The sequence below is a fragment of the Limnohabitans sp. 2KL-3 genome, from assembly GCF_001269405.1.
Classification (GTDB): Bacteria; Pseudomonadota; Gammaproteobacteria; order Burkholderiales; family Burkholderiaceae_C; genus Limnohabitans_A.
Genome location: NZ_CXON01000020.1, coordinates 1 through 57671 on the forward strand (window position 1 = coordinate 1; position 57671 = coordinate 57671).

52 protein-coding genes, 2 tRNA genes and 1 pseudogene (1 of these 55 running past the window's edge) are annotated in these 57671 nt (G+C 57.3%); 19 read left to right on the forward strand and 36 right to left on the reverse strand.

The window, feature by feature from the left end:
- Together AMM41_RS22000 and AMM41_RS18030 are read right to left on the reverse strand one after the other, a co-directional pair.
- A pseudogene (locus AMM41_RS22000) lies at positions 1-171 on the reverse strand (microcin ABC transporter permease); the annotation flags it as partial.
- Positions 172-174: 3 nt separating this feature from the next.
- Complete coding sequence (locus AMM41_RS18030) at positions 175-2034, reverse strand: extracellular solute-binding protein (RefSeq protein ID WP_228769346.1); 1860 nt, start codon at positions 2032-2034, stop codon at positions 175-177.
- A 76-nt stretch (positions 2035-2110) separates the two neighbouring features.
- Here AMM41_RS18030 and fabI point away from each other — a divergent pair, with 76 nt between their 5' ends.
- The gene (fabI, locus tag AMM41_RS18035; RefSeq protein ID WP_089962648.1) at positions 2111-2926 is read left to right on the forward strand and encodes an enoyl-ACP reductase FabI; all 816 of its coding nucleotides are present in this window, start codon (positions 2111-2113) and stop codon (positions 2924-2926) included.
- Between the two features lie 423 nt (positions 2927-3349).
- Here the strand turns inward: fabI and AMM41_RS18040 are convergent, their stop codons facing one another.
- On the reverse strand, positions 3350-5623 hold the full coding sequence (locus AMM41_RS18040; protein ID WP_089962651.1) for an arginine/lysine/ornithine decarboxylase: 2274 nt from the start codon (positions 5621-5623) through the stop codon (positions 3350-3352).
- A gap of 198 nt (positions 5624-5821) precedes the next feature.
- Between AMM41_RS18040 and AMM41_RS18045 the strand changes: the two genes are divergently transcribed.
- A tRNA-Ser gene (locus tag AMM41_RS18045) sits at positions 5822-5912 on the forward strand.
- Positions 5913-6021: 109 nt separating this feature from the next.
- Here the strand turns inward: AMM41_RS18045 and AMM41_RS18050 are convergent.
- From AMM41_RS18050 to AMM41_RS18065, 4 genes are all read right to left on the reverse strand, one after another.
- Complete coding sequence (locus tag AMM41_RS18050) at positions 6022-7191, reverse strand: branched-chain amino acid ABC transporter substrate-binding protein (RefSeq protein ID WP_089962654.1); 1170 nt, start codon at positions 7189-7191, stop codon at positions 6022-6024.
- 105 nt (positions 7192-7296) lie between these two features.
- On the reverse strand, positions 7297-7572 hold the full coding sequence (locus AMM41_RS18055) for a hypothetical protein (RefSeq protein WP_089962657.1): 276 nt from the start codon (positions 7570-7572) through the stop codon (positions 7297-7299).
- Complete coding sequence (locus AMM41_RS18060) at positions 7569-8003, reverse strand: DNA polymerase III subunit chi (RefSeq protein ID WP_089962660.1); 435 nt, start codon at positions 8001-8003, stop codon at positions 7569-7571. Before AMM41_RS18060 ends, AMM41_RS18055 begins: the two co-directional genes overlap by 4 nt.
- A gap of 32 nt (positions 8004-8035) precedes the next feature.
- The gene (locus AMM41_RS18065) at positions 8036-9541 is read right to left on the reverse strand and encodes a leucyl aminopeptidase (protein ID WP_089962662.1); all 1506 of its coding nucleotides are present in this window, start codon (positions 9539-9541) and stop codon (positions 8036-8038) included.
- A 23-nt stretch (positions 9542-9564) separates the two neighbouring features.
- Here AMM41_RS18065 and lptF point away from each other — a divergent pair, with 23 nt between their 5' ends.
- Genes lptF through AMM41_RS18095 form a run of 6 tightly spaced genes read left to right on the forward strand, consistent with a single transcriptional unit; the run spans position 9565 to position 15456 of the window.
- Complete coding sequence (gene lptF, locus AMM41_RS18070) at positions 9565-10671, forward strand: LPS export ABC transporter permease LptF (RefSeq protein ID WP_089962762.1); 1107 nt, start codon at positions 9565-9567, stop codon at positions 10669-10671.
- Positions 10668-11774: an LPS export ABC transporter permease LptG gene (gene lptG / locus AMM41_RS18075; protein WP_089962664.1), complete on the forward strand. Its 1107-nt coding sequence runs from the start codon at positions 10668-10670 to the stop codon at positions 11772-11774. The genes lptF and lptG overlap by 4 nt, the downstream gene beginning before the upstream one ends.
- Positions 11771-12163 (forward strand): sirohydrochlorin chelatase, encoded by a 393-nt coding sequence (locus AMM41_RS18080; RefSeq protein ID WP_089962666.1) that lies wholly within the window; start codon positions 11771-11773, stop codon positions 12161-12163. The genes lptG and AMM41_RS18080 overlap by 4 nt, the downstream gene beginning before the upstream one ends.
- 44 nt (positions 12164-12207) lie before the next feature.
- Positions 12208-13149, forward strand: a complete 942-nt coding sequence (locus tag AMM41_RS18085) for a CysB family HTH-type transcriptional regulator (RefSeq protein ID WP_089962668.1) — start codon at positions 12208-12210, stop codon at positions 13147-13149.
- 22 nt (positions 13150-13171) lie between these two features.
- The gene (locus AMM41_RS18090) at positions 13172-14341 is read left to right on the forward strand and encodes a pyridoxal phosphate-dependent aminotransferase (RefSeq protein WP_089962670.1); all 1170 of its coding nucleotides are present in this window, start codon (positions 13172-13174) and stop codon (positions 14339-14341) included.
- Positions 14342-14400: 59 nt separating this feature from the next.
- On the forward strand, positions 14401-15456 hold the full coding sequence (locus tag AMM41_RS18095; RefSeq protein WP_194944861.1) for an alpha/beta fold hydrolase: 1056 nt from the start codon (positions 14401-14403) through the stop codon (positions 15454-15456).
- 303 nt (positions 15457-15759) lie between these two features.
- On the opposite strand, the gene AMM41_RS18100 is transcribed toward AMM41_RS18095, so the two are convergent.
- On the reverse strand, positions 15760-17610 hold the full coding sequence (locus AMM41_RS18100) for a hypothetical protein (RefSeq protein ID WP_089962676.1): 1851 nt from the start codon (positions 17608-17610) through the stop codon (positions 15760-15762).
- Positions 17611-17904: 294 nt separating this feature from the next.
- Between AMM41_RS18100 and AMM41_RS18105 the strand changes: the two genes are divergently transcribed.
- Positions 17905-18300 carry a 5-fold beta-flower protein gene (locus AMM41_RS18105; protein WP_089962678.1) on the forward strand — a complete coding sequence of 132 codons (396 nt, stop codon included), beginning with the start codon at positions 17905-17907 and terminating at the stop codon, positions 18298-18300.
- Positions 18301-18310: 10 nt separating this feature from the next.
- On the forward strand, positions 18311-18850 hold the full coding sequence (gene def / locus AMM41_RS18110; protein ID WP_089962680.1) for a peptide deformylase: 540 nt from the start codon (positions 18311-18313) through the stop codon (positions 18848-18850).
- A 3-nt stretch (positions 18851-18853) separates the two neighbouring features.
- Here the strand turns inward: def and ligA are convergent, their stop codons facing one another.
- Genes ligA through smc form a run of 3 tightly spaced genes read right to left on the reverse strand, consistent with a single transcriptional unit; the run spans position 18854 to position 25574 of the window.
- Complete coding sequence (gene ligA, locus AMM41_RS18115; protein WP_089962682.1) at positions 18854-20980, reverse strand: NAD-dependent DNA ligase LigA; 2127 nt, start codon at positions 20978-20980, stop codon at positions 18854-18856.
- A gap of 12 nt (positions 20981-20992) precedes the next feature.
- Complete coding sequence (locus tag AMM41_RS18120; protein WP_228769347.1) at positions 20993-22039, reverse strand: cell division protein ZipA C-terminal FtsZ-binding domain-containing protein; 1047 nt, start codon at positions 22037-22039, stop codon at positions 20993-20995.
- A 7-nt stretch (positions 22040-22046) separates the two neighbouring features.
- Positions 22047-25574, reverse strand: coding sequence for a chromosome segregation protein SMC (gene smc, locus AMM41_RS18125; RefSeq protein WP_089962767.1), 3528 nt, complete (start codon positions 25572-25574; stop codon positions 22047-22049).
- A 321-nt stretch (positions 25575-25895) separates the two neighbouring features.
- Between smc and dapC the strand changes: the two genes are divergently transcribed.
- From dapC to AMM41_RS18150, 5 genes are read left to right on the forward strand one after another with little or no spacing between them, the layout of a single operon-like run.
- A complete protein-coding gene (gene dapC / locus AMM41_RS18130) occupies positions 25896-27110 on the forward strand; it encodes a succinyldiaminopimelate transaminase (RefSeq protein WP_089962684.1) in 1215 nt (404 codons plus the stop codon).
- Positions 27111-27112: 2 nt separating this feature from the next.
- Positions 27113-28276, forward strand: a complete 1164-nt coding sequence (gene dapE, locus AMM41_RS18135) for a succinyl-diaminopimelate desuccinylase (protein ID WP_089962686.1) — start codon at positions 27113-27115, stop codon at positions 28274-28276.
- Positions 28273-29160 (forward strand): 50S ribosomal protein L3 N(5)-glutamine methyltransferase, encoded by an 888-nt coding sequence (gene prmB / locus AMM41_RS18140; protein ID WP_089962689.1) that lies wholly within the window; start codon positions 28273-28275, stop codon positions 29158-29160. Before dapE ends, prmB begins: the two co-directional genes overlap by 4 nt.
- Positions 29157-29672, forward strand: coding sequence for a GNAT family N-acetyltransferase (locus AMM41_RS18145; RefSeq protein WP_089962691.1), 516 nt, complete (start codon positions 29157-29159; stop codon positions 29670-29672). Before prmB ends, AMM41_RS18145 begins: the two co-directional genes overlap by 4 nt.
- Complete coding sequence (locus AMM41_RS18150; protein ID WP_089962693.1) at positions 29669-31669, forward strand: ABC-F family ATP-binding cassette domain-containing protein; 2001 nt, start codon at positions 29669-29671, stop codon at positions 31667-31669. The genes AMM41_RS18145 and AMM41_RS18150 overlap by 4 nt, the downstream gene beginning before the upstream one ends.
- A gap of 38 nt (positions 31670-31707) precedes the next feature.
- On the opposite strand, the gene AMM41_RS18155 is transcribed toward AMM41_RS18150, so the two are convergent.
- The 7 genes from AMM41_RS18155 to tolB all read right to left on the reverse strand — a co-directional run bounded on the left by AMM41_RS18155 (position 31708) and on the right by tolB (position 36735).
- On the reverse strand, positions 31708-31959 hold the full coding sequence (locus AMM41_RS18155) for a hypothetical protein (RefSeq protein WP_089962696.1): 252 nt from the start codon (positions 31957-31959) through the stop codon (positions 31708-31710).
- A 98-nt stretch (positions 31960-32057) separates the two neighbouring features.
- Positions 32058-32133: transfer RNA gene (locus AMM41_RS18160), tRNA-Lys, on the reverse strand.
- Between the two features lie 50 nt (positions 32134-32183).
- Positions 32184-32951, reverse strand: a complete 768-nt coding sequence (locus AMM41_RS18165; protein WP_089962700.1) for a tRNA threonylcarbamoyladenosine dehydratase — start codon at positions 32949-32951, stop codon at positions 32184-32186.
- A complete protein-coding gene (locus tag AMM41_RS18170; protein WP_228769348.1) occupies positions 32948-34066 on the reverse strand; it encodes a YeeE/YedE thiosulfate transporter family protein in 1119 nt (372 codons plus the stop codon). Before AMM41_RS18170 ends, AMM41_RS18165 begins: the two co-directional genes overlap by 4 nt.
- 12 nt (positions 34067-34078) lie before the next feature.
- Positions 34079-34753 (reverse strand): tol-pal system protein YbgF, encoded by a 675-nt coding sequence (gene ybgF, locus AMM41_RS18175; RefSeq protein ID WP_368664976.1) that lies wholly within the window; start codon positions 34751-34753, stop codon positions 34079-34081.
- A 128-nt stretch (positions 34754-34881) separates the two neighbouring features.
- The gene (gene pal / locus AMM41_RS18180) at positions 34882-35415 is read right to left on the reverse strand and encodes a peptidoglycan-associated lipoprotein Pal (RefSeq protein WP_089962704.1); all 534 of its coding nucleotides are present in this window, start codon (positions 35413-35415) and stop codon (positions 34882-34884) included.
- 30 nt (positions 35416-35445) lie between these two features.
- Positions 35446-36735, reverse strand: coding sequence for a Tol-Pal system beta propeller repeat protein TolB (gene tolB, locus AMM41_RS18185; protein ID WP_089962707.1), 1290 nt, complete (start codon positions 36733-36735; stop codon positions 35446-35448).
- Between the two features lie 141 nt (positions 36736-36876).
- Between tolB and msbA the strand changes: the two genes are divergently transcribed.
- Positions 36877-38664: a lipid A export permease/ATP-binding protein MsbA gene (msbA, locus tag AMM41_RS18190; RefSeq protein WP_089962772.1), complete on the forward strand. Its 1788-nt coding sequence runs from the start codon at positions 36877-36879 to the stop codon at positions 38662-38664.
- A 117-nt stretch (positions 38665-38781) separates the two neighbouring features.
- On the opposite strand, the gene rng is transcribed toward msbA, so the two are convergent.
- The 9 genes from rng to AMM41_RS18235 form a co-directional block, all read right to left on the reverse strand.
- Complete coding sequence (gene rng / locus AMM41_RS18195) at positions 38782-40254, reverse strand: ribonuclease G (RefSeq protein ID WP_089962710.1); 1473 nt, start codon at positions 40252-40254, stop codon at positions 38782-38784.
- A 118-nt stretch (positions 40255-40372) separates the two neighbouring features.
- Positions 40373-40975, reverse strand: coding sequence for a Maf family protein (locus AMM41_RS18200; RefSeq protein ID WP_089962712.1), 603 nt, complete (start codon positions 40973-40975; stop codon positions 40373-40375).
- On the reverse strand, positions 40972-41439 hold the full coding sequence (gene rlmH / locus AMM41_RS18205; RefSeq protein WP_089962714.1) for a 23S rRNA (pseudouridine(1915)-N(3))-methyltransferase RlmH: 468 nt from the start codon (positions 41437-41439) through the stop codon (positions 40972-40974). The genes AMM41_RS18200 and rlmH overlap by 4 nt, the downstream gene beginning before the upstream one ends.
- A gap of 6 nt (positions 41440-41445) precedes the next feature.
- The gene (gene rsfS / locus AMM41_RS18210) at positions 41446-42258 is read right to left on the reverse strand and encodes a ribosome silencing factor (protein ID WP_089962717.1); all 813 of its coding nucleotides are present in this window, start codon (positions 42256-42258) and stop codon (positions 41446-41448) included.
- Positions 42258-42959 (reverse strand): nicotinate (nicotinamide) nucleotide adenylyltransferase, encoded by a 702-nt coding sequence (nadD, locus tag AMM41_RS18215; protein ID WP_228769349.1) that lies wholly within the window; start codon positions 42957-42959, stop codon positions 42258-42260. Before nadD ends, rsfS begins: the two co-directional genes overlap by 1 nt.
- Positions 42956-43876, reverse strand: coding sequence for an oxygen-dependent coproporphyrinogen oxidase (gene hemF, locus AMM41_RS18220; protein WP_089962719.1), 921 nt, complete (start codon positions 43874-43876; stop codon positions 42956-42958). Before hemF ends, nadD begins: the two co-directional genes overlap by 4 nt.
- 24 nt (positions 43877-43900) lie before the next feature.
- On the reverse strand, positions 43901-44554 hold the full coding sequence (locus AMM41_RS18225; protein ID WP_089962721.1) for a 1-acyl-sn-glycerol-3-phosphate acyltransferase: 654 nt from the start codon (positions 44552-44554) through the stop codon (positions 43901-43903).
- A gap of 6 nt (positions 44555-44560) precedes the next feature.
- On the reverse strand, positions 44561-45850 hold the full coding sequence (gene purD, locus AMM41_RS18230) for a phosphoribosylamine--glycine ligase (protein ID WP_089962723.1): 1290 nt from the start codon (positions 45848-45850) through the stop codon (positions 44561-44563).
- A gap of 9 nt (positions 45851-45859) precedes the next feature.
- Positions 45860-46585, reverse strand: a complete 726-nt coding sequence (locus tag AMM41_RS18235; protein ID WP_089962724.1) for a YebC/PmpR family DNA-binding transcriptional regulator — start codon at positions 46583-46585, stop codon at positions 45860-45862.
- Positions 46586-46656: 71 nt separating this feature from the next.
- Here AMM41_RS18235 and AMM41_RS18240 point away from each other — a divergent pair, with 71 nt between their 5' ends.
- The gene (locus tag AMM41_RS18240) at positions 46657-48168 is read left to right on the forward strand and encodes a helicase HerA-like C-terminal domain-containing protein (RefSeq protein WP_089962726.1); all 1512 of its coding nucleotides are present in this window, start codon (positions 46657-46659) and stop codon (positions 48166-48168) included.
- Between the two features lie 103 nt (positions 48169-48271).
- Here the strand turns inward: AMM41_RS18240 and clpA are convergent, their stop codons facing one another.
- A complete protein-coding gene (gene clpA / locus AMM41_RS18245; RefSeq protein ID WP_089962728.1) occupies positions 48272-50605 on the reverse strand; it encodes an ATP-dependent Clp protease ATP-binding subunit ClpA in 2334 nt (777 codons plus the stop codon).
- A gap of 71 nt (positions 50606-50676) precedes the next feature.
- Positions 50677-51036: an ATP-dependent Clp protease adapter ClpS gene (clpS, locus tag AMM41_RS18250; RefSeq protein WP_089962731.1), complete on the reverse strand. Its 360-nt coding sequence runs from the start codon at positions 51034-51036 to the stop codon at positions 50677-50679.
- Between the two features lie 156 nt (positions 51037-51192).
- On the opposite strand from clpS, the gene AMM41_RS18255 reads away from it, so the two are divergent.
- On the forward strand, positions 51193-51453 hold the full coding sequence (locus AMM41_RS18255; protein WP_089962734.1) for a cold-shock protein: 261 nt from the start codon (positions 51193-51195) through the stop codon (positions 51451-51453).
- Between the two features lie 51 nt (positions 51454-51504).
- Positions 51505-52029: a DUF192 domain-containing protein gene (locus tag AMM41_RS18260; protein WP_089962737.1), complete on the forward strand. Its 525-nt coding sequence runs from the start codon at positions 51505-51507 to the stop codon at positions 52027-52029.
- An 18-nt stretch (positions 52030-52047) separates the two neighbouring features.
- On the opposite strand, the gene AMM41_RS18265 is transcribed toward AMM41_RS18260, so the two are convergent.
- The 7 genes from AMM41_RS18265 to infC form a co-directional block, all read right to left on the reverse strand.
- Positions 52048-52389 (reverse strand): DUF1840 domain-containing protein, encoded by a 342-nt coding sequence (locus AMM41_RS18265; protein ID WP_089962739.1) that lies wholly within the window; start codon positions 52387-52389, stop codon positions 52048-52050.
- A gap of 23 nt (positions 52390-52412) precedes the next feature.
- Entirely contained in the window at positions 52413-52763 is a 351-nt protein-coding gene (locus AMM41_RS18270; protein WP_089962742.1) for an integration host factor subunit alpha, read from the reverse strand.
- Between the two features lie 30 nt (positions 52764-52793).
- On the reverse strand, positions 52794-55223 hold the full coding sequence (gene pheT / locus AMM41_RS18275) for a phenylalanine--tRNA ligase subunit beta (RefSeq protein ID WP_089962744.1): 2430 nt from the start codon (positions 55221-55223) through the stop codon (positions 52794-52796).
- Positions 55224-55294: 71 nt separating this feature from the next.
- On the reverse strand, positions 55295-56332 hold the full coding sequence (gene pheS, locus AMM41_RS18280) for a phenylalanine--tRNA ligase subunit alpha (protein ID WP_089962747.1): 1038 nt from the start codon (positions 56330-56332) through the stop codon (positions 55295-55297).
- A gap of 120 nt (positions 56333-56452) precedes the next feature.
- Positions 56453-56815: a 50S ribosomal protein L20 gene (gene rplT, locus AMM41_RS18285; protein WP_026036460.1), complete on the reverse strand. Its 363-nt coding sequence runs from the start codon at positions 56813-56815 to the stop codon at positions 56453-56455.
- 25 nt (positions 56816-56840) lie between these two features.
- On the reverse strand, positions 56841-57044 hold the full coding sequence (gene rpmI / locus AMM41_RS18290; RefSeq protein WP_019428895.1) for a 50S ribosomal protein L35: 204 nt from the start codon (positions 57042-57044) through the stop codon (positions 56841-56843).
- Positions 57045-57181: 137 nt separating this feature from the next.
- Positions 57182-57671, reverse strand: partial view of a translation initiation factor IF-3 gene (gene infC, locus AMM41_RS18295; protein ID WP_089962749.1) — the 3' portion only. 107 nt of this gene lie beyond the right edge of the window; the window shows 490 of its 597 coding nt (coding positions 108-597); its start codon lies beyond the right edge, outside the window — the gene reads right to left on this strand; it ends in the stop codon at positions 57182-57184.

The window sequence follows — 57671 nt, forward strand, 5'->3', positions numbered from 1 at the left end:
GCTGCCCGCTGCGGCTGCGCCCTCCCCGCCTGTGTCACGGCCTTGCAGCTGAGACACCATTTGCTCGACTGGGCCGCCGGGCACAAACTGGATCACCACAAAGGTCATCAACAACACCCCGAACAAGGTCGGGATCATCAGCAGCAAGCGTTTGAAAATGTAGGCCAGCATGGTTCAAGGGGCCTTTTTGGCTGGTTGAGCCGCTGTGGAGGGCGATGGGCCAGGCGCGCTTGTGGCGGTGGGTGACCACCACACAGTGGTGACCAGTTTTTCAGGTTGATAAAACCGAGGCAAATCGGCCGGACGCGCAAACGCCTTGGCCCGCCAGGACACCCGGTGCACCGCGCCATACCAATGAGGCACCACGTAATGGCCGTGGCGCAGCACCCGGTCAAGCGCTCGCAGGCTGGTCACCAGCTCTGGCCTTGACGTGGCGCTGACCACCTTGTCCAACAGCGCGTCCACGGCTGGGTCTTTGAGGCCGATCACATTGCCTGAGCCCTCCACGTCGGCCGATCGGCTGCCATAGCGCTCGAGCAACTCGGTGCCGGGCGCTTCGCTGCCCACGGTGCGGTTGCTGATGATGTCGAAGTCAAACACGTCCATGCGTTTTTGCAGCAGCGCAAAGTCGATCACCTTGTACTGAACTTGGATGCCCAGTTTTTCGAGGTTCTTGGCAAAGGGCGTGACGACCCGCCCCATGGAACCCGAACTGTCCAGAAACTCGATGCTGAGAGCTTGTCCCTTGGCGTTGCGCAAAGCGCCATCGCGGTAGGTCCATCCGGCGGCCTGGAGCAAATCACGCGCTTGGCGCAAGTGGTCGCGCAGGGTGTGACCCGAAGCAGGGTCGAGCGCGGTTTGGGGCGGCTGCGGCACCTCTTGATCAAACACGGCAGCGGGCAGCTTGCCCCGCAGGGGCGTGAGCAAGGCCAGCTCGTCGGGTCCAGGTCGGCCCTTGGCCTCAAAGTCGCTGGCCACAAAATAGCCACGCACCCGGCTGTAGGCGTTGTAAAAAAGTTGGCGGTTCAGCCACTCGAAATCCATGGCCAGGGCGATGGCTTGGCGCACGCGCACGTCCTGGAATTTGTCACGGCGCGTGTTGAACAAAAAGCCCTGAAAGTCCCCCGCATTGCCGTGCTGCAGCTCGGCCTTGATCAAATCACCGCGTTCAAAGGCGCGTCCGGTGAAGGCCCGAGCCCACTCCCGCGCAATAAAAGACTGCATGTAATCGAACTCACCTGCCTTGAAGGCCTCGAGCTGAGCGGTGCTGTCTTTGTAGATCTTGTAGGTGATGCGGTCGAAATTGAATTGGCCTTTGCGCACGTTCAAGTCGCGCGCCCAATAAGCCGGATCACGCTCGTAGGTGATGTCTTTGCCAAACTGCACACGGCCGATGCGGTAAGGGCCGGACGCAATCGGGATGTCCATCACCATTTGGTCCAAGGGTTTGTGGGTGTTGCCTTCCAGCCCCCACTTTTGGCTGAACACCGGCAAACTGCCCACGATCAAAGGCAGCTCGCTGTTGGGGCGCACAAAATCAAAGCGGATGCTGCGCTCGGCCAAGACCGTGGCGCCTTTGACCTCGCCAAAGTAGGTGCGGTACTGGGGCGCGGCCTGTTTGCTGGTCAGGCGCTCAAAAGAATGGCGAACATCGGCCGCCAGCACTGGGTCACCATTGTGAAAGCGGGCCAGTGGGTTAATCTGAAAGGTGACCGACATGCGATCGCTGGCCACCGCCACATCCGAAGCCAGCAAGCCGTAAGCCGTGGTCGGCTCGTCCATGTTGCCCACCAGCAAGGTGTCAAACATCATGCCCAGCATGGAGGGCGGGGCGCTGCCCTTCAAGGTGAATGGGTTGTATTTGTCAAAGTTGGACTGCCGGGTCGGCGGCACCAGCATGATCTCGCCGCCTTTGGGCGCAGCAGGGTTCACATACGCAAAGTGCGTAAACCCGGCCGGGTAGCGAATGTCCCCAAATTGCGCGTAAGCGTGAGCAGCCCAAGCGTTGCCCGCCACACCGAGCCCGAGGGCCAAGCAGCAGAGTGTCCAGAAATGGGCCAAGGGTCTTCGCATGCGACAATTCTGCACACATTTTTCAGGAGTTGAGTGCATGACCACAAAAACAGGATTTCTTTCGGGTAAAAAGTTGTTGATCACGGGCGTGTTGTCCAACCGCTCCATTGCTTATGGCATCGCCAAGGCCTGCCACGCACAAGGCGCTGAGCTCGCTTTCAGCTACGTGGGCGACCGTTTCAAGGACCGTATCACCGAATTTGCGGCCGATTTTGACTCCAAGCTGATTTTTGATTGTGATGTGGGCAGCGACGAGCAGATTGAAAAGCTGTTCACCGACCTGTCGGCCACTTGGCCCAAGTTCGACGGTTTTGTGCATGCGATTGGCTACGCGCCTCGTGAAGCGATTGCCGGTGACTTTTTGGACGGTTTGTCGCGCGAAGGCTTCAAGATCGCGCACGACATCAGCGCCTACAGCTTCCCCGCCATGGCCAAGGCTGCCCTGCCCTACCTGAACGACAAGTCGGCTGTGTTGACGCTGACGTACCTCGGTGCGATCCGCACGGTGCCCAACTACAACACCATGGGATTGGCCAAAGCCAGCCTGGAAGCATCGGTGCGTTATTTGGCAGAGTCGCTGGGCAGCCAGAACCGGGGGTTGCGGGCCAACGGCATTTCGGCCGGTCCTATCAAGACGCTGGCGGCCAGTGGCATCAAGGGTTTTGGCAAAATTTTGTCGGTGGTGGCAGAAGCCTCACCGATTCGCCGCAATGTGACCATTGAGGACGTGGGCAATGTGGCGGCGTTCATGTTGAGCGACTTGGCAGCGGGTGTGACGGCCGAGATCACCTATGTCGACGGCGGCTTCAGCCAGGTGGTCGGTGGAATTGCGGAGCCAGCGGCTGCGGCTTGATTGGGTTGTTCGCTCCTTAGGGTACGTGCCCTCTTCAAGACCGCCTGAGGCGAGCCGGACGCTGCCCGGGCTCATAACTCGCTTCGCTCGCCAAATCGCCCGGTTCAGCGCCCACCTCACCTCAGGCTCAGTGAATGTTCTTGTGGCCATGGGCCAGATGAAGTTTGCAGGACTGCTCTGGCGCTCGGGCTTGATCATCCAAAAGTGCTTGGCCACTGGCCATGAAGAGTGGGATCGAACGAACATCTTTTTGAATTGAAAAAAGCGGCTTTCGCCGCTTTTTTCAATTCTCCCCCGCAGGTGAGTTGGGGTCCTTTGCGGGGGCGATGTGGCAAAGCGAAGCGCCTCTTAGCCCCCGCAGAGGGCCCCAACTCACCTGCCCTCTTATGACCCAAAGACCCTCAAGTCACCCCCCGAAAAACTTCAAACCTTCACGCAATCCGCAAAGTACCGCTTCTTGCCATCATCGTCTTTGATCTCGACCAGACCATGGATGTCGGTTTCGAAGCCCGGGCACTTCTCGTTGAACTCGCGGGCGAACTTGAGGTAATCGACGATCTTTTTGTTGAAGACCTCGCCAGGGATCAAGAGCGGAATGCCGGGTGGGTATGGCGTGACCAAACCCACCGTGATGCGGCCTTCCAGGTGGTCAATTTCCACCCGCTCGGTCTTGCGCTGGGCAATGTGGGCGTAAGCGTCTGATGGGCGCATGGCTGGGGCCAAGTCAGACAAATACATGTCTGTGGTCAAGATGGCGATGTCGTATTTGGCGTACATCTCGTGCACATGCTGGCACAGATCGCGCAGGCCCATGCGCTCGTAGCGCGGGTGCTTCTGGCAGAACTCCGGCATGATTTTCCACATCGGCTGGTTCTTGGCGTATTCGTCCTTGAACTGCTGCAAAGCGGTGAGCAGCGTGTTCCAACGGCCCTTGGTAATGCCGATGGTGAACATGATGAAGAAGCTGTAGAGGCCCGTCTTCTCCACCACCACGCCGTGCTCGGTCAGGAACTTGCTGACGATGGATGCGGGAATGCCGGTCTTGTCGAACTTGCCGTCGAGATCCAAGCCCGGCGTCACGATGGTCGACTTGATCGGGTCGAGCATGTTGAAGCCGTCGGCCAGCTGCTGGCCAAAACCATGCCACTTGCTGGCTTTTTTGCGCGGGTCGTTACGCAAAATCCAGTCATCCGCGCGGCCGATGCCTTCTTCGGCAAACTTCTCGGGGCCCCAAACCTTGAACCACCAATCTTTGCCGTACTCGGCATCGATCTTGCGCATGGCGCGGCGAAAATCCAGTGCTTCGGCAATACTTTCTTCCACCAGCGCGGTGCCACCGGGTGGCTCCATCATGGCGGCGGCCACGTCGCAGCTGGCAATGATGCTGTACTGCGGCGAGGTCGAGGTGTGCATCAAATAGGCTTCGTTGAACAGGGGCCTGTCGAGTTTGACGCTTTGCGCGTCTTGCACCAGCACATGGCTGGCCTGGCTGATACCGGCCAACAGCTTGTGGATGGACTGGGTGGCGTACACCATGGACTCTTTGGGGCGTGCGCGCTTTTTGCCCATGGCGTGGTACGGGCCATAAAACGGGTGAAAGGCGGCGTGCGGCAGCCAAGCTTCGTCAAAGTGCAGGTTTTCCACGTAACCATCGAGCATGCTCTTGATGGTTTCGGTGTTGTAGAGCACGCCGTCGTAGGTGGACTGCGTGAGCGTCATCACACGCGGCTTGACCTTCTTGGGGTCCACGCCCTTGAGCAAGGGGTTGGCCTTGATCTTGGCCATGATGGCCGCAGGCTCGAACTCGCTTTTAGGGATGGGTCCGATGATGCCGAAATGGTTGCGCGTGGGCTTCATGAACACGGGCACAGCGCCGGTCATGATGATCGCATGCAAGATGGACTTGTGGCAGTTGCGGTCCACCACCACCACATCGCCTGGCGCGACCGTGTGGTGCCACACGATCTTGTTGGAGGTGCTGGTGCCGTTGGTCACAAAGAAGCAGTGGTCGGCGTTAAAAATGCGGGCAGCGTTGCGCTCGCTCTCGCCAATGGCGCCGTTGTGGTCGAGCAATTGGCCCAACTCTTCCACCGCATTGCACACGTCGGCCCGCAACATGTTCTCACCATAAAACTGGTGGTACATCTGACCCACGGGGCTTTTCAGGAAAGCCACGCCACCGGAGTGCCCCGGGCAGTGCCACGAATAGGAACCGTCTTCGGCGTAATCGAGCAAGGCCTTGAAGAACGGCGGCTGCACGCCTTCCAGATAGCTTTTGGCCTCGCGGATGATGTGACGCGCCACAAACTCAGGCGTGTCTTCAAACATGTGGATGAAGCCGTGCAACTCACGCAGGATGTCGTTGGGCAAATGGCGCGAGGTTTTGGTCTCGCCATAGATGTAAATCGGTACATCCGCATTTTTGCGACGCACTTCATCAATGAAGGCGCGCAAGTTGATCACGGCCGGGTCCAGGTCTGGTCCGGGTGAAAACTCTTCGTCGTCAATCGACAAGATGAATGCGCTGGCGCGGCTTTGCTGCTGTGCAAACTGAGACAGATCGCCGTAGCTGGTCACACCCAAGACCTCCAGTCCTTCGCTGACGATGGCATCTGCCAATGCGCGAATGCCCAAACCCGATGTGTTTTCGGAGCGGTAATCTTCGTCAATGATGACGATGGGGAAACGGAATTTCATGGGCTGATCGGGCTGTTCGCCAAAGAAAAGACAAAGGGATTGAAACAGTCGCAAAGTTTAAGGATAAAAAGACCCGCTGGAGGCACCGAGATCAGAATTCATCGAAAAACCTGCAAAGGGAGCTTACTCGGTGCTTGTGACAACAATTGCATGAGTTGCCCACAATGGGCGGTTTCAGCTGCTATAATTTAAGGCTTCGGAGCGGTGGATGAGTGGTTTAAGTCGCACGCCTGGAAAGCGTGTGTGGGTTAATAGCCCACCGCGGGTTCGAATCCCGCCTGCTCCGCCAGAAAATAAAAAAGCCTGCACATGTGCAGGCTTTTTTTCGTCTTGACGTTTCATGTCTTGGTGACCAAGACATGAACAAAATCCCCGATTGACTCGGGGATCGTGGTCAATTAACGAACCACAGCGATCTGTGAACGCTCGCCACCTTTGTAGGTGTACATGGTCAAAGCACCATTCTTGACGTCGCCTTTTTCATCAAAGGAGATGTCGCCGGTCACGCCTTTGTAAGTGATGCTCTTGAGTGCGGGCAGGTACTTGGCTGGATCAGCAGAGCCTGCGTTGACCATGGCAGTGGCCATGATCTTGACGGCGTCATAGACGTAAGGAGCGTACACCTGCACGTCAGCGTTGTACTTGGCCTTGAAGTCAGCGCGGAACTTGTCCATGCCAACTTTCTGCTCGCCTTCGACACCACCGGCTTCAGCGCAAACCACCGCTTCGTCTTTCATGGCGTCGCCGGCCAATTTGGCCAATTCAGCTGTACAGATGCCATCACCGCCCATGAATTTGGCTTGAATGCCCAAGGACTTCATCTGACGCAGCATCGGGCCAGCAACGGCATCCATACCGCCAAAGAACACGACATCAGGCTTCTTGGCTTTGAGCGTGGTCAGGATGGAGTTGAAGTCAGAAGCTTTGTCGGTGGTGAATTCGTGGCCCACGATGGTGCCGCCAGCAGCAGTAGCACCTTTTTTGAACTCTTCAGCCACACCTTGGCCATACGCGGTACGGTCGTCAATGACGGCAATGTTTTTACCTTTGAGGGTTTCCACAGCGTATTTGCCCAAGGTACCACCCAAGTGCACGTCGTCGGCCACCACACGGAAAGCACCTGCGTAACCTTGACGGGTGTACTTGGGGTTGGTGGCCGATGGGGAAATCTGAGGAATGCCAGCGGTGTTGTAGATTTGCGAAGCGGGAATGGTGGTGCCTGAGTTCAGGTGACCAATCACGCCGTTGACTTTGGCGTCAACCAGCTTCTGTGCAGCAGCGGTGCCTTGTTTGGGGTCGGCGGCATCGTCTTCAGCCAACAATTCGAATTTGACAGCCTTGTCGCCAATCTTCAGGCCTGCAGCATTGAGCTCTTCGATGGCCATGCGAGCGCCATTTTCGTTGTCTTTGCCCAAGTGGGCGATCGCACCACTGACGGGGCCGACGTGACCAATTTTGATCACTTGAACGTCAGCCACAGGGGCTTCTTTTTTGCCGCAAGCAGCCAAAACAACAGCAGCTACAGCGACAGCCACAACGGTCAATGCACGATTACCAGAAAATGTCATAGAAACTCCGAAGAATAAATTGCTTCAATCAAGCAACTTCCAAAGATACTTCAAAAACGACACCTTGTGGCTCAGGGAAAACCAAAATTCACACGAAGAAAACGGTTATAGGTGTCTATTTTGGTAACTTTCACTGCGCTTGCGCCAAAGTTCTTGGAGGGTTTGTTCCACCAATTGCGCCGTCAAGCGGTCCAACTCGGGCCGCAAGTTCTGAAGCAAGGTTCCTGACAAATCGAACAGCGCTTGTTTTTCCGCCATCCGGGCATCCAGTGCCAGCCCTAATGCCACTGGGAAAGTACCCACTTGCAGGCGGTCCGTCAGCAAAGGAATCGGCTCAGATGGCTGATGGGCGGCATTTTTTTCGATGCTGGTGGCGCTCATGTTTCAGACTTTTTTGAAAGATCGTGCTGTACCAGATCAAATCCCTGGGTTTTGTAATATTTCCACCGATTTCTCGCCTCTGAGCGGCCATGCTCGTCGTTGGCAACGACTTCGATCAAGCGTTCAAACCGTTCATAGGCCGCAGGCACTTGGTCGCCCAAATTGACCAAAACGGTCAAATCAGGCCTGTGCATGGCTTGTTCGCCCAAAAACAATGCGCTGGCTTCTTGCACCAAAGGCGGATCTTCAGCCGTGCAGTGCGCTAAAAACTCCGTCTCAGAAAAGGACCACAGCGCTTGATTCAAGCGTTGCAATGTGCTGGGTTCACCAACAACACCAACTCTAAAGCCTTGCGACCGGGCCTTGCGCAACAAACGACAGGTGTGCACCAGACGTTCCTGGGTATTGAAATGAAATTCAATGCGCGTCATTCGGGGTATGCACTCAGACAGCTTGACTCTGTTCAAGCGGATTTGGGCTTGACCTTGGCTTTGGCTTTGGCTGACTTTTGAGGGGTCGTTTTGGCAGCGGACACCAAATACTGCAAGAGCAGACCCACAGGGCGACCCGTTGCGCCTTTTGCGGCCCCACTGCGCCAAGCTGTCCCAGCGATGTCCAGGTGCGCCCAAGCAAACGACTTGGCAAAGCGTTGCAAAAATTTGGCCGCCGTGACCGACCCCGCAGCACGACCCGCCACGTTGGCAACGTCCGCAAATTTGGATTTCAAACCTTCGGCGTAGTCGTCGTCCAAGGGCATGCGCCAGCAAGCATCGCCAGACGTTTCGCCGGCTTGGAAAATCTCTTGAGCAAGTGGGTCGTTGCTGGAGAACAAACCTGAGCGGACCGCACCCAAAGCAATGACGCACGCGCCTGTCAGTGTGGCGATATCGATCACCGCCTTGGGTTTAAATCGCTCAGCGTAGGTCAAAGCATCACAAAGCACCAAACGACCTTCCGCGTCGGTGTTGAGGATTTCAATGGTTTGACCGCTCATGCTGGTGACCACATCACCCGGTTTAACGGCCAGTCCGTCAGGCATGTTTTCAGTGGCCGGAATCAGCCCCACCACGTTGATGCTTGGCCGGATTTCGCCCAAAGCTTTGAAAACCCCCAAAACACTGGCTGCACCACTCATGTCGTATTTCATTTCGTCCATCTCAGGCGCTGGCTTGATGGAAATACCGCCGGTGTCAAAGGTGATGCCTTTGCCAACCAACACAACGGGCGCTTGGGCTGCAGCGGCACCGTTGTAGCGCATCACGATAAAACGCAAAGGCTCGGATGCGCCTTGGGCCACCGCCATGAAAGCCCCCATGCCCAATTTGGCCACTTCTTTGGGGCCTAGCACTTCACACTTGAAAGATCGACCGGTCGCGATGTTTTGAGCCGCTTGGGCCAAGTGTGTGGGGGTCGCATGGTTGGCAGGACGATTGGCCCACTCTTTGGCCACTTCAATACCGCTGATCAAGGCCTGTGCGTAAGCCACACTGTCCACCGCATCGGCTTGTACCGAGGCCAAACTGACCTGCACTTGCTTGAGGCTGCGCAACTTGGGTTGACTCAAGGTGGTGCCATAACTGTAGGTGGCCTCGGCCAGACTGACCAGGGCCGCTTGAATGCTGTGCGCGGGGCATTCGCCAACCGCGTGAATGCCCAAATGCTTGATTTTGAAGGACTTCAAGCACGACCAAGCGGCTTGCATGGCAGCACGAACGGCTGCGGGCGTGTTGTCTGCACTGCAAACGACCACCACATGACGGGCTTTGATCTCTGGGTGAGCATAAAGAGCCAAAGTGCAGTTGGGTTTGAGCTCAAAATCTCCCTTTTTGCAGGCTCCCGCCAAAAGACGCGAAATGGGGTCTTTTGCAGCGGTATCCGGCAAAGTGGCTGCAGGCCACAAAATCATCAAACCGTCCAATTCGCCCTGTGTGACCGATAAGAGCGACCGCTTTTGGATTTCGAAGTTCATAATTGCGCTTTTCCTTTTTGCCAATGTTATTCCATTCCACCCTGCGCAAAGACCTTGCACGCAATTTTGGTGCTGCACTGGTGATTCTGGTGACCATTGTGATGACCATCACTTTGATCCGGACGCTGGGGCAAGCCAGTCGTGGCAGTGTCAACCCTTCTGATGTGGTGTTGGTCATGAGCCTGAGTGTGCTGGGACAATTGACCACAATAGCCACATTGAGTTTATTCATCACTGTGGTCGCCACCCTGTCGCGCATGTATGCAGACAGTGAAATGGTGATCTGGTTTTCCAGTGGGCGAGGACTGGGCAACTTTATTCGCCCCCTGTTTCGATTCACTTGGCCCATTTTGACCATGATTGCTGTGCTGGCTTTGTTCATTTGGCCTTGGAGCAATCAGCAAATTCAAGACCTCAAGCAACGCTTTGAAAAACGCAATGACGTAGAACGCATTGCGCCCGGTCAGTTCCAAGAGTCGGCGGGAGGCAACCGGGTCTTTTTTATCGACAAAGACAGCCCCGGACAACAATGGGGCAACAATGTTTTTGTATCGAGCCGCGATGGCAACACGGAAAGCGTCACCACGGCAACCCAGGGACGCATCGAATTGCTGGGTTCTGACCGATTTTTGCTGCTTGAAAAGGGGCAGCAATGGCTCACGGATTTGGTCACCGGAGAAACCCGCTTGACTCAATTTGAAAAATACCAATTGCTGATCGACTCCGGCGCTGTGGTGGCTGGGGACCGCAGCAACAGCCGTTTGAAATCCACACTTGAATTGATGCGTGACTTCACGCCTGTGCACCAAGGCGAGTTGTCATGGCGTTTGGGCTTGAGTCTTGCGGGCATCAATTTGGTGTTGGTCGCTTTGGCCATGTCGGCCGTCAATCCCCGAGCGGGACGCAGCTACCACTTGGGTTTGGCTTTGTTTGTGTTCATTGCCTACTACAACCTGTTGAATGTGGGACAAAACTGGATTGCGAATGGGCGTGTGGGCTTTGCCCCTTACATGATTCAACTGCATGGCGGCATGTTGCTGTTGGCCTGCATATGGCTGACTTTGAGGCACATGAACTGGACTTGGCGAAGCCTGTGTCGTCTTGTTGTGCCGACACGAGGTGCCGCATGAAAACGGTGCGAACCCTGTTGCATGGCGAAATTTTGCGTGCCGTTTTATTTGTGTTGGCTGGTTTTTTATCCTTGTTTTTGTTTTTTGACCTGGTCGACGAGCTCCAAGCCCTGGACCGGTATGCTGCTCAAGGCTATCGCATGCAGCATGCCTTGCTGTTCATTGCCCTCAAAACGCCCAACCATCTTTACGAGTTGCTGCCCATTTCAGTTTTGATTGGCAGCATTTTTGTGATGGCTCGCTTGGCACAAAGTTCCGAATTCACAATCCTGCGAACCGGGGGACTCGCGCCATGGACGGCACTGAACATGCTCTTCCAACTCGGTTTGATTTTTGTAAGTTTGACTTTTTTCTTTGGTGATTACGCATCGCCTTGGGCCGAACGTCAGGCCCAACTGATCAAAACCAAATTTCAGGGCAATTTGACCGTCGGTCAAACCGGTGCATGGCTCAAGGAAAAACAGGGCCAGCAACAATTTGCAGTCAATGTGCGACGGTTTGATGGCATTACCCACATGCAAGACATTCGTATTCATGCCTTCAACAGCCAAGGCCGCTTGCTCTCCATCACCACAGCGGCAACAGGGGAAATCTTGTCAAGCGAATGGCAATTGAAACAGGTGCAAGAAAAAACACTGCAACAAGAGCCAACAAGTGGACTGGAAAGATACCAAGCCCAGCAGCACGCCCAGTGGATGTGGAAGACCACCATCAGCGCAGACATGGTGGCCGCTGCCTTGCTCAGTCCGGACACCATGAGCACCTGGGATCTGTTCCATTACATGCGGCATTTGTCCAGCAACAACCAAAATGCTCAGCGCTACGAAATTGAATTTTGGCGCAAGGTCTTTTACCCATTGAGCTGCTTGGTGATGCTGGTCCTCGCCCTGCCCTTTGCTTACTTGCACTTCCGATCTGGCCAGATTGCCGGCCACGTTTTTGGTGGCGTACTTGCAGGCATCAGCTTTTCCTTGCTCAACAATGTTTTCGGTCACATTGGTAATTTACAAAACTGGCAACCGTTGCTGACTTCAGCAGCACCGGCTTTGATTTACAGCGCCATATCCTTGGCTGCTTTTTGGTGGATGGTGCTCAGGCGATGACTCAAAAAGACAACATCAAAACAGGCGTGATCTTGTTTGCACATGGTTCGCGCGATCCACTTTGGAGACTGCCCATGGACGCGGTGGCTCGACGCATGCTGGAGCAACATGCTGATATCGCCGTGGCCTGCGCTTTTTTGGAGTTGACCCAACCGGACCTGCCTGAAACCGTTGAACAGATGATGAAACAAGGCATCGAGCATTTGCGCATCGTTCCCATGTTTTTAGGCGTGGGACGTCACGCCAGAGAAGATTTGCCCTTGCTGGTCAAGGACTTGGTCCAAGCCTACCCCCAAATGGCCTTTGAGTTGATGCCGCCCATCGGCGAGCACCCCGCGATGACGCAGCTCATGGCCGACATCGCGGGTGGCTCTGGCAAGGACCAATAGACCCAATAAAGCATAATAGTGTGAATCAATATGACGATTAGCATATGAACCTTCACCAATTTCGCTTTGTTCAAGAGGCTGCCCGGCGCAATCTCAACCTCACTGAAACGGCCAAAGCGCTCCACACCTCTCAACCGGGTGTGTCCAAAGCCATCATTGAGCTTGAAGAGGAGCTGGGCATCGAAATTTTTGCCCGCCATGGCAAGCGACTCAAGCGCATCACGGAACCCGGTGAACAGGTGCTGCGCAGCATTGAACTGATCCTGCGCGAAGTCGGCAATTTGCGCAAAATCGGTGACCATTACAGTGCACAAGACAGTGGCACCCTGTCGATCGCCACCACCCACACCCAAGCGCGTTATGTTTTGCCCCTGCCCGTGGCCAAACTGCGCGACAAATACCCCAAGGTCAACATCAGCCTTCACCAAGGCGCACCCGACCAAGTGGCCAAAATGCTGCTCGATGACACGGCCGAGATCGGCATCGCCACCGAATCGCTCTCGGCTTACGAAGACTTGGTGACCCTGCCCTGCTACGAATGGCAACACGTGCTGGTGCTGCCGCTGGACCATCCGCTTGCTGCAAAAACTTCACTGTCTTTGGAAGACATTGCCAGCGAACCGCTCATCACTTACCACCCCTCATTCACTGGACGCAGCCGCATTGACCAAGCTTTTGCGGCCAAAAAAATCACCCCCCGCATCGCTTTGGAAGCCATCGACTCGGACGTCATCAAAACCTATGTGCGCTTGGGGCTTGGCATTGGTATCGTGGCCGAAATGGCCGTGCAGGACGACCCGGTCAAAGACTTGGCCGTGCGCCCCTTGGGTCAACTCCTGGGCATGAACGTGGCCCGCGTGGCCTTCAAGCGCGGGGCCTATTTGCGCCAATTTGTCTACCAATTTGCCGAACTGCTGAGCGATCGCCTGACCGCACCACTGATCGCCAAAGCCATGACCGGCCACGTCAACGATTACGAACTCTGAAAAACGCCTCATCCCTTTGCACATGAACGCCAACAGCCCCGCCCTCATTTCAAAAGCGCCCCACATGGGCACCACCATCTTCACCGTCATGTCGGCCTTGGCCGCCGAAAAAAAAGCCGTCAACCTCGGCCAGGGCTTCCCGGACTTTCCGTGTGACCCGCGGTTGACCGAGTTGGTGAACGACGCCATGGGTGAGGGCCTCAACCAGTACCCGCCCATGCCCGGTGTGGCCTCGTTGCGCGAAGCCGTGGCCACAAAAATCGAAACCCTCTACGGTCGACGCTACAACCCGGCCACTGAAATCACCGTCACCGCCGGGGCCACACAAGCCATCTTGGCGATCATCTTGGCCATCGTTCACCCCGGCGACGAGGTCATCGTGCTTGAACCCTGCTACGACAGCTACGTGCCCAACATCGAGCTGGCCGGTGGCCGCGTGGTGCGTGTGCCGCTGACCCCTGGCAGCTTCAGGCCCGACTTCGACCGAATCCGCGCCGCCATCGGCCCACGCACCCGCGCGATCTTGATCAACACCCCGCACAACCCCAGCGGCATGGTCTGGACGCGTGAAGAAATGCTGACCCTTCAAGAGATTCTGGCCCCCACCAACGTGGTGCTGATCAGCGACGAGGTCTACGAACACATGGTTTATGCCCCGCTGCAGCACTGGAGCGCCGCGCATTTTGAGGGCTTGGCCGCACGGGCCTTCATCGTCTCCAGCTTTGGCAAAACCTACCATGTGACCGGCTGGAAGGTCGGCACCGTGGCCGCCCCCGCCGACTACACGGCTGAGCTGCGCAAAGTGCACCAATTCATGGTGTTCACCGTGAATACTCCCATGCAGCACGCCCTGGCCCGCTACATGGCCGACCCTGCGCCCTATTTGCAGTTGCCTGCGTTTTACCAACGCAAGCGTGACCTGTTTCGAGATGGCCTGGCGAAAACCCACTTCAAGCTGCTGCCTGGCGAAGGCACCTATTTCCAGTGCGCCGACATTTCGGAGCTGAAAGTGCCCGAGAAAAACTTGAGCGAAGCCGACTTTTGCCAATGGCTGACGGCCGAGATGGGTGTGGCCGCAATCCCCCTGTCGGCCTTTTATGGCAATGGCTTTGACCAAAAAGTCATCCGGTTTTGCTTTGCCAAAACCGACGAAACCCTGAGTGCGGCACTGGACAAACTCAAAGGCCTGTGAAGCCAAGAGGTGTGGGGTTGACGATGGCCCCAGCTCAAAAATCAGCCACTGACCTGCTCATGACACACCTCAGTTCCCTCCAGATCAAAGCCAAGCACTTGGTCTGCGCTTGGGGCCTGCTGCTGTTGGCCGGCTGCAGCGCCACCACGCCCCCATCGCGTGTGGCTGTCATCGCCGACAAAATCACCCCCGCCCAAGTGCTGCCGGCCAGGCCCATGCACTTTGACTTGCCCGGTGGCCAAAGCCTGAGCGCACGGGTCTGGGCCACACCCACGCCCAGGCACATCGTGCTGGGCGTGCATGGCTTCAACGACTACAGCAAGGCTTTCGAGCCCCTGGCGCAGCACCTGGCGGGTGAACTCGGTGCCACGGTTTACGCCTACGACCAACGCGGCTTTGGGGCCAACACCAAGCCAGGCATCTGGCCCGGCACAGACACGCTGCTGGCCGACCTGCGCCACATCGCCACGCAATTGCGGGTTCGGCATCCCGGCTTGCAGCTGACGGTCATTGGCGAAAGCATGGGCGGCGCTTTGGTGTGGGTGGCAGCGGCTGAAACACCCGGCTTGGTGGCTGACCACATCGTGCTCAAAGCCCCTGCCGTCTGGGGTGCGAACAGCATGCCCTGGTACCAGCGGCTCAGCCTGCAATTCATGAATGCCGTCGCCCCCGACATGGTGTTCACCGGTCGGGGCGTGCAGTCTTTGGGCATCACCCCCACCAACGACCCCGAGGTCTCGCGCGAACTTGGGCGCGATCCGCTCTTCATCAAAGCCACCCGCGTCAGCAGCTTGGCCGGGGTGACTCAGCTGATGGGCCGCGCCCAAAACCTCAGCACCTCGCCGCCACAGCGCAGCTTGGTGCTGTATGGCCTGCGCGACCGCATCATCCCGCCATCGCCTGTGTGCGAGTGGCTGACCCACCTGAACGCCGCAGGCGCCCCCAGCGCAGCGCTGGACTTTGTGGTCTATCCCGAAGGCTGGCACCTGTTGACGCGCCAACTGCAAACCCGAGAAGTGCTGCAAGACCTGGAGCAGTGGTTGCAACAAAGCCCACTGCCCAGGCGGCAAAGCCTGCAGCAAGCGCAAGCCGCGGTGTGCACACAACGCCCTTGAAAATTCGCTCGCTGCGGAGGGTTGATGAGGGGCGTGTACCACGCCCATCGCCCGTAGCTTATTGATCCGGCACGCTGAAGTTTGAAATCTGTGAAAAATCTCATCTCGTAGGTCGGTGGCTTCAGCCCCGACATTGCTGGCTTTGGCGCAGGCTGCATGTCGGGGCTGAAGCCGCCGACCTGCAAAATCTTTGACCCTTGAAAACTTCACAGGGCCGAAACAATAGGCTCCAGCACCCGAATGTGCGCTTGGCATTTCGATCAAGCCTTCACAAGAACCTCACGATCAAGCACCACATCAGGCTCAATACACCATGGCCCACATCTCCAGGGGCGAGACCACCATGGCCTTCAAGGCCTGTGATTTGAGCCGCAAATCCCGGTCCTCGGTGACCACGAAGCAAGCCACATCTTGACCCTGAAAACGCTGCCCCAGATGCAGCTGTGCCTGCAACGCCTCCAAAATCCGGCCGTCCGCCCGGTCGCTGCCTTGCCCGCCAGAAAACCACACCCGCAAGCTCTCGGTCTCGCTCCAGTGTTGGTCATCCGGGCCATCAAACACAATGTCGGCGCTGAGCAGTGGGTGCAGCTCGGTCAGGCGCTGCACCCGCTCGATCAGCAAAGCCCGAGCCCGCGCATTGGGCCCTTGTCCGGCAGAAAAATACTCGGCCCCAATCAAGGGTTTGAGCTTGGGCAGCAGGTTGTGCCCATCGATGATCAGCCGAATCGGCCGCGCATGGCGCAGCCCGTGCTCAAAATACTGCTTGGGCGTGACAGGCGGGTGTTCGTCCTTGTGCACGCCAGTGGCCGGGTGGTGCAGGTCATAAATCTGCATGGCTCGCCTGTCCAGCGCATCGTAGGCCTGCTGGCACATGGCCATGCTCCAGGCTTCGGCCAGCATGCTGCGCTCCACCTGACGTTTTTTCTCCTGCAACTCGTCCATGTCGTGGATGGCCAGCAGCGCCTGCCCCAGTTGCCTTACGGGCTGGCGCGTGGGCTGGATCGTGGTTTGCGCCAGCCGCGACTGCAAGGCCTCGATGTGGGTGGCCAGCGCACGCTGCTCCTCGGCCAACTGAGGCAGGGGCCGCAAAGCCTCGGCCTGCGCCTCTTGCAGCGCCGCCAGCAAGCGCTGTGCCTCGGCCAGTTGCTGCCCCACGACGCTGCGCGTGCCGAAACGCTTGTCCTCTTGCGCCTGCCGCGCCAGCAATTGCCGGGCCCGCTCCAGCGGATCGGCCTGGTGAGACACCGGCAAGGCCAAGGCCTCACTGGCCGTCAGCCACGGCGCCATGCGCTTGTTCAAGCCATCGGCAATGCCCTGCGCCACCCGCGTGCGCCAATCGCCCTCTACCTCGGCCAGCCGCGCACGGGCTGCCTTCAGTTGCTCGTCCAGTGCCTGCACGTCCTTGCTCAGCTTGTCGCGTTGGCGCATCAGGCCATCGCGTTCGTCCTGCAATTCGTTGCGCTCGCGCTGCACCTGCTTGAACAAAGAACTGGCCCGGATCTCGCGCTCGGCTTGTTCGCGGCTTTGGGGCTGCGCCGCCGCAGCGGCGGGTAACTGGCGCGTGTTGGGGCGGGCTGTGGGCGGCTCGTAGGGCACATCTGCCAGCACCGGCTGCAGCACCGTCAGCAAAGGCTTGAAGCGCTGTTTGAAAGTTTCTCCCGTCTTGGGCTTGCCCAGCTTGGATTTGGTTTGGGCAGGAGCGCACGATTGGGCCAAGGCCCGCACCGAATCGCGCTCATCGAGCCACATCGCTGCCAGGACCGGCACGCGGCCAAAGCGCTCCATCAAGGCCGCCAAACCCTGCTCAATCGCCTTGTCGCTCAGCACGGCCAGCAGCGGCTCGGACAAAGTGGCACTTCTGAGCAACTCCAAAACCAAAGGCGGCAGCGTTTTGAGCTGCATCTTGGCCAACACGCGTTGGCGCAGCAAATCGGTGTTGGGCTTGTCTTGCTTGAGGCCCTGCATCAGCTCGGGCAACTGTTTGGCACCCGCCACCAAATCACTGTCGGGCATGGCCTGCACAGCGCTTTTCAAATGGTCCAACACTTCGGCATCCAGGCCCTGCCAAATGGCCGCACAATCGGGCGAAGTGCCATGGGGGCCAAGGGCTTGGGGTGGCTGCGGCACGGGGAATAAGTGGTTTTCTGCGTTCATGGATCGGGCGATCTTCTCATGCGCTCCTCGTGAGTGTCTTGAAGACCATCCATTCCAAAGGGCCTCGCCCAAACGCTGTGGCGCAGCATCCCAGGCTTGGCACTGCACTCAAACCGCACTCGCAGCGACAACAGTGACCGTGGCCGATGTCACCCGCCTGGATTTTTGAAATGATCGTCCAATTTCATGAGAGCTGGGTTTACAGTCAGTCCATGCGCCTGCACCCATTTGAAGCCAGATTTTTTCAAGTGTTTGCAAGGACAACGTTTCTTCAACCTCTGCGATTGTCTGCCGATGACGCCACACCTGATCACAGCCTTGCTTATATGGAGCCTGCTGATGCCCACCGCTGTGGCCCAGCGCATGTTTGACAGCAGCGGGCGGGCATTGGGGCGGGTGGATGCCGAACGTTTTTACAACGGATCGGGGCAGCAGTTAGGTCGGGTGGACGGCGAGCGCATTTATGACGCTGCGGGCCGGCAGCTGGGCCGCATCGATGGCACCCGCGTCTACAGCGCCTCGGGCAGTCCGATTGGACGCATTGATGGTGAACGGCTTTACAGCGCTTCGGGCTCGCTCATGGGGCGCATCGATGGCGATCGGCTGTACGATGCATCGGGTCGACCCATTGGCCGCGCCGATGGGCTTCGGCGAACGCAAATGATCGTGTTTTTTTATTTTTTCATGTGAGACCTTGGCCATGACTGTTCGAGAAATCCTCAAAATGGGCGATGTGCGTTTGCTGCGCATGGCCGAACCCGTGACCGCCTTTGACACCCCTGAGCTGCACGCGTTGATCGCTGACATGCAAGACACCATGGCCAGTGTCAATGGCGCAGGTTTGGCGGCACCGCAAATAGGGGTGAACCTTCAAGTGGTGATTTTTGGCAGCTCAAGCGTGAACCCGCGCTACCCCGGCCGTCCTCTGGTGCCGCGCACGGTGCTGATCAACCCGGTGATCACGCCGCTGGATGCGACGCAGGAAGAAGATTGGGAAGGTTGCCTGTCAGTCCCCGGCTTGCGGGGCGTGGTGCCTCGCTGGTCGCGCATACGCTACACAGGGTTTGACGAACAAGGCACGCCCATCGACCGCACCGTCGATGGTTTTCATGCTCGGGTGGTGCAGCATGAATGCGACCACTTGATCGGCAAGCTTTATCCCATGCGGGTGCGTGACTTCAACCGGTTTGGCTTCACCGAAGTGCTTTTCCCGGAAATCAGCGCGGCTGAAGACGATTGAAGCTCAGGGTTTTTGCCCCGTTAACAACAGCGCCAAACCTTCATCGCCAAGAACGGGCACACCCAGCGCTTGTGCCTTGTCAAGCTTGCTGCCCGCTTCGGCACCAGCCACCACATAGTGGGTTTTTTTGCTCACTGACCCTGCCACTTTGGCACCCAAGGCTTCCAGTTTTTCCTTGGCTTCGTCGCGGCCCATGCTCTGCAAAGTGCCCGTCAACACCACGGTGATGCCTGCCAAGGGCATTTCGGTGGGGGCCAAAGCCTCACCTTCTGCCCAGTTCAAACCGGCATCGCGCAAGGCCTGGACCACTTCTCGGTGATGAACCTGGTCAAAAAAGGTGCGAATGCTGTGCGCCACCACCGGGCCCACATCGGCCACTTGCAACAAGGCATCTTCACTGGCCGCCATGATGGCGTCGAGCTGCCCAAAATGGCGGGCCAACTCTTTGGCCGTGGCCTCGCCGACATGGCGAATCCCCAAACTGAACAGAAAACGCCCCAAAGTCGTGGTTTTGGATTTCTCCAAGGCCTCCAAAAGGTTGAGCGCTGATTTTTCGGCCATGCGGTCCATGCCCGACAAGGTTTCCAATTGAAGGTGGTAAAGGTCGGCCAAGGTTTTGACATGGCCCGCATCGACCAGTTGATCCACCAATTTGTCACCCAAGCCATCCACATCCATCGCCCGGCGGTGGGCAAAGTGCCAGATGGCCTGCTTGCGTTGAGCGCTGCAAAACAGTCCCCCCGTGCAACGGTGGTCCGCTTCGCCCTCTTCCCGTTCGGCCAGACTTCCACAAACAGGGCAGTGGTCGAGCATGGTGAACTGCGGCGCATCAGGGGGGCGTCGCTCCAGGACCACCGACACCACTTCCGGGATCACATCCCCCGCACGCCGCACGATGACCGTGTCGCCTACTCGCACATCTTTGCGGCGGGCCTCTAATTCGTTGTGCAAAGTGGCATTGGTGACCGTCACGCCACCGACAAACACCGGGTTGAGTTTGGCCACGGGCGTGAGCTTGCCGGTACGCCCCACCTGGACATCAATGGCCAGCACGGTGGTCATTTCTTCTTGTGCAGGGTATTTGTGCGCCACCGCCCAACGCGGCTCCCGGGTCACAAAACCCAATCGCGTTTGCAGTGCAAGATCGTCCACTTTGTAGACCACGCCATCGATGTCATAAGGCAAAGCGTCGCGCTCGGCGGCAATGCGCTGGTGGAATGCCACCAAACCAGATGCGCCCTGCACACGAGAGGTTTGTTGGGCAACCGGAAAGCCCCAGGCCTTGAGTTGCATGAGCATGGCGTAGTGTGTGGTCCATGTCGGCCCCCCTTCAGACGATGGGGTCATGTCGCCCAGGCCATAGGCAAAAAAACTCAGTGGCCGTTCGGCCGCGATGCCAGAGTCGAGTTGACGCACCGCGCCCGCTGCGGCGTTGCGCGGATTGACAAAGGTCTTTTCGCCCTTGGTGCCGGCTGCAATGCGCTGGCGTTGGCGTTCATTGAGTGCTTCAAAGTCATCCCGGCGCATGTAAACCTCGCCGCGCACTTCCAGCACTGCAGGCGCATCGGCAGGCAAGCGCAAAGGGATTTGTCCAATGGTTCGGATATTGGGCGTGACTTCTTCGCCCGTTTCACCATCGCCCCGAGTGGCCGCTTGCACCAGCACACCCGCTTCGTAGCGCAAACTCATGGCCAATCCGTCGAACTTCAATTCACCCACATAGCTCACTGGCGGCTCGGTTTCGGCCAAGCCCAGCTCTTTGCGAATACGGGTGTCAAAGGCTTCGGCACCACTGGCCTCGGTATCGGTTTCGGTGCGGATGCTGAGCATGGGCACGCGGTGTGTGACCTGCTGAAAAGCGTCCAACACCGCCCCGCCTACGCGTTGCGTGGGTGAATCCGCGGTCAGCAGCTCGGGATGTGTGGCCTCGAGGGCTTGAAGTTCCCTAAAAAGCCGGTCGTATTCGGCATCGGGTAACTCAGGGGCGTCAAGCGTGTAGTAAGCGTGCGCATGGTGGTGCAGCAAGTCACGCAACTGTTGGGCTCTGAGTTGTGGCGAGACGGTATCCGAGCGGGGGGCTGACTCGGTCATCGGCTCGTCCGAAAACAAGTCAAAATTTGAGGTGCTCATCCATCCACACCCTCAAGAAAACAAGCGACGCGCTTGAGGCGAGCCTGCAGACAGTTCACGGGCATTGAGCGCCTCGTAAAGCACCTGCAAATCACTGGCAATTTGGTCAAGCGCCATCTCGTTCAGGACTTGCCCATCACCGTCGGTGATCACACCTTCCATGTTGTCGGCCAGTGAGCGAGCCACTTCGCGCATGCGTTCAAAAGGACGATCTTCAAAAGCAATTTGGGGCACATCCAGGCTCAACGTGAACTCACGGATCGCCGACAAAGCCGGGTCTTCGGCCATCGCTGCCTGTGAGTCAAAACTCAGAGACAGCAAGGGGGCCCCTGCTTGCTCAGAAGTCAGCACCATGCGCCCAGGGATCAGGCCCATGACAAAACCCAAACGTGTTGCATGTTGCTGGATATAGCCTGAACTCCAGGCGGCCGATCGTGCACAAAGCGTGAAGCTCAATTGAACATCGTGAGCACTGGCGAATTGGTCGAGTTCTCGGGCACGGGCCACTTCCTCCATCATGTCGCTGAAGTGGGCGGTCCCCCCGATCGCATCCGCAAAAGCCTGAGTTTTGACTACAAACTCAGAAAATTCGATGTCGTTGAGTGCACCCATCCGATTGGCCAACTGCACACCCGCTTGAAAAGCCACATAACGTTTCCCCAGCTGAATAGGCTCCCACTGCCCATGAAGCTGACAACATCCCTCGATATGAAAGGCTTTGGTGCCCACGCGACGTGTGGGCGGCAAGGCGGCCAATACCAATTGGGCAGGCACGGCTTGCTCCACTTCAATGCTTGATATCACATCGATCAAGGCATCCAAATGCGGTTTTTTGTCAAACGTCGACAAAGCGACAAAATCATCGGTCAGGACCGGCTCAATCGCCTGGCCGTTGGCCAATGAACCGGCAGGTTGCAGTCCCGTCGGCTCGGTGTAGGGTTCGGCTTGTTTGGGGACATTTTGACGCGAAGTCCAATAGTTGTAAGCCACCACAGCCACCACCGTCAGCCCGCCAATGGCGGCCAAACTCACTTGCAAAGAACTCAAAGAATCCGCCATAACTTCCTCAGGCCACGTCGGCCAATGACGCTGCGGACTCCATGTCCACAGCCACAATGCGGGAAACGCCCTGCTCTTGCATGGTCACACCAATCAACTGCTCCGCCATCTCCATGGCGATCTTGTTGTGGCTGATGAACAAAAACTGGGTTTCCTTGCCCATGCCCTTGACCAACTTGGCATAACGCTCGGTGTTGGCATCGTCCAGTGGTGCGTCCACCTCATCGAGCAAACAAAAAGGTGCCGGATTGAGCTGAAAAATCGCAAAGACCAAGGCAATTGCAGTCAGGGCTTTTTCGCCACCTGAAAGCAGGTGGATCGTCTGGTTCTTTTTGCCCGGAGGCTGAGCCAGCACTTGGACACCCGCATCCAGAATCTCATCACCCGTCATGACCAGGCGGGCATTGCCGCCCCCAAATAACTCGGGAAACATCCGACTGAAGTGCTCGTTGACGATTTTGAACGTGCCGCCCAGCAGTTCACGCGTCTCGGCATCGATTTTCCGAATAGCATCCTCCAGCGTGTTCATGGCATCGGTCAGATCGGTGCATTGTGAATCCAGGAACACCTTGCGCTCTCGCGAGCTGGTCAACTCGTCCAGAGCCGCCAAATTGACAGGCCCCAAAGCTGTGATTTCTCGGTGAATGCGGTCGATTTCACCCTGCAGACCCGTCACGCGCACGGAACCCACTTCAATAGACTGCGCCACAGCTTGCAGATCTGCTTGGGCATCGGCCAACAATTGGCTGTATTGCTCCAAACCCAAACGGGCCGCTTGCTCTTTGAGTTGCAGGTCACTGATGCGTTGGCGCAAAGGGTCTAGTTCACGTTCAAAAGTGACTTTTCGCTCATCACTGGCACGCAATTTGGCCGTCAAATCATCGTAAGCGCTGCGGCAAGCTCCCAACGCTTGCTCACGATCGAGTTTGATGGCCAGCACGTTTTGCAGTCCTGCTTGAGCGGCTGCGTCGGTCAAACGGCTGAGTTCATCGCGAGCGCGTTGTGTTTCGGCCTCGATGCCGGCCACTTGTTGCTGGGCGGTGTCGATGGTGCGTTGGAGTTCCGCGCGACGTGCATCCAGGCTGCGTTGAGAAAACTGGGCTTCTTGGGCTCGGCGTTCCAAGCTGCGCTGTTGTTCGCGGCACTCAGAGAGTTTGCGCTCGCAGGCCATCACGCGCTCGTCCAATTGTGCATGGCGCTCTTGCGTGTCGGCCAACTGCATGTCGAGTTCTTCAAAACGGGCCTCGGCCGTCACACGACGCTCCTGCAACTCGTCAAGCAAGGCCTCAACTTCGGCCAGGTCGTTGCTGATTTGTTCACTGCGGGCACGTGTTTGGGCCACCAACTGAGACAGCCGCAGGGTTTCCACTTGCATCTCGTGTGTACGCGACTGACTTTCACTGGCTTCGCGACGCACGCTGATCAAGCGCTGAGAGGCATCGGCGTAGGTGGCCTCTGCGCGCACCAAAGCGCTGCGGCTTTCCTCTGAAATCAGCGTCTGGGCCCGCAGTTGCTTTTCAAGGTTGTCAATTTCTTGTGCACGCGCCAGCAAACCTGCTTGCTCGGAATCCTGTGCATAGAACAACACACTGTGGGTGCTCACGGCATGACCCGCTTGCACGTACAAGGTCTCGCTTGGCTGAAGTTCACTGCGCCAGGCCAAGGCGTCTTCCATGTGTGGGGCGGTCAAGCAACCGTGTAACCAGTCGGTCAACAAGGCAGACAAACCCGCATCGTGCACGCGCAAATGATCGGACAGGGGTTTGCAACCGGTGGGCAAACCGCTGCGGGGTGTGGCTTTGGAGGCCAAAGGCGAGGTGAAAAAAGCCAGCTTGGCCGGCGGTGCATCCAGCGCAAAGGCGCGCACCATGTCCAGTCGCGACACTTCGAGGGCTGACAAGCGTTCACGCAAGGCCGATTCGAGCGCATTTTCCCAGCCTGGCTCGATCTGAATGCGACGCCAAAGGCCCTCCAAACCGTCCATGCCATGTTTGGCCAGCCAAGGCTTGAGCTTGCCATCGGTGCGCACCTTTTCTTGCAAGGCTTTGAGGGCCTCTATGCGAGCACGCAAATCGGCCAACTTCGACGACTCTTGGTTCAGCGCCGCTTGACGCTGGCGGCGATCTTCGTCGAGGGCAGGCACAAGTTCCTGCAATTCATGCAAACGGGCCTCGGCCTCTTGCATCAAAGCTTCAGCCTCGGCCACTTGATCTTGCAAATGATTCAAACGCGCTTCGTCGGGGGCATCCAGTGCATTGCGGTCCGTCAAAAGGCGCTCACGGCGCTGGTCGAGTTGGCGCGATTGTTCCTGAATGTTTCGCTGATCGGCGGCCAACACGCCAATTTGCTGCTGCACTTGAACCACTGTGGCCCGTTGGGCCGTGGCATCGTTTTGGGCTTTGCGCAGGCTTTCCTCAAGATCAGGCAAAGCCATGGCTTGGTCTTCGACCTGCGCAGCCAATGTCAAACTTTGGTCTTCGGCCATGACCGCTTGCTCGGCCAGTGTTTCGAGTTCGGCTTGTGCGTCCAGGCTGCGTGTGCCCCATTGCGCGGTTTGCTCCAAAAGTTGTTGCAGTCGCTGTTCGGCACGTTGTCGGCCTTCGACCACATAACGAATTTCGGCCTCCAGACGGCCGACCTCCGCACTGGCCTCGTACAAAGCCCCTTGCGCTTGATTGACCTGGTCGCCCGCCGCGTAATGGGCCTGACGGATCGTCTCCAAATCAGCCTCGACATGGCGCAAATCGGCCATGCGTGACTCCAAAGCGTTGACCGCCTGATCCACATCCGCCTTCATGCGAGCTTGGTCGGCTTCGGCGTCACGCCGTTTTAAAAACCACAGCTGGTGCTGTTTCAAGGTGCTGTCGGCCTGCAAGCGGTTGTATCGGTGAGCCACTTCGGCTTGTTTTTCCAATTTCTCCAAATTGGCATTCAACTCCCGCAAGATGTCGTCAACGCGGGTCAAATTTTCACGCGTGTCCGACAGGCGGTTTTCCGTCTCGCGGCGGCGCTCTTTGTATTTGGAAACGCCAGCGGCCTCCTCCAAAAACAAGCGCAGCTCTTCGGGGCGCGACTCAATGATGCGACTGATGGTGCCTTGTCCAATGATGGCGTAAGCGCGTGGACCCAAGCCCGTTCCCAGAAACACGTCCTGAACGTCACGACGGCGCACGGGCTGGTTGTTGATGTAATAACTGCTGTTGCCGTCGCGGGTCAGCACACGCTTGACGGCGATCTCGGCAAACTGGCCCCACTGCCCCCCGGCACGGTGATCGTCGTTGTCAAACACCAACTCGACACTGGCCCGACTGGCAGGCTTTCGGGTGGTGGTGCCGTTGAAAATCACGTCCTGCATCGATTCGCCGCGCAATTCGGAGGCCTTGGACTCACCCAGCACCCATCGCACCGCGTCCATGATGTTGGATTTGCCACAACCGTTCGGGCCCACCACCCCGACCAGCTGCCCGGGCAGCAGGAAGTTGGTGGGTTCAGCAAACGATTTGAAGCCGGAAAGTTTGATGGAGTTGAGACGCACGGTGGTCTGATCGATCCAAGGAAAAGCCAAAAAAACACAAGGTCTTGCGAGAATTCGTCAAGAAGTCACCAAAACTCGCAAAAAACCACGAATCAAAGAACTCAATCTCCGATCCCGAATAATCTTAGATGTTAACTCAGCCATCACCCTCATTGGGCCCCTTGGGGAGCCATGCGCAGCAAATCTGTGTGTGCGACCCAACCTCGGCCTTCCTTCTGTTGTGCACTGTGCTGTGATGAACCCCTTGCGCCCACTTCATCAATTGTCAGGCTGGCAGCCTGCCGAATGCATTGGCACGATTTCATCCCGGATAATCGGGGGATGAATCCCCTTCTCGCCAAGCTGCAACCCTATCCTTTTGAACAGCTCAAACGGCTGTTCGCCAGCGTCACGCCCAACCCAGCCCTGCGCCACATCAGTTTGGGCATTGGCGAGCCCAAGCACGCCACGCCCGCCTTCATTCAGGAAGCGCTCAAGGCGTCGGTGGCCAACGGCTTGTCGGCCTATCCGGCCACAGCGGGCGAGCCTGCTTTGCGAAAAGCCTGCGCGGCCTGGCTGCAAACCCGTTACCAGCTGGTGCTGGATCCCGCCACGCAGGTGTTGCCGGTGAATGGTTCGCGCGAAGCCCTGTTTGCCCTGACGCAAACCGTGATCGACCCGACCCGCCCAGGCGCCACGGTGGTCAGCCCCAACCCCTTCTACCAAATCTACGAAGGCGCGGCCTTGCTTTCTGGCGCTGAGCCTTATTACGTGCCCAGCGACCCTGCGCGTAACTTTGGCAACGACTGGGACAGCGTGCCAGCCGATGTCTGGGCCCGCACGCAGCTGTTGTTTGTCTGCTCACCCGGCAACCCCACGGGCGCGGTCATGCCGCTGTCGGAATGGGAAAAGCTGTTTGCCCTGTCGGACCAGCATGGTTTCGTCATCGCATCGGACGAGTGCTACAGCGAGATTTATTTCCGCGAAGAAGCCCCATTGAGTGGCCTGGAAGCCGCCCACCAGCTGGGCCGCACCGACTTCAAACGCTTGATCTCCTTCACGAGCCTCAGTAAGCGCAGCAATGTGCCGGGCCTGCGCAGCGGCTTTGTGGCGGGTGACGCGGCCATCATCAAACAGTTTTTGCTTTACCGCACCTACCACGGCAGCGCCATGAGCCCCGTGGTGCAAGCCGCCAGCGTGGCCGCTTGGGGCGACGAGGCCCATGTGGTGGACAACCGCAATCAGTACCGCACCAAGTTCGCCCAGGTCACACCCGTGCTGGCCGAAGTGCTGGATGTGAAGCTGCCCGACGCCAGCTTTTACCTCTGGGCGGGCGTGCCCGCAGGCTGGCAAGGCGACGACGCCGCGTTTGCCCAAGCGCTTTATGAAGCCGAACACGTCACCGTGCTGCCCGGCAGCTACTTGGCCCGAGACTTCAAGGGCAGCAACCCGGGCCAAGGCCGCATCCGCATGGCCTTGGTGGCGGAAACCGCCGAGTGCCTCGAAGCGGCCGAGCGCATTGCCCGCTTTGTGCGTACCCACCCCAACAAGGCTTGAGTATGACCACCTGTCACGACACCCTGCGCCTGGCCGAGCAACTGATCGCCCGCCCCTCCGTCACGCCCGAAGATGCGGGCTGCATGGATGTGATCGCCGATGCCCTGAAGCCCCTGGGCTTTGTCTGCGAATTCATGGACTCAGGCCCCGACACCTTCCGCGTGCGCAACCTGTGGGCCAAACGTGCAGGTACTTCGGGCCAGACCTTGGCCTTTGCAGGGCACACCGACGTGGTGCCCACCGGGCCGCTCGCGCAATGGGACAGCGACCCCTTCACGCCCACTCACAAGGACGGCAAGCTGTTCGGGCGCGGCGCGAGCGACATGAAAACCTCGCTGGCGGCCATGGTCGTGGCGGTGCAAGAGTTTCTGGCGGCCAACTCCCACCCGGCATTGGGCATCGCCTTTTTGCTGACCAGCGACGAAGAAGGCCCCGCACTTGACGGCACGGTGGTCGTCTGTGAAAAGCTCCAGGCCCGTGGCGACGCACCACAGTTTTGCATCGTGGGCGAACCCACCTCAGTGCAGCAGACCGGCGACATGATCAAGAACGGCCGACGCGGCACCCTGAGCGGCAAGCTCACCGTCAAAGGTGTGCAGGGCCACATTGCCTACCCGCACCTGGCCGACAACCCGATCCACCGCCTCGCGCCTGCGTTGGCCGACCTGGTGGCCATCCGCTGGGACGAAGGCAACGCCTTTTTCCCGCCCACCAACTGGCAAGTGAGCAACATCCACGCGGGCACGGGCGCGAGCAACGTGATCCCGGGCGACTGCGTGGTCGACTTCAACTTCCGCTTTTGCACCGAGTCCACACCCGACAGCCTGCAGCAGCGTCTGCAAGCGGTGCTCGACCAGCACGGTCTGAAGTACGAGCTGGAATGGACCCTGGGTGGTCGGCCATTTCTGACCACACCCGGTACTTTGGTCCAAGCGATTGAGCAAGCCATCACCGACGAGACCGGACTGAAGACCGAGTTGTCCACCACAGGCGGCACGAGCGACGGCCGATTCATCGCGCAAATTTGCCCGCAAGTCATCGAATTCGGCCCGCCCAACGCGACGATTCACAAGGTCAACGAGCATGTGGCGCTGGTCGACATGGCACCCCTCAAGGCCATCTACCGCCGCACGCTCGAACAACTCAACGCGGGCTTGTCTGCATGAGTGCTTCAACTCTTTTAGGGCTGATCGAACAAGCCGCCGAACGGCTACAAGCTGCGGGCGTGGCCTTTGGCCACGGCACCCAGAGCGCTTTTGACGAAGCCGTCTGGCTGGTGCTCTGGCGTCTGGGCCTGCCACTGGACACCGATCTCGACGAGGTGGCCGATCAAGCCGTCACAAGTGAGCAGCAATCGGCCTGCGCTGCACTGATCGAAGAGCGCATCGGCACCCGCAAGCCTGCGGCTTACCTGACGCGTGAAGCCTGGCTTCAGGGGGTGTCGTTTTACATCGATGAACGCGCCATCGTGCCACGCAGCCTGATTGCCGAGGTGCTGGCCGACGGCACCATCGACGCTTGGTTGAGTGACCAGACGCGGCATGTGTTGGACTTGTGCACTGGCAACGGCAGCTTGGCCGTGCTGGCGGCACTGGCCTGGCCCGAGGTGCAGGTCACTGGGGCCGACATTTCTGATGACGCCCTGGCTGTGGCCGCCATCAACATCGAGCGTCACGACCTGAATGAGCGCGTCAAACTGCTGCACAGCGATGGATTATCCGACGCGCCTGGCCCTTTTGACCTGATTCTCTGCAACCCGCCTTACGTGTGCCAGGCCAGCATGGATGCCCTGCCTGCCGAGTACCTGGCTGAACCCGAATTGGCTCTGGCTGGCGGTACAGACGGCATGGACTTTGTGCGTCAGCTTTTGCGAGATGCGCCATCGCACATGAGCGAACACGCCGTGCTGGTGCTGGAAATCGGCCACGAACGCGAACACTTTGAAGCAGCCTTTCCTCAGCTGGAGGCCGCCTGGCTGGACACCAGCCAAGGAGAAGACCAAGTGCTGCTCATCACCCGCTCGGCTTTGCAGGCGCTGAACGCCGCATGAGTGCTTTACCCACTTTTGAGCAGTTTCGAGTCGAGCAAACTGCGCATTGGGATGCGTTTGTGGCCTTGATGCGCGAGTACGCGAGTAGCGACCTGAACAACCCGGGCCTGAGTTCCATTCACGGTGACATGCTTCACCCTCAAGAACGGTATTCAGGCGCAAATGGACAAGCTTGGCTGATTCAGTGTGCAGCGCAATGGGTCGGCTGCGGTGCATTCACGACCACCCGCGAAACCGGGCTTGCTGAACTCAAGCGACTGTATGTGCGTCTGCCCTTTCGTGGCCTTAACGCGTCGCGCCAACTCACGCTGCATCTGATCAAACAGGCCCGTGCATCTGGTTTTACCCGCATGGGGCTGAGCACCTGGCGCAGCAACACCGTGGCTTTAGCTCTCTACGAACGCATGGGTTTTACCGCCATCCCTGCATTCAAAAATCACCCGGACCCTGATCTGGTTTACCTTGGCATGAACTTGACAGCGCTGGACGCGGTCACCACACACACCCCATGATTGTTCTTAAAAACGTGACTCTCCGCCGTGGCACCAAAGTGCTGCTCGACCAAACTTCGGTCACCCTCAACCCCGGAGAAAAAGTCGGATTGGTTGGACGCAACGGTGCGGGCAAGTCCACCTTGTTTGCGCTGTTCAACGGTACCCTGCACGAGGACGGTGGTGACTTTGACATGCCCAAAGCCTGGCGCATGGGTCAGGTTGCGCAGAACATGCCCGAGACGGACCAGCCTGCCAGTGAGTTTGTGCTGGAAGGAGACACCCGCCTGGCCGAGTTGCGCCAACGCTTGGTGGCGGCGGAAGCCAGCGGCGACGGCATGGAAATGGCCCACGTTTATACGGACCTCGCCGACGCGGGCGATCACGACGCCCTGCCCCGCGCAGAAGCCTTGATTTTGGGCCTGGGCTTTCGGGTGGATGAACTCAACAACCCGGTCAACAGTTTTTCGGGCGGCTGGCGCATGCGCTTGCAACTGGCCCGGGCACTGATGTGTCCGTCCGACATCCTGCTGCTGGATGAACCCACCAACCACTTGGACTTGGACGCCCTGGTCTGGCTGGAAGCCTGGCTGCAGCGCTATGCGGGCACCATGATCGTGATCAGCCACGACCGCGAATTTTTGGACGCGGTCACCAATGTCACCCTGCACATCGACCATGCCAAACTGACGCGTTACGGCAGCAACTACAGCGGCTTTGAAATTTTGCGCGCCCAACAAATGGAGCTGCAACAGGCCTCATTTGCCAAGCAGCAGGACAAAATTGCCCACCTGCAAAAATTCATCAACCGCTTCAAAGCACAAGCCAGCAAGGCCAAACAGGCACAAAGCCGAGTCAAGGCGCTCGAACGCATGGAAAAAGTGGCCCTTCTGCTGGCCGATGCCGAATTCACCTTTGGCTTCAAAGAACCCAACAACCTGCCCAACCCCATGCTCGCCATCAGCGAAGCGAGCTTTGGATACATGGTGGACGATGAACCCAAATCCATCTTGCAAAACGTCAGCAAATCGGTTCTGGCCGGGCAACGCATTGGCATTTTGGGTGCCAACGGCCAAGGCAAATCAACCCTGGTCAAAACCATCGCCCGCACCATGCCCCAACTGGCAGGCACGCTGACCGAGGGCAAGGGTCTGAACATTGGTTACTTTGCTCAGCAAGAACTCGATGTGCTGCACCCGCAAGACAACCCACTCGAGCACATGATCCGCCTGGCCAAAGAGCTGGGACCCAACAGCGGTGAGCCCAGCCGTGAGCAGGATTTGCGCAATTACCTGGGGACCTTCAACTTCAGTGGCGACATGGTCAAGCAGGCCGTGGGCACCATGAGCGGCGGTGAAAAAGCCCGCCTGGTGCTGGCCATGATCGTGTGGCAGCGCCCCAATTTGCTGTTGCTGGACGAACCCACCAACCACTTGGATTTGGCCACCCGCGAAGCGCTGTCCATGGCGCTCAACGAGTTCGAAGGCACCGTCATGCTGGTCAGCCACGACCGCGCTTTGTTGCGTGCCGTGTGTGACGAGTTCTGGATGGTGGGCCGGGGCAAGGTCGAGCCGTTTGACGGCGACCTGGACGACTACCAGAAGTATTTGCTCGAAGAGTCAAAACGCCTGCGAGAAGCGGTCAAAAATGCCGCAAAAAATGGCCCCGCAGAAACCTTGGCCGTGGTTGTCGAGATGCCCAAGCCTGCACCTGTGGCTGCGGTCCACAGCCCGGCCACACCGGCGCTGAGCAGCGCTGAACAACGCAAACAAGACGCGCAACGGCGTCAGCAACTGGCCGTACAAACACGACCCCTGAAAAAAGAGCTGGAGCAAATCGAACAGCGCATGGCGGGCATCGAAACTGAAAAGAGCGCTCTGGAGCATTTGCTGAGCCGCCCTATTCCCGCGGCTGAAATTGCAGATGCGGGTCGCAAACTCAAAGCTCTTGGCGATGAGTTCTCGGCCATGGAAGAGCGCTGGCTAGAGCTGACACAACTGCTGGAAGAAACGGCCTGAAGCGCTCGTCGCCCCGCCCATAAAAATACAGCGTTCGTTCAGCCACCCACCACGGACCAGCCCGCGTGCTGGTCCGCCCTGTTGTTTTCGTATTCCCAAGATGTACCACAACGGTCGCAACGGTAACGGGTGATGGTGACCTGTCCAGTTTCTCGTGTTTCTTTGCGGTTGCTGCCTTGAACCAGTTCGGCATGACCGGGAGCGCGACGCCAGTTGCGCTGAATACCGGTGCAAGGTTCGCACAGCACCATTTTTTTCAATTCGTTGTGGATGTTCGATTCAACTGACATGTCGAGACGCTTTCCGATGGGTTTGCGTGAAATACGCCCATCCTTGAAGAGACAATGAAAAAAGCACTTTGTACCGAAATACAAAGTGCTTTTAAATTTGGTGGGACCAGCGGGGGTCGAACCCACGACAAACGGATTAAAAGTCCGCTGCTCTACCAACTGAGCTATGGTCCCGATGTTTGAGAGCAGTGCACTCAAGCAAGACTTAAATTATAGCGTCTTTTTCAGGGCTTCTCGAGGGAAGTTGCCAAAAAGTTCAAAATGACAGAGGCTGCGCACATGCCGAATGTGGCCGTTACGCTGACCACGGAGCCATACCCATGGCAATTGAGAGAGCCATCGCCCTCAAGCAAACAGGAAGCATCAGGAGGCGCGACAGACTCTCGGCTAAATATCCCTTGAACACCCATCAAATTGCCGTCCCGTGCACCCCCATGATGCTTTCGCAAACGGTAGCGCAATTGTGCCAACAGAGGGTCGTGCGTGATGCGGGACAAGTCTTGCACATCCACGAGGTGGGCCAATCGCTTACCACCTGCCGCCCCCACTGACACAAAACCGATTTTGTTTTGAAGAGCCCAGTGGGCCATGCTCACCTTGGCTCTGAGCTGATCGCAGGCATCGATCACCGCATCGGGCTGGGCGGGCAAAACACTAGGCCAATTTTCAGGCGTCACAAAATCATCAATGGCATCGACCTGGCATTCCGGGTGAATCAAGGCGATTCTTTCGCGCATTGCCTCGACCTTGGCCTGTCCCGTGGTGTGCGTCAGGGCATGGATTTGGCGATTGATGTTGGATGGCGCGATGTGGTCCATGTCCAGGAGACTCAGACGTGCCACACCACTTCGGGCCAAAGCCTCGGCAGCCCAAGAACCCACACCACCAATGCCCACCACCACCACATGGGATTGACGAATGCGCTGTGCGCCAGACAAACCATACAGGCGCTGTAAACCACCAAAACGCCGCTCTTCGTCCAGGGACATCATGCCAAGGCCTCTGCACGGCGCATTTGCCACTGAAAGGTCAGCCACGCACCCAAAACCATACCTGCCACAGCCAACATGCTGCCCCAACTCAGGGTCGACAAACCGGACAAACCTTGACCAAACGTGCACCCCATGGCCAAGACACCGCCCACCCCCATCAACACCCCGCCCAGCAAATGTGACACCAGATCAGGCGTTTGTGTGAACCCCTCCCAGCGAAACGAGCCTTCATGACTTGCACTCAGGAAGGACCCGAGAATCAAGCCCGGCACCCAAACCATGCCCAAAGTCAGACGTTTGCTCCCATCACTGAAGTACATCCAAGCGTCCCACCACAATGCCACAGGTGCTGTCATGCTGATGGCCTCCATGCGAGCACTTGCCGTGGTCAAAAACACGGTGTCCAGGGTTTCCGGGTGTTCGGACACAAAACCCAAAACGCCACTGACCCACCAAGCAACCACAACACAGCTGCCAACGGCCAGTCCAGGCCAGGCATCCCGCCATGAACGAAACGATGCATCCTTAAAGACCCACAGCAGCAGCAAAGCGCCGACAAAACCAGCTGAAACACCTGAAGCGGACGCCAGTGTCCAACCGGTCCAATGCGTGACCCACTGCCCCACAAAAGCCCCATGACTCAAAGGAAGAATGATGGGATCGAGCGCATGGACTCGCCATACCGCGGGCAAACCCCGCATGGTGGCCAATGCCGATACCCCCACAACCAAAAGAACCACCAAAGACTTTAAATTCCCGGCACCCAGTCGCGTCAAGGACTTGCTGATGCAGCCCGATGCCAGCACCATGCCTGACCCAAATAGCAAGCCACCCAAGCCCAAGGAAACAAAACTCAATGATGTGTTGGCGTAGATGGTGTTTTGCGGCGAGATCAAGCCCAAGCCAGCCATCGCTCCAAAACCCAGGATGGCCACGGCCACAGTCAATACCCATTGGCGCAAGCGGGTGGCGCTGCCCATCAGAAAAATGTCACTGAGGGCACCCATGGTACAAAAATGGCTGCGGTGCAAAACACCACCTGCCAACACGGCCAGAAAAAATGAAAGACCCAAAACCCAATGGCTTTGGGTCTGAACGTCAGCCAATGTGATCACTTTGGTCGAACCTTAACGCAGGCGAGACAAGCGATCACGGGCCGTCGCAGCTGTTTCGGACTCAGGATAAGACTTGACCAAGTCGGTCAGAGTGACGCGTGCTGCTTTGAGGTCTTTCAGTTCAATTTGCACGTTCGAAATCGCCAGCATGGACTCTGCTGCACGGGGATGGTTGGGCGCAAGCGTCAGCATTTTTTGGAAATTCGCCATCGACTCTTTGTAAGATTTGGTGGCGTATTGGGCGTTGCCCAACCAAAAAAGGGCCGAGGGCAGATAAACACTGTTGTGATGACGCGTCACAAAAGTCGTCAAGGCCACTTGCGCTGCCAAGAAATCACCTTGCCGAAAAACATCCATGGCTTGTTCAAAATCACGTTTTTCAGCGGGCTCCACCAAGTGCTCGCGGCCATCCACCGTGACTTTGACGGGCTCAAAACGCTTCAAACGGTCATCCACGGACAAAAGAACATCTTTTTGTCGCAATTGCAATTCGGTCAGGTCACGCGCGAGGCGTTCTTGCTGGCCCAGGCTTTTGGCAAGATCAGCCTTCAGCGCATCAATTTGGGTTTGCAAATCCAACAAAGAGCGCCGCAGCTGAGCATTCAGCTGGGCTTGAGACTGGTTGCTTTCCTCGACCAAGGCTTTTTGGGCGGTCTGGGATTGCTCCAATTTTTGACGAAGGTCCAATATGGCTCGCCTGGCCTCATCATCACCGAACAAGGCGGCATTGGCGGAGCCTCCCGCCCCTAACAAAGCCAGAGTCAGGGCGAGGCCGGCCGAAGCCGACCGTGTGTTAAAAATTGGCATAACGGTCATCAATAACGTATTTCAACGCGGCGGTTTTTGGCCAGATCCGTTTCGGCACTGCCTTGGGCTGCAGGCTTTTCCTTGCCGTAGCTGACCGCCTCGAGCTGGGCGTCAGACACACCGAGCAAAGCCAAAGCTTGGCGAACAGCTTCCGCACGCTTTTGACCCAAGGCCAAGTTGTATTCGCGGCCACCGCGCTCGTCGGTGTGGCCTTCCAAATTGGCTTTGCGTTGTTTGTTGGCTTGCAGGAATCGGGCGTGATTTTCAATGACTGGCCGGGCATCTGCACGAACTACAAAGCTGTCGTAGTCAAAGAACACAACATGTTCAACGCCTACAGGACCGATGCCGTTGCTCGATTTTTCGCTGATCACGTTGGAGACGCTGGTTTGTGCAGCGCTGCCAATGGGTTGAGCTTGAACATTGGCACCGGCGGACGTGGCTGAGCGGTCCTCAACAGGCACCTCGTCAAGCTTGACCCCCGAAGCACAACCGGCCAAAAGAGCCGAAAAAAACAGAGCTGTCAGAATTTTTGTACGCATATCTCACCTTTTGAAAAACAAATGACATGATTATTTTCTCATGGGTCCCCAATGAGGTTCTCGAAGATCACCGGCTTGACCGGCCAAACGGGCGCGGATGCGACCATCCAATGTGGTCGTCATCAAGGCTTCTTGTCCGCGTTGGACCGTGGCATACATGATCATTCGACTGTTGGGCGCAAAACTGGGGCGCTCGTCAGCAGACGTATCGGTCAAGGCGATGACTTGGCCCGAATTGACGTCCATCAACTGCAAAGAAAAGCCCGCACCCGTGCGAGAAACATAGGCCAACCAGCGCCCATCCGGGCTGATGGTGGGCGAGATGTTGTAATTTCCCGAAAAAGTCACACGCTCTGCAGGACCGCCTTGAGCGGGCATGCGGTAAATTTGAGGGCTGCCTCCGCGATCACTGACGAAGTAAAGCGCTGTGCCATCGGGTGAAAAAGCAGGCTCTGTGTTGATGTTGCCCTGGGTCAAACGTCTGGGTTCGCCACCTGCCAAGTCGATGCGATAAAGCTGAGATCCGCCATCACGGCTGAGCGTTGCAACCAGTGACCGTCCATCGGGTGCCCATGCCGGCGCACTGTTCGAGCCTTTGAAATTGGCCACCACCCGACGCTGGCCACTGGCCAGTTCGTGCACGTAAATCACCGGTTTGCGCGACTCAAAGGAAACATAGGCCAATTGCTGGCCATTGGGGGACCATGAGGGCGAAATGATGGGCTCAGGGCTGCTGAGCGCCGACTTGGCACCCTCGCCATCAGAGTCTGCAATCCATAGGCTGTAGCGACCGGCTGCCTTGGTCACGTAGCTGATTCGGGTTGCAAAAACACCCGGTGTCCCCGTCAATTGCTGGTAAACCCAGTCGGACAAACGGTGGGCCGACAAACGCAAATCACCCAGCACCACCGTGTCGCGAAAATCCGCTTTTTCTTGGCCTTTGACGGCATCCCAAAGTCGGGCGCGAATGTCAAAACGCCCGTCTGCCAGACGTGTGACCGAGCCGGCCACGAGGGCTTCAACCGATTGAGAACGCAGCGAAGACCAGTCGGGTCGGCTCATTTCATCGAGCGAAATGCCCGCTGCATTCAAAGCCTTGAACAAGCCACTGCGCTCCAGGTCGGATTGCACAATGGTGGCGATTTTTTGCGGCACCGAGGCTTCGCCTTTGAAAGGCGCAATGAGCACGGGCAACTGAGTCATGCCCACACCGGAGACCTCCACACGAAATTGTCCCCAGGCAGGCACACTCAATCCCAGTAAAACAATGGCCCTGAACAACTGGGCGATCCACAGCGGGGATTTGGAAAACAAAGTCATAGACCTCTCTGCGCTCAAGTGCCAATGAAGCTGCGATCGTACACCGACAGAAGGGCCTTTTGCTTTGCTTTGCCCTTGTCCTTGTATCAAAACGAAGCTACTGCACAGGCACTGAAGGGGGCTGCTTACAATCCACAAGACATGTCCGACCATCCACACTCACCTGCGCCCGAGCCGCAACAGCCGGGCATACGCCACAGACTGCTGCGCTTGTCCCCTTACTTTGCCAAACAACGGGGCGTTTGGCTTTTGGCCATTGGCGCGACCTTGGTCGCAGCACTGACCGAGCCTTTGATTCCTGCCCTGTTTCAACCTCTGCTAGACAGTGGGTTTGCTCAAAACAAGTTGCCTTTGTGGTCCATTCCTGTCGTGGTCATTGGCTTGTTCACTTTGCGCGGTTTGGCCCATTTTTTAGCCCAATACGCTTTAGCCCGAGTGACAAACGATGGCATGGAAAAATTGCGCAGTGATCTTTTTGGCAAATTGGTTCACGCCGACATGTCCTTGTTCAGCCGCCAATCGGCCAGTGCCTTGTCCAACACAGTGGTTTATGAGGTTCAAACAGGCGCTTCACAACTCATTTCTGCCTTGATTGGTTTGTCACGCGATGGCTTTACCTTGTTGGCCTTGGTGGGCTACCTGATGTGGCTCAACTGGAAACTCACCTTGGTGGTGTTCACTGTGGCACCTGGCTTGAGCTGGATCATGAAAGTCCTGTCGCGACGCCTCTATCGGCTGACCAAAGAAAGTCAACAAGCGACCGATGACTTGGCTTATGTCGTGGAAGAAAATGTGTTGGCCCACCGCATGGTCCGTTTGCACGGCGCACAAAGCCAGCAAATGACACGCTTCAACTCTTTGGGTCAGCGTTTGCGGCACTTGGCACTCAAATCGACCATTGCTTCAGCCGCCATGACGCCCATGACCCAAATCATGGCGGCAATCGCCTTATCGCTGGTGTTGATGATCGCCTTGATGCAAAGCCGGGATGCCGCCTCCGGGGCCACTGTGGGCGGCTTTGTCGCCTTCATCACCGCCATGCTCATGTTGATAGCGCCCATCAAACGCCTGGCCGATGTGGCCAATCCCATCACCCGAGGTTTGGCTGCGCTTGAAAGAGGCTTGGCCTTGATGCACGATTCGCCTCATGAATCACAAGGACAGCACCAAGTTGCGCGGGTCAGTGGTGCCATTGAATGGCAAGGGGTGAGCGTACAGTTCAACCCGGACAGCGCCCCAGCCTTGTCGCACATCGATTTGAGTGTCAAACCTGGCGAAACAGTCGCCTTGGTTGGCACCTCGGGCGCGGGTAAAACCACCTTGATTCAACTGCTGCCACGTTTTCTGAACCCCACCAGCGGGCAAATACTGCTCGATGGTGTGCCGTTGGGCCAATGGCAACTGGACAGCTTACGTGCCCAGCTGGCCATGGTCAGCCAAGACGTGGTCATGCTCAATGACACCTTGGCGGCCAATGTGAGCCTCGGCCACGACACGGACCGCGACAAAGTTCAACAATGTCTGCAGGCGGCCAATTTGTGGGCTCATGTGCAAACCCTGCCCCAAGGCATGGACACCCTGTTGGGGCACAACGCCAACCAGCTTTCAGGTGGACAGCGCCAACGTCTGGCCATCGCCCGAGCCTTGTACAAAGACGCGCCGATCCTGATTTTGGATGAGGCCACTTCAGCGCTGGACAACGAGTCCGAACGCCTGGTGCAAGACGCCTTGCAAAAACTCATGGAAAACCGCACCACATTGATCGTGGCTCACCGTCTGTCCACCATTGAGCACGCAGACCGTGTGGTGGTCATGGAGCGCGGCAGCATCGTCGAGCAAGGTGTGCCTGCTGAATTGTTGGCGCGGGGGGGGGCTTATGCGCGGTTGCACCATCGTGGGGAATGGGCCAGCGAAGAACCCTCTGCTTAATGCGGGTTCATTTGACGGCTCTTGGAATTCAGACCGAGCCAAGAGGCATTGCAGGATGTCCAATCCAGGCCAACAGTCACAACCATCATCGGTCACCGATACCCCCTGCATCGGGTTTCAAAGCAAGACGATGTCGTATTGCTCTGGCCCCATCGAAGACTCGACCTGCAGTGAGATCGGTTTGGCAATGAAGTCGGACAAACCTGCCAAATGTTGACTTTCATCGTCCAAGAGCAAATCGATCACGGCCGCAGTGGCCACGATGCGAAATTCACGCGGGTTGAACTGACGTGCTTCACGCAATATCTCTCGCAAAATGTCATACACCACGGAGCGGGGCGTCTTGACAATGCCTTTGCCCTGACAGCTCGGGCAAGGCTCACACAGCATGTGGGCCAAAGACTCTCGCGTTCGCTTGCGCGTCATCTCGAGCAAGCCCAAGGATGAAAAACCACCCGCCATGGTCTTGACTCGGTCTCTGGCCAATTGTTTGCGAAATTCAGCCAACACGGCATCTTGGTGCTCGGTTCGGGCCATGTCGATGAAGTCGGCAATGATGATCCCGCCCAGATTGCGCAGCCGCAGCTGCCTGGCAATCGCTTGCGCCGCCTCCAGATTGGTCTTGAAGATGGTGTCCTCAAAGTTACGTGCCCCGACGTAACCGCCCGTGTTCACATCCACCGTGGTCAGGGCCTCGGTCTGGTCAATGATGAGGTAGCCGCCCGACTTGAGCTCGACCCGTCGCCCCAGGGCTTTGGCAATTTCCTCGTCGATGGCATACAGGTCAAAAATCGGGCGCTCGCCCTTGTAGTGTTGCAAACGCTCGGCGGCTTTGGGCATGAACTCATGACCAAAGGCCTGCAACAAAGAAAACTGTTCTTTCGAGTCGATCCGGATGCTCTGGGTCGCATCACCCACCAAATCGCGCAGCACACGTTGCAGCAAAGTCAAATCCTGGTGCAACAAAGAAGTCGGCGGCAAGCGCAGTGAAGCCTCTTTGATCCGCGCCCACGTCTTGCGCAGGTAAGCGATGTCGTCTTGCAGCTCTTCGTCGCTGGAGTCCTCTGCATTGGTGCGCAAAATAAAGCCGCCACCGGCCGGTCCGGCCAAGGCCTGCACGCGTTTGCGCAAAGCATCGCGCTGCTCAGAGGGAATTTTTTGCGACACGCCAATGTGATCGTCTTGCGGCAAAAAGACCAAATGGCGGCCCGCGATGCTAATTTGCGTCGACAGGCGGGCCCCCTTGGTGCCCATCGGGTCCTTGATGACCTGCACCATGATGGCGCGGCCCTCAAACACCTGCTTTTCGATCGGCACCAGTGGCTGGCCCGTGCGGGCCGATGCAGCCTCGCCTTCGGCGTGCTTTTGCCACACATCGGCCACATGCAAAAAAGCCGCTTTGTCCAGACCAATGTCAATGAAGGCCGATTGCATGCCGGGCAAGACGCGGGCCACCTTGCCCAAGTAGACATTGCCCACCAAACCGCGCTCGAGCGTGCGCTCAACGTGCAACTCTTGCACCGCGCCAAACTCCACCACCGCCACCCGTGTTTCCTGGGGTGACCAATTGACCAAAATATCTTGTTGCATGGTGGGTAATCAGAAGGAAAGAGTTGAAACCAAGGACATCCGCGAAACGGCGCACACCCGCGCTTGATCACCTCACAACCGTACCGTCAGGAAGACACGGCAAACGGTCATGACAGGCTCAACAGCGCACCCCCAGCGAGCGCAACAAGGCAGCGGTCTCAAACAGCGGCAAGCCCATGATGCCTGAATAACTGCCCCGAATCTGCTCAATGTGGGCAGCTGCCCTGCCCTGCACCCCATAGGCCCCGGCCTTGCCCAAGGGCTCACCCGTGGCCACATAGGCCTTGATCTGCGCGGCGGTCATGGGTGCAAAACGCACCCACGATTCGGAGACCGCGGCCACCCTCTGCTTGCCTTTTTGTACCGCCACAGCAGTCAATACCCGGTGTGATTGGCCCGCCAGCAGCTGGAGGATGCGCACCGCATCGGCTTCGTCAGCCGGTTTGCCCAAAATGTCACGGCCCAAGCACACGGTGGTATCGGCGCACAACACCGGCGCAGCGGGCAGGCCTTGGCGTTTCAAACGTTGCACAGCCGCATCGAGTTTGAGACCCGTGACCCGCGCCACATAACGCCCAGGCGCTTCTGCACCGCGCACCGACTCCAAAGACTCCGCGTCTTCATCAGGACCCGCCAAGAGCAGTTGGTGGGCGACGCCGATTTGGTCCAGCAATTGGCTGCGCCGTGGGCTTTGGGATGCCAGATAAATGAAGTCGCTCATTCGCGGTGGTAGGGATGGTTGGCGTTGATCGACCAAGCGCGGTACAGCTGCTCAATCAAGAGCACCCGGGCCATGGCGTGGGGCAAAGTCATGTCTGACAAGCGAATGCGCTCGTGGGCCGCTTGGCGGAACTCGGGCTCCAGACCATCGGGACCACCAATGACCAAGGCCACATCGTCACCACTGAGCTGCCAACTGGTCAGCCGTGTGGCCAGGGCTTGGGTGGTCAGGTGGGTGCCACGCTCGTCAAGCACCACGATGCGGGTGCCGCGCGGAATGGCGGCTTCAATGCGCTGGCGCTCGGCGGCGTACAAAGTGGGCAAGGTTTTGGAGCCCCGGGGCTCGGTTTTCACGGCCTTGAGCTCGACCTTGAGCTCAGGCGGAAAACGTTTGGCGTAGTCATCCCAGGCGGTTTGCGCCCAGTCGGGCACACGCTGGCCGACCGCAACGATCAGCAGCTTCATGCAGGATCAATCGGCTTTGCGACGGGTCGCAGCCTGCACGGCCTTGCGTGCTGGAGCCTTTTTGGCAGCCGGTTTGGCTGCCGATTTCGCCGCAGTCTTGGTTGCTGGCTTGCCGACTGTTTTCACGGTGGGCTTGCTGGTCTTGGCCGCTGCCTTGACGGCTGTCTTAACGGCTGTCTTTGCTGCACTTGGAGCGCTGGTTTTCGCCCCAGTCGTCTTCGCTGCAGTTTTGGATGCAGTTTTGGCAGCCGGCTTGGCGGCGGATTTGGCAGCAGGTTTACCCGCTTTGAGCGGCGCTTTCAAGGCAGGCTTGGCTTTGGTTGCGGTTTTGGTCGCAGCTTTGGTCGCGGTTTTGGGCGCAGCAGTTTTGGCTGTAGTGGTTTTGGCGCTGGCTTTTTTGGCGACCGAGTTCTTGATGTGACCTTTGACCTCAGCCGTGGCCGCTGGCTTGGGCGCACCGAACTTCAGCCGAACAGGCGTGCCGCCCCAGATTTCTTCGAGGTTGTAATAAGTGCGGATGGTGGGCTGCATGATGTGCACCACTGCTGGGCCGCAGTCCACAATGATCCATTCACCGTTGTCTTCACCTTCCATTCGAGGTTTGCCGAAACCGGCTTCGCGCACTTTGTCACGGACACTGGCAGCAAGTGCTTTGGTTTGGCGATTGGACGTGCCCGAGGCAATGATGACCCGCTCGAACAACGAGGACAAATGTTCGGTGTCAAACACTTGAATTTCTTGGGCCTTGACGTCCTCCAAGGCGTCCACGATGGCTCTCTGGAGTTTTTGAATGTCTTTTTTGGCTGCGATTTCGGTCATCAATGGGGCCTGTATAGGTGGTGTTCGTTTATGTAGCGCTCGACGGCGGGGCTTACCAGACCTGTCATGGTCTGCTCTGTGGCCGCCAGAACACGGATGGCCGTGGCACTGTGAGGCATGAGCGGCATGTCCAGAGAAAGAATGCGCGCTTGCAGCGTGTCAAAAAGACGGGTTGAAGGTGCGGGCTTTTGCGGATCTTCACTCCACGCACGCACGGCCTTATCACGGCTTGCGGCACAGATTATAGCGATGCGCCCAATTTCATCGATTTGGTGCCATGAGGGCAAGGAGCGGCGCTGATCATCTCCGATCAATAAAAACAATTGCGCCCTTGGCCACTGGGTTTGCAGTTCGTGCAAAGTGTCCACCGTGTAACTGGGCCCTGTCCGGCCAATTTCACGGTCATCGACCACCACGCGCGGTAAATGCGCGAACGCCAAACGTGTCATGGCCAAGCGGTGCACAGGCGGAGTCAAATCACGGGGTTTATGCCAAGCCTGCCCCGTTGGCAACACATGCACCAAGTCCAGCTGGAGCTGTTCAATGGCCGCTTCGACCAAAGCCACATGGGCTTGATGGGGGGGATCAAACGCTCCACCGAAGACACCTGCTCGCTGAACACCTTCGGCCTTGGGCCAACCGATCTGGGGGCTCAAGGCTTGAGGTTCGGGCTGGGGCTCCATGGGCAACAAAGGGTTCAAACCCAGTCCTTGGGCACGAGAAAGTGGCTGAGCAAGCGGGCTTCTGGTGAGCCAGGCTCGTCCTGACGCTGGTACGACCAACGCACCTCGGGGGGCATGGACAACAAAATCGATTCGGTGCGCCCACCGGACTGCAGTCCAAAATGGGTGCCCCGATCCCAGACCAGGTTGAACTCCACATAGCGACCACGGCGGTAAAGCTGGAAATCACGTTCACGTTCGCCGTAGGCCATGTCCTTGCGTCGCAGCACAATGGGCATGTAAGCACTGAGCAAAGCGTTGCCGACGCTTTGCATCATGGCAAAGCTTTGGTCCATGCCCAGCTCGGAAAAATCGTCAAAGAAAATGCCACCCACGCCACGCTGCTCACGGCGGTGTTTGTTGCAAAAATAGTCGTCGCACCAAGTCTTGAAACGCGGGTGCAAAGCCTCGCCAAATGGGGACAAGGCGTCTTTGCAGGTTTGATGAAAATGAACGGCGTCTTCGTCAAAGCCATAGTAAGGCGTCAGATCCATGCCACCCCCAAACCAGGCCACAGGAGCCCTGCCCTCAGGTTTGGCGGCAATCATTCGAACGTTCATGTGCACCGTGGGCACATAGGGATTGCGGGGATGGAACACCAAAGACACCCCCATGGCCTCAAATGCAGAACCCGCCAATTCGGGTCGGTGTTGTGTGGCCGAAGGCGGCAATTGCGGTCCAGTGACATGAGAAAAACCACAACCGGCCCGCTCAAAAATGGGGCCACCTTCCAAAATTTGGGTGATCCCGTTGCCCTGAAGTTTTTCGCCAGGATCTTTTTGCCAAACATCGGTCAAAAAAGGCGTGCCATCCAGGTCGGTCAATGCCCCGGTGATGCGAGACTGCAGATCCATCAGGTATTTTTTGGCCGTGCCGAGTTCAAAACTTGTGCTCATGGTGTGTGAAGACTTTTAAAAAATTCAGGGATTCGCGACATTGACAGGGGGTGTCGTTTCGTCATTGACAGGTGCTCGCCAAGGCGTGATGGGCCCCATTTGGTGCTCATGGTAGCCTTTCACACCCTCAAACACACGGGCCATGTGGGTGTAATCAGACTCAAGCTGGCCGGTCAAGTGGTAAAAATCCACCACGCTGAAGCAGCGCTGCCCCCAATCGAGCTTGACCAAGGCCAAAGGTACTTTGGCACCCAAGGCCAGCTGGTAAAAACCACTTCGCCAACCCGGGGTGAGACTCCGCGTTCCCTCTGGGGCCAAGGCCAACCAAAGAAGTTGTTCTTGTTGTTTGTGCTGCTCGAACACATGCACCATTTGTCCCACCACACCCTTGGGCGAACTGCGGTCGATGGGAATGCCCCCCACCCAACGCATCCAAGCCCCCAGCAGCGGAATTTTGAACAACGAATCTTTGCCCCAAAAATGCGCTGGAATGCCCAAGGCCCATTTGGCGAGCATGCCTATTGGAAAATCCCAGTTGCTCGTGTGTGGATAAACAATGGCGACCCCCTGAAGCGCAGGAAACCCTTCAAAGTCCAAACGCCAGCCCAGCAATTTCAAGACCCAACGGGCCAAACGAGAACCCCGAAATTGAACTGGATGGCGCATCGAATCAGGCATAAAAGATCAAACGCTGGAGGTTTTGATGGCTCGGTGACCAATGTCTCGGCGCATTTGCTGGCCATCAAAGGCGATCGGCAGGGCTGTTTGGTAAGCCTTTTGCTGAGCCAGCTTGACCGAATCGGCCAGCGCAGTGACACACAAGACGCGTCCTCCTGAGGTCAAAACTTGACCCTCGTGTTCTGACGTGCCCGCATGGAAAACCATGGCATCTTCACTGTCTTTGGGCAAGCCACTGATGGCATCGCCTTTGCGCGGATGGAGCGGGTAGCCCTGTGCAGCCATGACCACACCCAAAGCCACACGGCGATCCCACTCCATTTCAAAGGTGTCAAGGCCCTGCGAGGTGGCCGCCAACAAGACTTCAAAGAAATCAGATTTCATGCGCATCAAAATAGGTTGGGTTTCTGGGTCACCCATGCGGCAATTGAATTCCAGCGTTTTGACACGGCCATCCGGAGCGATCATGAGTCCCGCATACAAAAAGCCGGTGTAGATGATGCCTTCTTTGTCCATGCCACGAATGGTTGGCAAGATGACTTCGCGCATGGCACGGGCATGAATCTCGGCGGTCACCACTGGCGCAGGCGAGTAAGCCCCCATGCCACCCGTATTGGGGCCTTGATCACCGTCGAGCAGGCGTTTGTGGTCTTGGCTGGTGGCCAGGGCTGCCACGTTTTTGCCATCACACAAGACCATGAAACTGGCCTCTTCACCCGTCAAAAACTCTTCGATCACCACCCTGGCCCCGCCGGCGTTATGGGCCACACCCAAGGTGTTGTCCAGCAGCATGAAGTCAATCGCTTCATGGGCTTCGGCCAAGGTCATGGCCACGACCACCCCTTTACCAGCGGCCAAGCCGTCGGCTTTGACCACAATAGGCGCCCCCTTGCTGTCCACATAGGCATGGGCCAAGGCCGCGTCGGTAAAAGTTTCAAATTCGGCCGTAGGAATGCCATGCCGCTGCATGAAGGCCTTTGAAAACGCCTTGGAACTTTCCAATTGAGCCGCTGCTTGTGTGGGGCCAAAAATGCGCAAGGCATGCGCCCGAAAATCATCCACGATGCCTGCTGCCAATGGCGCCTCTGGGCCGACCAGCGTCAAACCAATGCCTTGCTCAATCGCCCATTGGCGAAGTTGCTTCACGTCCGTGATCGGCACATTGATCAACTGACTGTCTTTGGCCGTCCCCCCATTGCCGGGTGCTACAAAGACTTGTTGGATTTTGGGCGACTGGGCCAATTTCCAAGCCATGGCGTGTTCACGCCCCCCTCCGCCGACGACCAATACTTTCATCAAACTTCCTTAATCTTCAAATTCCGCATTGTGGAAAACGTTTTGCACATCATCCAAGTCTTCCAATATATCCAATAATTTTTGCATTTTGGCAGCTTCTTCCCCAGACAAAGTGACGGCATTCTCTGGACGCATGGTCACCTCGGCCATGTCTGCCACCAGTCCGGCAGCTTCCAAGGCGTTTTTCACTGATTCAAAGTCTGCATAGGCGGTCAAAACTTCGATAGAACCTTCTTCGTCGGTGATCACATCCTCGGCTCCTGCCTCCAAAGCCACTTCCATGACTTTGTCTTCATTGGTGCCGGGGGCATAAATCAGCTGGCCGCAATGCTTGAACTGAAAAGCCACGGAGCCCTCGGTGCCCAAATTGCCCCCGTACTTGTTCAAAGCGTGCCGCACCTCGGCCACGGTGCGCACCCGGTTGTCGGTCATGGTGTCCAAGATGATGGCCGCCCCGCCGATGCCATAACCTTCGTAACGGATCTCCTCGTAGCTCACGCCTTCCAGATTCCCTGTGGCTTTGTCCACGTTGCGCTTGATGGTGTCAGCCGGCATATTGGCCGCTTTGGCTTTTTCGATGGCCAAGCGCAAACGAGGATTGGCGCTGACGTCACCGCCACCGGTTCGGGCTGCCACCATGATTTCGCGGACCACCCGGGTCCAGATACGCTGGCGTTTTTCGTCTTGACGCCCCTTGCGGTGCTGAATATTTGCCCATTTACTGTGGCCAGCCATCGGGAATTCCTTGAATGTTGATTTAATCTAGAGCTTGGATTTTACTTTTCACAAGCGGGAGATTTTTGAAAATGGCCGAACCCATGCTGATCGCACAAAACGCACAAGCCCAATGCCACCTGCTGCCCGGTCTGTCCAACCGTCACGGCCTGATCACAGGTGCAACCGGCACGGGCAAAACAGTGACACTGCAAACCCTTGCAGAGAATTTTTCTCGTTTGGGTGTTCCGGTGTTCATGGCCGACGTCAAGGGCGATCTGACGGGCATCAGCCAGCCGGGCAAGATCGGCGAGAAACTGACTGCCGTTCTCAAAGACCGAGGCATTACCATCCCCACACCACAGGCATGCCCAACGGCTTTGTGGGACGTTTTTGGCGAAAGTGGTCACCCCGTTCGCGCCACGATTTCTGACATGGGGCCGCTCTTGTTGACCCGCATGCTGGGGCTCAATGACACACAGTCAGGGGTGCTCAATTTGGTGTTCAAAATTGCCGATGACAACGGCCTGTTGTTGTTGGACATGAAGGACTTGCGGGCCATGCTGCAGTTTGTGGGTGAAAACGCCAAGCAATTCACCACCGAATACGGCAACATCAGTGCCGCCAGCATCGGTGCCATTCAACGCGGTTTGCTGCAAATCGAAAGCCAAGGCGGCGACAAATTCTTCGGTGAGCCCATGCTCAACATCGAGGACTTCATGCAGACCGACGCGCAGGGTCTGGGGGTGGTGAACATCCTTTCGGCCGACAAACTCATGAACTCCCCACGGCTGTATGCCACCTTCTTGCTCTGGATGCTGTCGGAGTTGTTTGAAGTGTTGCCTGAAATTGGAGACCCGGAAAAACCCAAATTGGTGTTTTTCTTTGACGAAGCGCACTTGCTGTTCAAGGATGCTCCTGCGGCCCTGGTTGAACGCATTGAACTGGTGGTGCGCTTGGTACGCTCCAAAGGCGTCGGGGTGTATTTCGTCACACAAAACCCCTTGGACATACCCGACAGCGTGCTGGGCCAACTGGGCAATCGGGTGCAACACGCTTTGCGTGCCTTCACACCCAGAGACCAAAAAGCGGTCGCCGCCACCGCACAAACCATGCGCCCCAAATCCGGGCTGAACATTGAAGCCGCCATCACGGAGTTGGGTGTTGGTGAAGCATTGATCAGCCTGTTGGATGCCAAAGGACGCCCGACCGAGACTGAGCGTGTGTTTGTGATGCCCCCCGCCAGCCAATTGGGGCCCATTACCCCCGAACAACGCCAAATCCTGATCCAAAGCTCATTGGTAGCCGGTGTTTACGAGCAGGCACTGGACCGTGAATCTGCCTTTGAAAAAATCAAAGGTCAATCGGCCTCTGCCCCCAACACGGCTTCAACCCCAAACCCTGCCGCAGAAAAAGAGTCCGGAGGCTTCATGGGGGGCTTGTCTGACATCCTTTTTGGCAGCACAGGCCCACGAGGTGCTCAGCGTGATGGGGTTGCACAGTTGGTGGTCAAAAGCGCGGTTCGAACCGTGGGCTCCGCCATTGGCCGAGAAATTGTCCGAGGCGTGCTCGGCGGGCTTTTGGGCGGCAGTCGTCGCAGATAAGACCTGCTTGATGAGCAGGTGCTGAGCAAACGCCACAAAAAAAGGCCCATCAGGGCCTTTTGGAGTGCATTGCAGGCCTGAATGAACAAGGGCCTGCAAATGGTTAGCTCGCAGTCGCCTCTTCTGGCTCAGTGGGTTCCGACTTTGATGCACGGCCTTCCTTTTTGGGATGGGCAGAAATGTCCAAAAGAACCTCGTCTTTGGCGTCCATGTCCACCGTCAAACGTCCACCATCGGTCAGGCGACCAAACAGCAATTCATCGGCCAAAGCTTTGCGAATCGTATCCTGAATCAAGCGCTGCATTGGGCGTGCACCCATCAAGGGATCGAAGCCTTTTTTGCCCAAGAACTTGCGCAAGGCATCGGTGAAGGTGACTTCAACCTTCTTTTCAGCCAGCTGGGTTTCCAGTTGAAGCAAGAACTTGTCCACCACGCGCAAGATGATTTGTTCATCGAGCGGTTTGAAGCTGACCATGGCATCCAAGCGGTTGCGGAACTCTGGGGTAAACAAGCGCTTGATGTCGCCCATCTCATCCCCGGCCGCACGCGGATTGGTAAAGCCGATGGTGGCCTTGTTCATGGTCTCGGCTCCCGCGTTGGTGGTCATGATGATGATCACGTTGCGGAAGTCGGCCTTGCGTCCGTTGTTGTCCGTGAGCGTGCCGTGGTCCATGACCTGCAGCAACACGTTGAAAATGTCCGGGTGGGCTTTTTCGATTTCATCAAGCAAGAGCACGCAGTGCGGCTTCTTGGTCACGGCTTCGGTCAACAGGCCGCCTTGGTCAAAGCCCACATAGCCGGGCGGCGCACCAATCAAGCGGCTCACGGCATGGCGTTCCATGTACTCAGACATGTCAAAGCGAATGAGCTCAATGCCCATGATGTAGGCCAATTGCTTGGCCGCTTCGGTCTTGCCAACGCCTGTAGGGCCGGAGAACAAGAATGATCCAATCGGTTTGTCGGTTTTGCCCAAGCCGGATCGAGCCATCTTGACGGCAGAAGCCAAGACCTCCAGGGCTTTGTCCTGCCCAAACACGACCGACTTGAGGTCGCGCTCAATGGTCTGCAACTTGCTGCGGTCGTCGTTGGACACGTTGGCTGGGGGAATGCGTGCGATCTTGGCAACAATGTCCTCGATCTCGGCTTTGCCAATCGTCTTTTTGCGCTTGGATGCGACCAAAATGCGTTGAGCAGCGCCGGCCTCGTCGATCACATCAATCGCCTTGTCGGGCAACTGGCGGTCATTGATGAACTTGGCCGACAACTCGGCTGCGGCTTGCAAGGCGGCAACGGTGTACTTGACGCTGTGGTGGTCCTCAAAACGACTCTTGAGGCCCTTGAGAATATCCACGGTCTCTGAGACCGTGGGCTCGACCACATCCACCTTTTGAAAGCGACGTGACAGGGCAGCGTCTTTTTCAAAAATGCCACGGTACTCGGTGAAGGTGGTGGCTCCGATGCATTTGAGCTGGCCACTTGAGAGTGCAGGCTTGAGCAAGTTGGACGCATCCAGTGTCCCCCCCGATGCTGCACCTGCGCCAATCAATGTGTGGATTTCGTCAATGAAAAGGATGGCATGTGGCTTGTCCTTGAGCGACTTGAGCACACCCTTGAGGCGTTGCTCGAAGTCGCCGCGGTATTTGGTGCCTGCGAGCAATGCGCCCATGTCCAGCGAGTACACCTGGGCTTCGGCCAGAATTTCAGGCACTGTCCCTTGGGTGATGCGCCAAGCCAAGCCTTCGGCAATGGCCGTTTTTCCCACACCGGCTTCGCCCACCAAAAGAGGGTTGTTTTTGCGACGGCGGCACAAAATTTGAATGGTGCGCTCCACCTCGTACTCTCGACCAATCAAGGGGTCGATTTTTCCCTCTTTGGCCGCTTGGTTCAGGTTGTTGGTGTATTGCTCGAGTGGCGAGGCTTTCTCGTTCCTCTCACCACCCGTGGATTCTTCAGCCTCTGAATTGGAGGGGGCATCCGATTTGGCCGCCTCCGGCGGATCGGTCTTGCGAATACCGTGGGCAATGAAGTTGACCACATCCAAACGGGTGATGCCTTGCTGGTGCAAGTAATACACCGCATGAGAGTCCTTTTCCCCAAAGATGGCCACCAGGACATTGGCTCCGGTGACTTCTTTTTTGCCATTGCCGGTCGATTGCACATGCATGATGGCACGTTGAATGACCCGCTGAAAACCGAGCGTGGGCTGGGTATCCACCTCCTCGGTTCCGGCCACTTGAGGGGTGTTGTCCTTGATGAAATTGCTCAATGCCTTGCGCAAGTCATCAATATTGGCGGCACAGGCACGCAAAACTTCTGCTGCGCTGGGGTTGTCGAGCAATGCCAACAACAAGTGTTCGACCGTGATGAATTCGTGGCGTTGCTGCCGAGCCTCAACGAAGGCCATGTGCAGACTGACTTCCAATTCTTGGGCAATCATGTGATTTCCTTATGCCTTGCTGAGAGATTGATTGGGGAGTGATAAAGATGAGATATGGAGAACATGCCCATTTATTCAATGGGCTCGCTGACGCATTGCAGGGGGTGACCTGCATGTTTGGCAGCTTCAAGAACTTGATCGACTTTGGTGGCTGCCACATCGCGTGAGTAAACCCCACAGATGCCTTTTCCATCCAAATGGATTTTGAGCATGATCTGAGTAGCGGCTTCGCGATCCTTGCTGAAAAACTCTTGGATCACCATCACCACAAACTCCATGGGCGTGTAGTCGTCGTTGAGCATCGCCACCTGATACATCTGGGGCGGTTCAATTTTTTGTGCGCGTCGCTCAAGCACCACAGAATCACCACCATCGGGTGCTCTGGGCGTCAAGGTCGGCAGCGTGGGGTTCACATTTTTTTTCGTTGCCATGATTTCATTCTATCGAGGCTTTCAAGTCCTTTAGGGCCAAGGCTTGAAAAGTCTTGTCAAGGCATGCCCCAAGAACAGCCCCGGGAAAACCTTACATTGACAAAACTGGTGGTAATTACTCAAACTGACACCCATAAAAACACAAGGAGACATCGCATGCCTACAGGCACGGTCAAATGGTTCAACGATGCCAAAGGTTTTGGCTTTATCCAACCCGACGGGGGTGGGCCCGATGCTTTTGCTCATTTTTCAGCCATTCAGGCCGATGGATTCAAAAGTCTGAAAGAAGGTGCGAGGGTCAGATTTTCGCTGACAGAAGGTGCCAAAGGCATGATGGCCACGGACATCCAAACCGACACCCCCTCTGATCCACCTGCCAACACTGCAAATATAGAGAGTCCAGACACACAGACCTGACTGCTTTATGCTCTGTGTTTGGTCAACAACGGCCAGTCACATTGATCTACCATGAAGTTCATCTCCTTGTTTGCTCCAGTTTGGGCGTGCTTGCAACGTCAATGGCCTCTCAAACATCATCTCAAGCCCCTGCGCCGAGGCTCAACGGTCCTATTGCTGGGCACAGCGCTGTCTTTGAACGCCTTGTCGCAGCAAGCTCCCCAATTGCAATTGCCCCGAACCAAGCTCAACGCAGGCATGCACATGCTCGATGTTCAGTTGGCACAAACACCCGAACAACGTCAAATTGGCCTGATGTGGCGCAAGGAAATGCCCCAGCATGAGGGCATGCTCTTTGTCTTTCAACAAGCCGCAACCCAATGCTTTTGGATGCGCAACACACTGATCCCGCTGTCTGCAGCCTTTTTGGCCGATGACGGGACCATCGTGAACATCGCGGACATGAAACCTCAAAGCGATGATTCGCACTGCTCAGAAAAACCCGTCCGCTTTGTCCTGGAAATGAACGTGGGCTGGTTTGCCAAGCGTCAACTCAAAGCCGGCTACCAACTGGGCGGCACCGTTTTCAAGCGCTGAGCAAGGTGTTTTTGAGCCTCAAACGCCCCACATCAAATCGGCATTGTCGGTCACACACCGTTTGAGCATTTGAAGCATTGGGGCCGCACGTTGACTGAACTGCACAGTCTGCAAAAAATCACCCTCTTCTGGATTCTCCAGATCCGCACTGGTGGCCCGAAGATGTGCTTTGGAACGCTCGTCCTTGGCCGACTCCTGCGCCAAAGCTGACTCAAGTTTGGCAATGGTGGCAGGCAGGTCTTTTGCCAAGACTATGCCCTTGACCGGATCATCACCCAACATCATTTTGAGCAAAACCCGTGCGTCGGGCTCCAACATGATGAGATCGCTGGTGGCTTTGGATTTGAACTTGAACAACATGGCAGACTCCGGTAGGTGGAAATTCAGCGCCCTACCGTCTCCACACCTTCGTCGTCAACGGCATCGCCCTGAATCAAGGCCTTGAGTTTATGGCTGGCATGGAAGGTCGCAACACGACGTGCATCAATAGGAATCAATTCTCCTGTGCGTGGATTGCGCCCTGGCCGCGCCGCTTTGGTGCGGATTTGAAAATTGCCAAAGCCAGAAATCTTGACATCGTCACCCGAAATCAGGCTGTCCACCATCAGATCAAAAAAAGCATCGACCATGTCTTTGGACTCGCGCTTGTTCAAACCGATTTGTTCAAACAACAAATCAGACAGCTGAGCCTTGGTCAAGGCGGGCGTTTCCAATGTTTCAAAACTGATTTGCATGACCGCGTTCCGAATAGGTATGAAGGCGCATCAGCTGCGCAGCCGAGCTGACAAGTCTGAGCCCAACTGTGCCATCACGGCTTGCATCACCGTGTCAATTTGAACGTCGGTCAAGGTGGACTCCTCACTGAGCAAGCTCAAACGCACCGCCAAGCTCTTCTCGCCTGCCGCCAAGCCGCCTGTCGATTCGGCCTTGGGACGGTAAATGTCAAACAGCACCGCATCGCGCAGCAAACCCTGTGTGGGTGCCGCATGGATGGCCGCCATCAATTGGCCGTGCGTGACCTGTTCATTCACGATGACCGCGATGTCGCGCTCCACTGCCTGGTGTTTGGCCACCGCTTGCGCCACTGGCACTTGACGGGCGATGACGGCATCCAGCGACAACTCAAACACCACAGGCGCACTGCTCAGCTCCCAAGCCTGTCGCCAGCGGGGGTGTAACTCACCCACATGGCCAATCATCACGCCATCAAGCCACACTTGGGCCGAGCGGCCCGGGTGCATGGCGGGGTGTTCAGCGGCCACAAACTCCGCCTTGCGCGGGGCCAGCAGCTTCTCCACATCGGACTTGACGTCGTAAAAATCGACATTGCGGGACTTGCCCTGCCAACCCAAAGGCTCCACTGGGCCCCAAGCCACGCCGGCCACGCGCATGGGCTGCTCGAACCCCTGAACGGTGGTGTCGGTGCTTTGAACGGTGTCATTGCGCAAAAACACGCGCCCCAGCTCGAACACACGCACGCGGTCAGCTTTGCGGTCGGCGTTGAACTTGACCACCTGCAGCAGCGAACCGATCAGGCTCGAGCGCATCACGCTCATCTGGCTGGCGATGGGGTTGAGCAGGCGGATCGGGCTGGCATTGCCCGCCAAGTCTTTTTCCCACGCTTCTTCGACAAAGCTGTAGTTGATGGTTTCCTGGTAACCCAAAGCGGCAATGGCGCGGCGCACAGCGGACGGGCTGCGCTCGGTTTCTGGGCGCACTTTGGCGGTGATGGGGGCCAGAGGTGGGTTGGTCGGCAGGTTGTTGTAGCCCACCATGCGGGCCACTTCTTCAATCAGGTCTTCTTCGATTAGCAGGTCAAAACGGAAGCTCGGTGGCGTCACGGTGACGGTGCCCTCGCCTTCAGCCACTTGCAGACCCAGACCCCGCAAGGCGTCGGCGCATTGCTGCTGCGTTAAAGGCATGCCAATCACCTTGACCGCACGGGCCACACGCAGCGTGACGGGGGTGATCGCTGGAATGTTCAAGGTCTGGTCGTCGATGGGGCCAACCTTTGTCTCTGGCGTGCCGCAAATGTCGAGCACCAGCTGGGTGATGCGCTCGATGTGCTCCACCGTCAGCTGCGGGTCCACACCACGCTCAAAACGGTGACCGGCATCGGTCGAGAAGTTGAAGCGGCGCGAACGGCCAGCAATCGAAGTGGGCCACCAGAACGCGGCTTCGATGTAGATGTTTTGGGTGTCGTCAGACACGGCTGTCGCGTCGCCACCCATGATGCCGGCCAGCGATTCGACTTGGCTGTCGTCGGCGATCACGCCCACCTTCTCGTCCACGGTCACGGTGTTGCCGTTGAGCAGCTTGAGCGTTTCACCGGGCTGGCCCCAGCGCACCTGCAAGCCGCCGTGGATCTTGTCGAGGTCAAAAATGTGCGAAGGCCGGCCGAACTCGAACATCACGTAGTTGGAGATGTCCACCAGCGGGCTCACGCTCCGCTGACCGCAACGGGCGAGGCGGTCGACCATCCACTGCGGGGTTTGGGCCTTCGTGTTCACACCCTTGACCACGCGGCCGCTGAAACGGCCGCACAGGTCGGGCGCCTGCACCTTCACGGCCAGCTTGTCGCTGGTCTGCGTGGCCACTGCCGGGAAAGTCGGGGCCTTCAAAGGGGCACCGGTCAGGGCTGACACTTCACGAGCGATGCCGTACACGCTCAGGCAATGCGCCAAGTTAGGCGTGAGCTTGAGCGTCATCAGGGTGTCGTCCAGATTCAAATACTGGCGAATGTCCTGGCCCAGAGGCGCGTCTGCAGGCAATTCCAGCAGGCCGCCATGGTCGTCGGCAATCTTCAGTTCTTTGGCTGAACACAACATGCCCTGGCTTTCAACGCCACGCAGCTTGCCCACCTTGATGACGAATGGTTTACCGTCTTCACCCGGAGGCAATTCAGCCCCGACCATGGCGCAAGGCACGCGGATGCCCACCCGGGCGTTGGGTGCACCACATACGACGTTGAGCAGAGCGCCCAGCCCCACATCCACCTGGCACACGCGCAGGCGATCGGCGTTGGGGTGCTGCACGGCTTCCTTGATTTCACCGACCACGATCTTCGTGAACGGCGGGGCCACGGGCTCGAGCTCTTCCACTTCGAGACCGGCCATGGTCAAGGTATCAGCCAGTTGCTGGGTCGTCAGGGACGGGTTGCAGAACTCGCGCAACCAGGATTCAGGAAATTGCATGTGCAGAACTCACTTCGTTTTGCTGCACGGCACACGCCGCGCAGCAGCATTCGGGAATATCAGGAGAGGGATTACTGAAATTGGCTCAGGAAACGCACATCACCGTCAAAGAACAAGCGCAGGTCATTCACGCCGTAGCGCAGCATGGTGAAACGGTCCATGCCCATGCCAAAGGCAAAGCCGATGAAGCGCTCGGGGTCCAAGCCCATGTTGCGCACCACGTTCGGGTGCACCTGGCCGGAGCCGCCCACTTCAAGCCAACGACCAGCCAGCGGGCCACTTTGGAACTGGATGTCGATCTCGGCACTGGGCTCGGTGAAGGGGAAAAAGCTGGGACGGAAACGCAGCACCAGATCGTCGCTTTCGAAGAAGGTGCGGCAAAAATCGGTGACCACCACCTTCAAATCCTTGAAGCTCACGTTCTCGCCGATCCACAGGCCTTCGCACTGGTGAAACATGGGCGAGTGGGTGGCGTCGCTGTCCACGCGGTAAGTGCGGCCAGGCGCGATGACACGGATCTCGGGCATGCCTTGACCCGCGTCGAGTTGGTTTGTGTAGCGCTTGACGTGCTGCACTGCATGGCGGATTTGCATGGGGCTGGTGTGTGTGCGCAGCAAATGACCGCCTTCGACGTAAAAGGTGTCGTGCATGGAGCGCGCTGGGTGGTCTTCTGGTGTGTTGAGCGCGGTGAAGTTGAACCAGTCGGTCTCGATCTCTGGGCCTTGGGCCACTTCAAAGCCCATGGAGCCAAAGATTTGCTCGACACGCTCGAGCGTCAGCGATACGGGGTGCAAACCGCCCAGGTTTGCACTGCGCCCCGGCAAAGTCACATCGAGTGCTTCGGCTTTGAGTTGCGCTTGCAGCTCTGCGTCGGCCAGCGCTTGGCGGCGATCGTTCAGCGCGGCCTCAATGGCCTGCTTGGCCAGGTTGATGGCCGCACCGCGCGTTTTCTTGTCTTCCACGCTCAGAGCGGCCATGCCCTTCATCAGCTCGGTGATGCGACCGGCTTTGCCCAGAAATTGGGCTTTGGCGTTTTCGAGGTCTGCAGGTGTCAGTGCCTGCGCAAAACTCTGGCGTGCGGAGTCGACCAGGGTGTCCAGCTCGTTCATGGTGTGGGAGATCGGGGATCTGAGTAAAAAGGAATAAAAAAGGGATTGAAGCTTTTGCGAGCCTCAATCCCTTTGATCGAGTGCGTGGCACAGGCCCAAGGGCCCATGTCACTCATGGACTCAAGCTGCGGCCAGTTTGGCTTTGACTTGGTTCACAATGCCAGCAAAAGCGGCCTTGTCGTGCACAGCGATGTCCGCCAGCATCTTACGGTCGATTTCGATGGCAGCCTTCTTCAGGCCGTTGGCGAACTGGCTGTAGGTCAGACCGCATTCACGCGCAGCGGCGTTGATACGGGCAATCCACAACTGACGGAACACACGCTTTTTGGTGCGGCGGTCACGGTAGGCGTACTGGCCAGCCTTCATCACCGCCTGTTTGGCGATGCGGAAGACATTACCGCGGCGACCACGGAAACCTTTTGCAAGGGCCAAAACTTTCTTGTGACGGGCGCGTGCCGTTACACCACGTTTAACGCGAGGCATATTTATTCTCCTTGTTCGTCAGTAATTACAGGCCAGCCATGGGCAGCATTTGTGCGATGTGACCCATATTGGTCTCATGCACAGCCACTGCACCGCGAAGGTGACGCTTGTTTTTGGTGGTCTTCTTGGTCAGGATGTGACGTTTGAAGGCTTGGCCGCGTTTAACGGTTCCACCGGGACGAACACGGAAGCGCTTTTTAGCGCTGCTTTTGGTCTTCATCTTGGGCATGTCAATGCTCCTTTAATTGTGCTCGTGAGGCGTCTGCAATATCTTTGCAGCCTTGTTGGCCCCGAGCCACTTTTAACAAAAGTCACCCGAAAGTGACTTTCGACCCAACCAACCCGAAGGCCGGTCAAATTCTTTTTTTACGCCGACTCAGCAGAAGCTGCCGCGTCTGCTGGTTTGCCACTGGTCGGTTTTTTGCGACCCGGTGCAATCATCATGATCATCTGGCGGCCTTCCAACTTGGGAAACTGCTCCACGATGATGGAGTCGGCCAACTCATCACGAATCCGGTTCAGCAAAGCGATACCCAGTTCTTGGTGGGTGATTTCGCGGCCACGGAAACGCAAAGTGATCTTGCATTTGTCACCATCGGCCAAAAACCGGCGGATGTTGCGCATTTTGATGTTGTAGTCACCATCGTCTGTACCTGGACGGAACTTGACTTCTTTGATGTCAATGACCGTTTGCTTGGCTTTGGCTTCTGCCGCTCGCTTTTGCTCTTGGTACTTGAACTTACCGTAGTCCATCAAGCGACAGACAGGCGGATTGGCAGTGGCGGCAATTTCAACCAGGTCCACATCCATTTCACCCGCAAGTCGCAAGGCTTCACCCAAAGACAAAATGCCCATG

Coding starts and splice junctions, on each gene's coding strand:
- fabI (WP_089962648.1), top strand. CDS start 2,111: ATGACCACAAAAACAGGATTTCTTTCGGGTAAAAAGTTGTTGATCACG.
- AMM41_RS18040 (WP_089962651.1), bottom strand. CDS start 5,623: ATGAAATTCCGTTTCCCCATCGTCATCATTGACGAAGATTACCGCTCC.
- AMM41_RS18050 (WP_089962654.1), bottom strand. CDS start 7,191: ATGACATTTTCTGGTAATCGTGCATTGACCGTTGTGGCTGTCGCTGTA.
- AMM41_RS18055 (WP_089962657.1), bottom strand. CDS start 7,572: ATGAGCGCCACCAGCATCGAAAAAAATGCCGCCCATCAGCCATCTGAG.
- AMM41_RS18060 (WP_089962660.1), bottom strand. CDS start 8,003: ATGACGCGCATTGAATTTCATTTCAATACCCAGGAACGTCTGGTGCAC.
- AMM41_RS18065 (WP_089962662.1), bottom strand. CDS start 9,541: ATGAACTTCGAAATCCAAAAGCGGTCGCTCTTATCGGTCACACAGGGC.
- lptF (WP_089962762.1), top strand. CDS start 9,565: ATGTTATTCCATTCCACCCTGCGCAAAGACCTTGCACGCAATTTTGGT.
- lptG (WP_089962664.1), top strand. CDS start 10,668: ATGAAAACGGTGCGAACCCTGTTGCATGGCGAAATTTTGCGTGCCGTT.
- AMM41_RS18080 (WP_089962666.1), top strand. CDS start 11,771: ATGACTCAAAAAGACAACATCAAAACAGGCGTGATCTTGTTTGCACAT.
- AMM41_RS18085 (WP_089962668.1), top strand. CDS start 12,208: ATGAACCTTCACCAATTTCGCTTTGTTCAAGAGGCTGCCCGGCGCAAT.
- AMM41_RS18090 (WP_089962670.1), top strand. CDS start 13,172: ATGAACGCCAACAGCCCCGCCCTCATTTCAAAAGCGCCCCACATGGGC.
- AMM41_RS18095 (WP_194944861.1), top strand. CDS start 14,401: ATGACACACCTCAGTTCCCTCCAGATCAAAGCCAAGCACTTGGTCTGC.
- AMM41_RS18100 (WP_089962676.1), bottom strand. CDS start 17,610: ATGAACGCAGAAAACCACTTATTCCCCGTGCCGCAGCCACCCCAAGCC.
- AMM41_RS18105 (WP_089962678.1), top strand. CDS start 17,905: ATGACGCCACACCTGATCACAGCCTTGCTTATATGGAGCCTGCTGATG.
- def (WP_089962680.1), top strand. CDS start 18,311: ATGACTGTTCGAGAAATCCTCAAAATGGGCGATGTGCGTTTGCTGCGC.
- ligA (WP_089962682.1), bottom strand. CDS start 20,980: ATGAGCACCTCAAATTTTGACTTGTTTTCGGACGAGCCGATGACCGAG.
- AMM41_RS18120 (WP_228769347.1), bottom strand. CDS start 22,039: ATGGCGGATTCTTTGAGTTCTTTGCAAGTGAGTTTGGCCGCCATTGGC.
- dapC (WP_089962684.1), top strand. CDS start 25,896: ATGAATCCCCTTCTCGCCAAGCTGCAACCCTATCCTTTTGAACAGCTC.
- dapE (WP_089962686.1), top strand. CDS start 27,113: ATGACCACCTGTCACGACACCCTGCGCCTGGCCGAGCAACTGATCGCC.
- prmB (WP_089962689.1), top strand. CDS start 28,273: ATGAGTGCTTCAACTCTTTTAGGGCTGATCGAACAAGCCGCCGAACGG.
- AMM41_RS18145 (WP_089962691.1), top strand. CDS start 29,157: ATGAGTGCTTTACCCACTTTTGAGCAGTTTCGAGTCGAGCAAACTGCG.
- AMM41_RS18150 (WP_089962693.1), top strand. CDS start 29,669: ATGATTGTTCTTAAAAACGTGACTCTCCGCCGTGGCACCAAAGTGCTG.
- AMM41_RS18155 (WP_089962696.1), bottom strand. CDS start 31,959: ATGTCAGTTGAATCGAACATCCACAACGAATTGAAAAAAATGGTGCTG.
- AMM41_RS18165 (WP_089962700.1), bottom strand. CDS start 32,951: ATGATGTCCCTGGACGAAGAGCGGCGTTTTGGTGGTTTACAGCGCCTG.
- pal (WP_089962704.1), bottom strand. CDS start 35,415: ATGCGTACAAAAATTCTGACAGCTCTGTTTTTTTCGGCTCTTTTGGCC.
- tolB (WP_089962707.1), bottom strand. CDS start 36,735: ATGACTTTGTTTTCCAAATCCCCGCTGTGGATCGCCCAGTTGTTCAGG.
- msbA (WP_089962772.1), top strand. CDS start 36,877: ATGTCCGACCATCCACACTCACCTGCGCCCGAGCCGCAACAGCCGGGC.
- rng (WP_089962710.1), bottom strand. CDS start 40,254: ATGCAACAAGATATTTTGGTCAATTGGTCACCCCAGGAAACACGGGTG.
- AMM41_RS18200 (WP_089962712.1), bottom strand. CDS start 40,975: ATGAGCGACTTCATTTATCTGGCATCCCAAAGCCCACGGCGCAGCCAA.
- rlmH (WP_089962714.1), bottom strand. CDS start 41,439: ATGAAGCTGCTGATCGTTGCGGTCGGCCAGCGTGTGCCCGACTGGGCG.
- rsfS (WP_089962717.1), bottom strand. CDS start 42,258: ATGACCGAAATCGCAGCCAAAAAAGACATTCAAAAACTCCAGAGAGCC.
- hemF (WP_089962719.1), bottom strand. CDS start 43,876: ATGAGCACAAGTTTTGAACTCGGCACGGCCAAAAAATACCTGATGGAT.
- AMM41_RS18225 (WP_089962721.1), bottom strand. CDS start 44,554: ATGCCTGATTCGATGCGCCATCCAGTTCAATTTCGGGGTTCTCGTTTG.
- purD (WP_089962723.1), bottom strand. CDS start 45,850: ATGAAAGTATTGGTCGTCGGCGGAGGGGGGCGTGAACACGCCATGGCT.
- AMM41_RS18235 (WP_089962724.1), bottom strand. CDS start 46,585: ATGGCTGGCCACAGTAAATGGGCAAATATTCAGCACCGCAAGGGGCGT.
- AMM41_RS18240 (WP_089962726.1), top strand. CDS start 46,657: ATGGCCGAACCCATGCTGATCGCACAAAACGCACAAGCCCAATGCCAC.
- clpA (WP_089962728.1), bottom strand. CDS start 50,605: ATGATTGCCCAAGAATTGGAAGTCAGTCTGCACATGGCCTTCGTTGAG.
- clpS (WP_089962731.1), bottom strand. CDS start 51,036: ATGGCAACGAAAAAAAATGTGAACCCCACGCTGCCGACCTTGACGCCC.
- AMM41_RS18255 (WP_089962734.1), top strand. CDS start 51,193: ATGCCTACAGGCACGGTCAAATGGTTCAACGATGCCAAAGGTTTTGGC.
- AMM41_RS18260 (WP_089962737.1), top strand. CDS start 51,505: ATGAAGTTCATCTCCTTGTTTGCTCCAGTTTGGGCGTGCTTGCAACGT.
- AMM41_RS18265 (WP_089962739.1), bottom strand. CDS start 52,389: ATGTTGTTCAAGTTCAAATCCAAAGCCACCAGCGATCTCATCATGTTG.
- AMM41_RS18270 (WP_089962742.1), bottom strand. CDS start 52,763: ATGCAAATCAGTTTTGAAACATTGGAAACGCCCGCCTTGACCAAGGCT.
- pheT (WP_089962744.1), bottom strand. CDS start 55,223: ATGCAATTTCCTGAATCCTGGTTGCGCGAGTTCTGCAACCCGTCCCTG.
- pheS (WP_089962747.1), bottom strand. CDS start 56,332: ATGAACGAGCTGGACACCCTGGTCGACTCCGCACGCCAGAGTTTTGCG.
- rplT (WP_026036460.1), bottom strand. CDS start 56,815: ATGCCTCGCGTTAAACGTGGTGTAACGGCACGCGCCCGTCACAAGAAA.
- rpmI (WP_019428895.1), bottom strand. CDS start 57,044: ATGCCCAAGATGAAGACCAAAAGCAGCGCTAAAAAGCGCTTCCGTGTT.